Here is a 56,695-nt window from a genome sequence, read left to right on the forward strand (position 1 = left end):
CGTGGCCGCCGCGCTGGTGATGCGCTACTGGTTCCCGGACGTTCCCGCGTGGATCTGGTCCGCCGTCTTCCTGGTCATCCTGTTCGCACTCAACGCCCTGAGCGCACGCGCGTACGGCGAGGGCGAGTTCTGGTTCTCCCTGGTGAAGGTGATCACCGTGGTGATCTTCCTGATCCTGGGCGTCCTCATGATCCTGGGGATCCTGGGCGGCCCCTCCCCCGGGTTCCACAACTGGACCGCGGGCGAGGCGCCCTTCGTGAACGGGTTCACGGGCATCATGTCCATCTTCATGGTGGCCGGCTTCTCCTTCCAGGGCACCGAGCTCGTGGGCGTGGCCGCCGGCGAGGCGGAGAACCCCGGCGAGACGGTCCCCAAGGCCATCCGCACGGTGTTCCTGCGCATCCTGCTCTTCTACATCGGCGCGATCACCGTGATCGGCTTCCTGATCCCCTACACCGATCCCAGCCTGCTGGCGAGCGACGTGGAGGACGTCTCCATCTCCCCGTTCACGCTGGTGTTCGAGCACGCGGGTGTTCTGGCCGCGGCCTCCGTGATGAACGCGGTCATCCTCACCGCGATCCTCTCGGCCGGCAACTCCGGCCTCTATGCGTCCACGCGCATGCTCTACGCCCTGGCGAAGAGCGGCAAGGCCCCGCGCTTCCTCGCCACGGTCAACCGCCGCGGCGTGCCCATGTACGCGCTGCTGGCCACCACGCTCATCGGCATGTTCTGCTTCCTCACCACTCTGATCGGCGAGGGAGAGGCGTACGTGTGGCTGATCAACGCCTCCGGTCTGGCCGGGTTCATCGTGTGGATGGGCATCGCGTGGAGCCACTACCGGTTCCGCAAGGCCTACGTCCTGCAGGGCGGAGATCCCAAGGACCTCACGTACCGGGCGCGCTTCTTCCCGATCGGGCCCATCGTGGCACTGGTCATGTGCGCCATCGTGATCGTGGGACAGGGGTACAGCATCTTCACCTCCGGGGACGTCAACCCCCTGAGCCTGCTGTCCTCCTACCTGGGCCTGCCGGTGTTCCTGGCCCTGTGGCTCGGCCACAAGCTGGTCACCAAGGACAAGCCGGTGGACCTGCGCACTGCGGACGTGACCCCCGGGCACTGACCTCGGCACCCAGCGCTCCGTGGCGCGGCTCGGTGCGCGGGCGTCGTCGTACGACGCCGCCCGCGCGCTCGCCCAGGCCGGCCACCCGCCCCGCGGGAACCGTCCCGCAACGGGAAAACCGCCCCGTTCTCTGGAGAGAGCGGGGCGGTTCCGTGTCTGCGGGCGGACGGGTCAGTCCGCGATCAGGTCCCGCACCACGATGGTGTCGTCGCGGTCCGGCCCCACGCCGATGGCCGAGATCCGGCAGCCGGACATGGCCTCGAGCGCGTGGACGTAGTCCTGCGCGTTCTTCGGCAGGTCCTCGAGCGACCGTGCTCCCGTGATGTCCTCGGTCCACCCGGGGAACGTCTCGTAGACCGGCTTGGCGTGGTGGAAGTCGGACTGCGTCATGGGCATCTCGTCGAAGCGCTGACCGTCCACCTCGTAGGCGACGCACACGGGGATCTCCGTGATCCCGGTGAGCACGTCCAGCTTGGTGATGAACAGGTCCGTGAAGCCGTTGATCCGCGCGGCCTGGCGGGCCATGACGGCGTCGTACCACCCGGTGCGGCGGGGACGGCCGGTGTTCACGCCGAACTCCCCGCCCGTGGTGCGCAGCCGCTCTCCCATCTCGTCGAAAAGCTCGGTGGGGAACGGGCCTGCCCCCACCCGGGTGGTGTAGGCCTTCTGGATTCCGATCACGCGGGCGATGCGCGTGGGGCCCACACCTGAACCCACGGAGGCGCCGCCGGCCGTGGGGTTGGAGGAGGTGACGAACGGGTAGGTTCCGTGGTCGACGTCCAGGTAGGTGGCCTGCCCACCCTCCATCAGGACCACCTCGTCGCGGTCCAGGGCCTCGTTGAGCAGCCGGGTGGAGTCCACGATCATGGGGGACAGTCGCTCCGCGAAACCCATGAAGTACTCCGCGATCTCGTCCACCTCGAACGCCCGCCGGTTGTAGAGCTTGACCAGCAGCTCGTTCTTCTGACGCAGCGCACCCTCGATCTTCTGCCGCAGGATGGATTCGTCCAGCACGTCCTGCACCCGGATGCCCAGGCGCCCGACCTTGTCCATGTAGGTGGGGCCGATGCCGCGCCCGGTGGTGCCGATCGCGCGCTTGCCCAGGAACCGCTCGCTGACCTGGTCCAGCGTCTGGTGGTACGGCGCCACGAGGTGCGCGTTCGCGGAGATCCGCAGGTGCGAGGTGTCCGCGCCGCGCGCCTCGAGACCGTCGATCTCCTCGAAGAGCGCCTGGGGGTTGATCACCACGCCGTTGCCGATCACGGACGTGGCATTGGGGCTCAGGATGCCTGCGGGGAGGAGCTTGAGCTCGAACTTCTCGCCGCCCACCACCACGGTGTGCCCGGCGTTGTTGCCGCCGTTCGGCTTGACCACGTAGTCCACGCGACCACCGAGCAGATCCGTGGCCTTACCCTTGCCCTCATCGCCCCACTGGGCGCCGACGATCACGATTGCTGGCATGGAATCACTCTCTGTGCGGGTGCGGCCCCGGGGGCCGGAGGAACCAACGGCCCAGTCTACCCGGAGCGCCCGGGAGGCCCGTGTGGGCGGGGCGCCGCGACCCGATCGGCGCCGGGGATGCTACTACCGCGCAGTACCCAGCTCATTTTCAGGTGTAACACAGGTGATTTTTACGAAATCGTTGCTTTTCACTGCAGAACAGCGCACCCTGGGGGCACTGTGATGCATCTCACGGCATCGCCCCCAATGTCAAAGGACGAGACATGAATCACGAAACACGAGCAGGTCGCGGCAGAGCCGCCAAGACCTGCCTGGCTACAGCCCTGGGCCTGTCGCTGGCCCTGGGAACGGTGCTGCCCGCCAGCGCCGTGGACATGACCCCGGCACCCAAATCGGATGACCTCAACACCCAGAACCCCGACAACCTCATCAGCTCCGAGCTGAAGAAGGCCGAGGGTCAGGTAGCCGTCTTCGTCCAGCTCAAGGGCCAGAGCGCCTTCGAGGCCACGCAGCCAGCAGGCGTGCGCACCGGGGGGCAGAACCCGGTCCAGGCCGCCGCCCAGGTCCAGGCCATCCGCCAGTCCGTGGACAAGGCCAGCACCACCCTGGCCTCCGAGTCCGGCTCCGAGGTGCTCTACACCACGGCCAACGCCATGCGGGGCGTGGCCCTCCAGGGCGATGCCGCCAAGCTGCGCGAGCTCGCCAAGCGCTCCGACGTCGTGAAGGTCTCCAAAATCGTCCCCAAGTTCCGCAACAACGCGGGCTCGGTCGTGGACACCGCCACCCTGGACTCCTGGACCCAGACGGGGCAGACCGGCAAGGGCGTCAAGGTCGCGATCATCGACTCGGGCATCGACTACACCCACGCAGACTTCGGCGGACCGGGCACCGCCGAGGCCTATGCGAAGGCCAAGGCGTCGAACGACCTGCCGTCCAAGGACTCGGGGCTCTACGACCCCAAGAAGTTCGTGGGGGGCTACGACCTCGCCGGTGACGACTACGACGCCCGGATCCCCACCAGCGTGGCAAAGCCGGACAACAACCCGCTGGACTGCGAAGCAGGCGGTCACGGTACGCACGTCTCCGGCACCACCGCCGGCTACGGTGTGGGCGAGGACGGCAAGACCTTCCGGGGCGACCACACCAAGCTCACCAAGGACCAGGTGGGCAAGATGAGGATCGGTCCGGGCACCGCCCCCGGGGCCGAGCTGATCGGTCTGCGGGTCTTCGGCTGCGAGGGCTCCACCAACCTGGTCATCGACGCCATGGACCGTGCTCTCGATCCCAACATGGACGGGGACTTCTCGGACAAGGCGGACATCATCAACATGTCCCTGGGCTCCGACTTCGGCCCGGCCGACGATCCCCAGAACGACCTGATCGACGCCCTGTCCCGACAGGGCATCCTCTCCGTCATCGCGGCGGGCAACGCCGGCGACTCCCACGAGATCTCCGGTTCACCGGGCAGCGCGCGTTCCGCCCTGACCGTGGCCAACTCACAGGGCAGCACCGCCGTGCAGGACAAGGCCGAGGGCCTGTCCCCGGACAGCGCCAAGGGTGAGCTGATCGGCTCGTACAGCGGCAGCTTCAACTACGCGGGTGCCAAGCCCGAGCAGCTCGAGGGCAACGTGGTCGTGGCGCCTCAGGACAACAAGTTCGGCTGCAGCCCCTTCTCGCAGGACTTCGCGGGCAAGTGGGTCATGCTCGACTGGGAGGACAACGGCCCGTTCCCGTGCGGCTCGAAGGTCCGCTTCGACAACGTGGCCGCTGCCGGCGGCAAGGGCGTGGTCCTGGAGTCCGACTACTCGGTGGACCCCTCCGCCATTGCGGGCAACGCCAAGATCCCCGGTCTGCTCATGAGCAAGGAGTCCGTGGCCAAGATCAAGCCCGCGGCCCAGGCCGGCGGCGCCAAGATCAAGATGTCCCCGGAGTGGATCGGTGCCGCCAAGGCGCAGACCGGCCACAAGGACCAGGTCAACGACTCCACGTCCCGCGGCCAGCACGGTAGCAACGGCGTCATCAAGCCCGACGTCGCCGCGCCCGGCACCGCGATCGGCTCGGCCGGTGTGGCCCAGGGCAACGGCGTGGCGGTCATGACCGGCACCTCGATGGCCACCCCGCACGTGGCGGGCATCGCCGCTCTGGTGCAGCAGAAGCACCAGAACTACAGCCCGCAGCTGCTCAAGTCCGCCATCATGAACACCGCCGTCCACGACGTGCACGCCGCGAACGGTGCGACCTCCGCGGTGGACCGCGTGGGTTCGGGCCGTGTGGATGCACTGCGCGCCGTGAACCAGGACGTGATGGTCTACGACAAGGCTGATCCCGCACTGGTCTCCTCGACCTTCGGCGTCACCGAGATCAAGGACGGCAAGCAGAGCTTCTCCCGTGAGCTGGTCCTGGACAACGCCGGCGGCGCCGCGCACACCTACAAGGTGCGCTTCGACGCCTCCACCGACGTTCCGGGTGTGACCATCTCCGCTCCGAGCTCCGTGACCGTCCCCAAGGGCGGCAAGGCCACCATCAAGGTGACCGCCACCGTGGACCGGGCCCAGATGAAGAAGACCCACGACCCCTCGGAGGCCGTGACCCAGCTGGGAGAGGCGCGTCAGTTCCTGGCCACCGAGTCGGGCCGCCTGGTGCTGAGCGAGAACGGCAAGGACATGCGCCTGCCCATGTCGATCGCGCCGAAGCCGTCCGCGGACATGCGCGTGGACAACGCCAAGCTGGACCAGTGGGACAAGAACAACACGAGCAGCGTCTCCCTGGCCGGCACCGGCCTGGACCAGGGCGGCTGGAAGTCGGCCGTGGGTGCCTTCGAGCTGGGTGCGAAGTCCGCTCGGATGGACGCCACCGACCTTGCCGGCGGCAACTCCCAGTTCGCGGACCTGCAGTACGTGGGAACGTCCTCCAACATCCCGCAGCTGAAGGCCGAGAAGGGTGATGTGGCCAAGGACGGCCTCATCAACTTCGGCATCTCCAGCTGGGGCAACGCCTCCACCATCAAGCCCGACGTGGAGGTGGAGATCCCCATCGACACCTCCGGTGACGGCCGCCCCGACTACTACGCGGCGCTGAGCCGCGTGGACGGTCTGGACTACCCCGTGGTGAATCTGTACGGCTACGTCAACGGTGAGCTCACGGTGATCGACAGCCAGCCGCTGAACGGTTCCTGGGGTGACGTGGACACCAACACGTTCGACACGAACGCCATGGTGATGCCTGTCAGCGCCGCCAAGATGGGCATTGATCCCGCCAAGGCCGACACCAAGCTGACCTACCAGGTGAACACCTACTCTGCGAACGTCAACGGCGCGGTGGACCGCTCAGGTGCCATCACGTACAACCCGGTCAACCCGAAGGTCTCCTTCCGCGGTGAGAAGTTCAATGCGTCGCTGTTCAACGACCAGCCCGGCAAGAAGCTGACCGCGCACCGAGCGTCCAGCTCGACCAAGGGTGAGGCCCTGTTCCTGCACCTGCACAACGCCACCGGGGACCTCTCCGGCATCAAGGCGGGCCAGGACGGCGCCAAGGCCGAGGTGAAGACCGTGCAGTCCCCGGCGGCACCGCCGGAGACCCAGAACCCGATGTTCAAGGACGTCCCGAAGAGCCACGTGTTCTACTCCGAGATCTCCTGGCTGGCCAACAAGGGCATCACCAAGGGCTGGCCGGACGGCACGTTCCGCCCGGGCCAGTCCGTGCAGCGTGATCAGATGGCCGCGTTCCTCTACCGGATGGCCGGCTCGCCTCAGTACACCCCTCCCACGAAGTCTCCCTTCAAGGACGTGCCCACCAGCCACGTCTTCTACAAGGAGATCTCCTGGATGAGTGAGCAGGGCATCACCAAGGGTTGGCCGGACGGCACGTTCCGCCCCGGTCAGCAGATCAGCCGCGAGCAGATGGCCGCGTTCTTCTACCGCATGGCAGGTTCGCCGGCCTACACCGCCCCCGCGAAGTCCCCCTTCAAGGACGTTCGCACCAACCAGGAGTTCTACAAGGAGATCTCCTGGATGAACAGCGTGGGCATCGCCAAGGGCTGGCCGGACGGGACCTTCCGTGCCTACGAGCCGGTCAAGCGCGATCAGATGGCTGCCTTCCTCTACCGGTTCGACCAGATGAAGTAGCCCACAGGGACGGGTTGCGGCACCCCCGCTGATCCGCCCCGTCAACCGCAAGGGCCCCGTGACCTCCACTCCAGGAGGTCACGGGGCCCTTGGCGTGGCAGTGGCACCAGGTGCGCGGCGAGCGTACGACGCCCGAAGGTCAGGGCCCCAGGCCCCGTGACCCCCGCCTACCGCCCGTAGAGCTGGGCGGCCTCGTCCCGCTTGGCCCGGACCGCCTCGGCAAACCCGGAGGGCGCGGCAAGCGCCTCGAGTCCCACGGGGTCCAGCTGCTCCCCGGCATGCCTCACGGTCCACTGGGAGCCGGCCTCCACCACGGACTGGTGCTTGACGTCGTAGTACCCGGGCTTGCCGCTGAGAGCAACCCCCCGGGCGCCGTGCAGGGCGGCGATCAGGTGGTGGTGGAACCGGGTGGTGAGCCACACCTGGTGCGGGCCGAAGGTGAAGTCCCCGTCCCACGCGGCTTGGAAGGGGATGAACCCGTCCGGTGCCACCACGTCCCGCAGCCGGTCGAAACCCACGTAGTCGTCCCCGGGAATGGCCTCCAGGTAGCGCACGGATTCGCGGGGCAGATCCCACCGCTGCAGCTGGGCGCGGGCGAATTCCAGCATCCTCTCGAGTGCTCCCTCGGCCAAGGTGTCGGATTGGATGCACAGCACCACTTCCGTGGGCGTCCACGGTCCGTCCGCCCCGGCGCTGACCCTGCCCCCGCCCTGGTCGCCCAGCAGGCCCAGGGTTCGCGCGTGGCGGGGATCCTCTGCGAGGAGGAAGGCGTCGTCGAACCCCAGGGGAATCCCGGCGGCGTCGGCGCTGGGACGGTCCCGCACGCTGAGGTGGTCCAGGTCGGAGAGGGGATCGCCGGCGAAGGGTATCAGGCCCTGGCCCGTGGCGAACAGCCGTGCTCCGGAGAGTTCGCGGACCGTGCGCATGGCGTCGACCACCTGGAAGTTCTCCGGCCAGTTCGCGTGCAGCACCCCGCCACCCAGCAGGTGCACCGTGCCCGCTTCCCGCAGCGCGAGCAGACCGGCGTCGTACTTCGGGGAGCCGAGGTCCTCGATCAGGCTGCGCATGGAGCGGTCCAGACCGTGGAACCTCTCGTGCATGGCTCGGAACACCGTGTTGACCACGTGCAGGCGCGGGTGCAGTCCTCGCAGCAGGGCGGTGACGGTCCCCGGTTCGCGCACGTCCAGCCACACGTCCGTGGTGGGCGCCACCCTGGCGAGGTGGTTGACCCAGGCCGCGGCGATCAGCTCGTCCCCGAAGTTCGGGTAGCCGGCCCAGGAGATCAGGTAGATGGGCTGCCTGCGGGTGCGAGGGACGCGGCGGTGGTCCTGCAGAAGATTGCGCATGACCGCAGACTACCGACGGCCCGGAACCTCCGCTCGACGTCAGGGCGGTGTGACCGGCGGCAGTGATGGCGTGGCGGACGGCTGCGCCGGGGGCTCCCCCGGGCGCCGCAGAACCGGGACACCGCCGCGGTCAACGGGCCACGGTTGCGCGCCGCCCGCCGTGCCGACGACGCTGTCCCCCGCCGGCGTCGACGGCTCCGCCCTGCCCCGGCCGGTGGCCGACAACGGCCCGCTGGGCGTCCGGGTAATCTTTTCTCCCATGACCTCCCCGCGCGCTCCCCACCATTCTCCCGCCGAGTCCCCGGGAACCGGCTCGGGCAGTGTGATCCACGGGGGCAACCGGGAGCACACCCCGCACGTGCCCTCGGGCCCTGAGCACGGCAGCTACCTCAAGCCCCGGCACCTGGTGATGATGGCGCTCGGCTCGGCCATCGGCACGGGGCTGTTCGTGGGCACGGGTGCCGCGATCCAGACGGCCGGTCCCGCCGTGCTGATCTCCTACCTGGTGGCGTGCACACTGCTGGTGCTGGTGATGCGGGCCCTCGGTGAGATGGCCGCGGCGGACCCCTCCTCCGGGGCGTTCTCCACGTACGCCGGCAAGGCACTCGGGCCCACGATGGGCCGCGCGCTCGGCTGGCTGTGGTGGGCGCAGATCGTGGTGGTCGTGGCCGCGGAGGCCACCGCCGCCGCGCAGCTGGTCACCGAGATGTGGCCCTCCCTGCCGCAGTGGGCGTGGGCGCTGATCTTCATGGCGGTGTTCACCGTGATCAACCTGGTGCGGGTCGGAACACTGGGCGAGGCCGAGTTCTGGTTCGCACTGCTCAAGGTGGCGGCCGTGGTCGGGTTCCTGGTGGTGGGCGTGCTGCTGCTGATCGGCGCGCTGGACGTGCCGAGCCCGGGACTGTCCAACCTCACCGAGCACGGCGGCTTCATGCCCAACGGCCTCACGGGTGTGGCCTCCGCCCTGCTGGTGGTGGTCTTCGCCTTCGGTGGCACCGAGCTGGTCACCATTGCCGCAGCGGAGACCGAGAACCCCCAGAAGAACGTGGCCGATGCCATCCGCACCATCCTGGTGCGCATCCTCATCTTCTACGTGGGTTCCGTGTCCGTCATGGTGCTGGTCCTGCCGTGGGACAACGAGGGCCTGTCCTCCAGCCCGTTCGTGGCCGTGCTCACCGAGGCCGGGATCCCCGGCGCGGACGTGCTCATGAACATCGTGATCGTGCTGGCCCTGCTGTCCGCACTGAACGCCAACATCTACGGCAGCTCCCGCATGCTGTTCTCCCTGGCCCGCCGCGGCTCGGCCCCGCGCGCGCTGGCGAACACGACGCCGCGCGGTGTGCCGCGTGCGGCGGTAGTCGCCTCGGTGGTCTTCGGCTTCATCGCCGTGGTGCTGAACTACCTGTGGCCGGAGACCGTGCTGAACGTGATGCTCAACCTGCTGGGCTCCACGTGCCTGGTGGTGTGGGGCATCGCCCTGGTCTCGCAGATCATCCTGCGCCGGCGCATGGACCGCGCTGGTGAGTCCTCGCCGCTGCGGATGTGGGCCTTCCCGTGGCTCTCCTACTTCGCGCTGGCCCTGCTCGCGGCCATCGTGGTCATCGGGCTGCTGGACCCGGCCGTGCGCATCCAGTTCATCGCCACGTTCGTGCTGGTCTGTCTGATCGCCCTGGCGTGCAAACTCTTCATCCGCAACGACGACGCCGCCCGGCCCGCTCCCGCACCCACCTCCTGACCGCGGCGCGGGACCCGGTCCAGGGCGCGAGCCCTCCGGCCACGGCACCGGCTTGCGCCGGCGAGGGGGGCGGTGGACGCGGTGGGCGCCCCTCCATGACACCGGCACCGGCCGCCGCAGGGAACGTTCCCCGCGGCGGCCGGTGCCGGCGCGTCGTCGTGCGCGGTGCCGCACCGCGCGCGTGGTGCAGCCCGAGCCGCGGCGCTCAGACCGCCGAGGGCAGGTCCGGGAAGGTCTCCGCCACGCCCGGCGTGTGGAGCTTGCCGCCACGCGTGGAGAGCCCGGTGGCCAGAGCGGCGTCGGACTCCAGGGCGGCGTCGATGCCGCCGGCGAGGCGCATGACGTACGGCGTGGTGGCGTGCGTGAGGCCCTGGGTGGCGGTGACGGGCACCGCACCCGGGAGGTTGGCCACGCAGTAGTGGCGGATGCCGTCCACCTCGTACACGGGGTCGTGGTAGGAGGTGGGGTGGGTGGTCTCGAAGCAGCCGCCCTGGTCCACGGCCACGTCCACCATGAGGGCGTGCGGCTTGAGCAGGGACAGGTGCTCGCGGCGCACGAGCTTGGGGGCGGCGGCACCCGGGATCAGCACGGAGCCGACCACCACGTCCGCGCGGGGCAGCTCCTCCTCGATCCGGTGGGCGTCGCTCATCAGGACACGGGCGTGGGGGAACAGGGCGTCCAGCTGGCGGATGCGGTCCCCGTTGGCCTCCAGGATGGTCACGTCCGCACCGGCGCCCACGGCGGCGCGTGCGGCGTGCTCGCCCACGGTGCCGCCGCCGATCACCAGCACGGTGGAGGGGACCACACCGGGCACGCGGCCCAGCAGGATGCCTGAGCCGCCGGCGTGGAACTGCAGGTGGTGCGCGGCGTTGGCGATCGCCAGGCGCCCCGCGATCTCGGACATCGGGCGCAGCAGCGGGAGGGTCCGGCCCACGCGCACGGTCTCGTAGGCGATGCCGGTGACGCCGCTGTCCAGCATGGCCTCGGTCAGCTCACGGCTGGCCGCGAGGTGCAGGTACGTGAACACGGTAAGGTCGGAGCGCAGGAACCCGTACTCCGCGGGGATCGGCTCCTTGACCTTCACGAGCAGCTCGGCCTGGGCCCACGCCTCCTCCTGGGAGGTGAGCTGCGCGCCCGCCTCGCGGTAGTCGTCGTCGGAGAACCCGGCCCCCAGACCGGCGCCCTTCTCCACGAAGACCTCGTGGCCCTGGGCGGTCAGCGAGGTGACCATGGTTGGGGTGAGGCCCACACGGGCTTCTTCGGGCTTGATCTCGCGGGGGACGGAGATTCTCATGACGGCACGCTCCTCGTGGGAAGTCCATGGGCGGCGCGCAGCACGAGGGGATGTACTCGGACTCCGCGCTGAGCCCCTGATGTGTCCCCATTGTGTCCCACGGGACTGACAGGGAGCAGGGGCCCTCCCGAATGTGACCGAGCGCCCGCCCCCACACGGGAACGGGCGCTCGGGAGCCGCACGGCGCGGCGGAGACAGAGGTCAGCGGGCCTGGATCTGCGTCGCCGCCTCCGGGTCCGAGTCGTTCAGGAACTTCTCGATCCGGGCAGCCTCGTCCGACTCACCGATCTCCGCGGCGGCCTGGCCGAGCGCGGCGAGCGCCCGCAGGAACCCGCGGTTGGGCTCGTGCGCGTACGGCACGGCGCCGTGGCCCTTCCAGCCGTGGGCGCGCAGCGAGTCCAGGCCGCGGTGGTAGCCCACGCGCGCGTACGCGTAGCCCTCCAGGGTGCGCCCGTCCGCGAGCGCCTCCTCCGCGAGGATCGCCCACGGCAGCTGCTCCTTGGGGAAAGCGGCGGCGAGGTCCTCGGCCTCGTCACCGGCCTCGAAGCGCTCGATCATCGCCTCGTTCTCTTCCAGGTGCGTGGGCTCCGGTTCGTCCAGCAGGTTCTTGCCGAGCAGTGCCACGGTGGTTCCTTTCCACGGTCGTGCGGGGGTTCGCTGCCACTGTACGCACGGTTCACGACGCCGCTCCACGCCGTTCGCTGCAGGGGTGGCCTCAGTCGCCGATCATGATCCCCACGCCTGGTCCGAGGGGCAGGCCGAAGACGTAGAACACCACCAGAATGATCACCCAGACCACCCAGAAGGGGACGACGAACGGGATCATCCGGGCCATCACCGTGCCGAGACCCGCGGAGGGCTCGTACTTCCGGAGCATCGTGAGCAGCACGACCATGTAGGGGTTCAGCGGTGTCATCACCTGGGTGGCGGAATCCCCCACCCGGAACGCGGCCTGGATGAACGCTGGCTCGAAACCGAGGATGCCGAACATGGGCACGAACACGGCCGCCATGAGCGTCCACATGGAGGACCCGGAGATGATGAACAGATTCAGCAACGAGCACAGCAGGATGAAACCGATGATCACCGGGAAGCCTGTCACCCCAGCGTTCTCGAGGGCCGTGGCCCCGCTGACCGCGATCCAGGAGCCGATTCCGGACCAGTTGAACAGGGCGATGAACTGCCCCAGCACGAACGCGAGCACCAGGAACGAGGTCATGTCCTTCAGCGCGGCGCCCATCATCACGGGCACGTCCTTATACCCACGGACAGTGCCGGCCACCCGCCCGTAGACGTAGCCGCTCACGGAGAAGAACGCGAAGATGATGAACACGATCGAGGACAGCAGCGGCGACTTGGGGAGGAACCCACCGTCCTCGTTGCGCCACGGAGAGTTGGGCACCAGGGCAAAGACCGCGAGAACCACGCCGATCAGCACGAAGGTGACTCCGCCCCACAGCAGGGCCTTCTTCTCACGGGGTGACAGGGCCGCTTCCACGTCGGGTTCCTGCGACTCGGCGACCGTCTGCTCGTCCCCCACGATGCGGATGGCCCGCGTGTCCGTCATGAGCTGCTGGGTCTCGGGACTGACCTCGTCCCGGGAGACTCCGGCGCGCTCCACCCTGGGCTCCACGATCTTGTCGATGACCCACCCGGCCACCAGTGACAGTACGAGAGCGGAGACGATGTTGAAGTAGTAGTTGGACAGGGGGTTGACCTCTGTGGCGGTCTCCGCGAGCGCCGGCACGGTGGGAATCACTGCGTTGGTGATTCCCGCGAACAGCGCGTCCAACGATGTGGGAAAGATGTTGGTGGAGTACCCGGCGCCCGCTGCGGCGAAGCCACCCAGCAGACCAGCGACCGGATGGCGACCCGCGGCCTTGAAGGCGAGCGCCGCCAACGGCGGGATCACCACGAATGCAGAGTCCGCCATGATGGAACCCACCACACCCACAAATCCCACGGTGTAGGGCAGCATCCACCGCGGTGCGCTGCCGATCGTGAAGCGGATGGCCGCGGCCAGGAACCCGGACTTCTCCGCAATGCCGATGGCCAGCAGGATGGTCGCCACCGTCACGAGCGGCGGGAAGCCGATGTAGTTCTCCCCCAGGGTGGTGGTGAACCACGCGACCCCATCCCCCGTAAAGAGGCCCTGGATGGCCACGGGCTCTTCCTTGCCCGGAACCTGCACCACCACGCCGGCCCAGGCCATGGCCGTGGAGACAACGGCGGTGATCAGGAAGAGGACGGTGAACAGCGCAAAGGGCTCGGGCAGTTTGTTGCCCACCCGCTCGATCCCGGTGAGGAAACGGTCTCCCAGGCTGTGCTTGGTGGCGGTGGCGTTCATGCGTGCTCCAACGTGGTCGGGGTGGAAGGGTTTCGCCGGGTGGTTCAGCCGAAGTAGTCGGGCACCGAGATCCCGCCACCATTGGCGCGGAAGTCCTCCGCGACGTCGGCGGCCAGCTCGTCGTCCGTCAGGTAGTCGAGGGCCACGGCGGCCAGTCCGTACGCGCCGTCGAGACCAGCCTGCTCCGCGCGCGGGGAGCCCGCCGCCTCCGCGAACTCGCGGGAGTGCAACCCCGTGTCCTCCGTGGCAATGCCGATGAGCGGGTGGATTCCGGGGACTCGGTAGCTGACGTTGCCGAAGTCCGTGGAGGCGGCCAGCACCTCGGACAGTGTGCCGGCGGGGTAGGGGTCCCGCCCACGCCGCTGCTGCGCGAGGACCCAGCGGTCGGACAGCGGGCCGTTGCTGAGCACGGGCAGCGTGGCCGGGGAGGTGTCCCACGCGATGCTCACGCCCACGCCGGCCATCAGCGCGGCCCCTTCCATCACCTCGTTCACCCGTTGCGACAGTGCACTGAGTGTCTCGGGGCGTTGCGAGCGCACGTAGAGCCGCAGGGTGGCGGACTCGGTGATGATGTTGGGCCGCTCCCCACCGTCCGGCAGCACGGCGTGTATCCGGTCCGTGGGCGGGGTCTGCTGACGCAGCAGACCGAGCCCCTGGTAGGCGAGCACAGCACCGTCGAGCGCATTGCGCCCCATGAAGGGGTGCGACGACGCGTGGGAGGCCCGGCCGTGGAAGGTCACCTCGCACTGGCGCCGTCCGAGCCACACCTGGTCCACCAGATCGGTCATGTAGGGGTGGACCATGGCGGCGGCGTCGATGCCCTCAAGCGCACCGTTGCGGGCCATGATCTCCTTGCCACCCTCCCCCTCCTCTGCGGGGGTGCCCAGGTAGACCACGCGCCCGGAGAACGCGCCGGGGTCCTCCCGCAGCAGCTCGGCGAGCGCGACGAACGCCCCGAGGCCCGTCACCGCGATCACGTTGTGCCCGCAGCCGTGGCCGATCCCCGGCAGTGCGTCGTACTCGGACATCACCGCGATGGTGCGGTGGGAGCGAGTGTCGAAGTCCTCGGAGGAAACCTCCGCGTGGACGGCGGTGTCCAGCCCGAATGCGGGGCTCTGCGCCTCGATCCCGTGCCGGGTGAGGTGCTCCGTGATGCGCCGCGCGGCACGGTGCTCCTGGAACGCCGTCTCCGGGTCCTGGTGCAGCTCGTGCAGGGTGCGCACGAGGTCCTCGGACTGCTCGTCCACCAGGGCCTGCAGGCGCTCCTGCGCCGCGGACGCCGCACCGTGGTGATCCCGCAGGTGGTGGGTGAGCTCCTGCTTACGGCGCTCCGTGTCCCGCTGCAGCTGATGCAGGTACGCGTGTGATGGCTCACGCAGTTCGTGGTTCGGGGCGGGCTGTGGTGCGGAGGGCGCGGGTTGCTCGTGCGGGGATGCCATGCCCAGGACAGTACCAAGTGAGCTGACTCACAGCACAGCGGCGCCCCGCACGCGGACGTGCGGGGCGCCGGAGAGAAACGTGCGGGCTACTTGATGGACGTGCCCGCGGATCCGAGGTTCTGGCAGGCCTCCACCACGCGGGCGGCCATGCCGGTCTCGGCCTCGGCGCCCCACACGCGGGGGTCGTACTTCTTCTTGTTGCCGACCTCGCCGTCGATCTTCAGGACACCGTCGTAGTTGCTCAGCATGAAGCCGGCCACGGGGCGGGTGAACGCGTACTGGGTGTCGGTGTCCACGTTCATCTTGATCACGCCGTAGGAGACGGCATCCGCGATCTCCTGGGCGGTGGAGCCGGAGCCGCCGTGGAACACGAGGTCGAACGGGCGGTCCTTGCCGATCTTCTTCCCGACCTCGTCCTGGATCTCCTTGAGCAGCTCGGGGCGCAGGCGCACGTTGCCGGGCTTGTAGACGCCGTGGACGTTGCCGAAGGTCAGGGCGGTGATGTAGCGGCCCTTCTCGCCGGCGCCGAGCGCCTCGATGGTCTTCATGCCGTCCGCCACGGTGGTGTAGAGGGAGTCGTTGATCTCGCCGACCACGCCGTCCTCCTCGCCGCCCACGGCGCCGATCTCGACCTCCAGGATGATGTGCGCCTTGTTGGTGCGCTCCAGCAGCTCCTGGGCGATCTTCAGGTTCTCGTCCAGGGCGATCGCGGAGCCGTCCCACATGTGCGACTGGAAGATGGGGTCCTCGCCGCGGGCCACGGCCTTCTCGGACTCGGCGAGCAGCGGAAGCACGAAGCCCTCGAGCTTGTCCTGCGGGCAGTGGTCGGTGTGCAGGGCGATGTTGACGTCGTACTTCTTGGCCACCTCCCGGGCGAACGCGGCCATGGCCAGCGAACCCGTGACCATGTCCTTCACGGAGGAGCCGGACCAGTACGCCGCACCGCCGGTGGAGGCCTGGATGATGCCGTCCGAACCGGCCTCGGCGAAACCGCGGATCGCGGCGTTGAGCGTCTGCGAGGAGGTCACGTTGATGGCCGGGTACGCGAAGCCCTTCTCCTTGGCCCGGTCGATCATCTCGGAGTAAACGTCAGGGGTTGCGATGGGCATGGAGTGCTCCTTCTTCTGGGTTCCCGATGCACGGTTGGACCGTGGCCTGAGGCCTGTTCCCAGTCTAGGCGACCAGGGGCCTGGCTCCTGTGGCGCGGATCATGATTCGACCGCCGTCACATGCTTTTTTGCAGGTCCGCGGCGGGCACGACGCCGCCGCACCAGCACCGCGCCCCGGTCCCGCGTGTTTGCGGTACCGGGGCGCGGCAGCTCAGCTCACGGCCTCACAGCCGCCAGCACGAGCTGGTTTGCGGGATGCCGTTGAAGCGGGCGTCCAGGTAGGCGAGCATCGAGGGGATGCCCTCCACGTAGCCGCCCAGGTGGGTGGGGGTCACCAGTGTCTGCAGGGACACGTTCGTCCCGGCGGTGCACCAGCTCTTGGCGAGGTTGCGCCCCGCCTGGTAGGGCACGACGTCGTCCGCGAGCCCGTGCGCGACCCGCACCGGCACGGCGGGGTGGCGGCCCGTGGCACCGTTGTCCTGAGCCTTGAGGTACGCCTTCAGCTCGGGGTCCTCGAGCAGCTGGGAGAACGAGCGGCCGTCCGCCGTGAGGGTCGTGGAGGGCACCAGGGCTTCACCCAGGACACCCCCGATGACGCAGCTCTCCTGGGCCTTGTCGTAGCGCTTCTGCCCCTCCGCGTTGAGCTTGCTCCGCACGTCCACCCCGGAGTCCTGGGCGGCGCCCATCACGTAGAAGGACAGGCCCGTGAACAGGCTGGAGTCGATCTTCTTGCCCGTGGCCACGAGGTCCGCGGGCGGGGCACCCACCCACGCGCTCTTGATCTTCAGCTCGGGGGCGTACTGGGGTGCCATCTCCACGGCGGAGGCGGTGGCTCCGCCACCCTGCGAGTAGCCCACGGCGGCCACGGGCGTGGTGGCGTCCATGCCCTTCACGCCGAGGCGCTGCGCGGCACGCACCGCGTCCAGCACGGCGTGGCCCTGGTCCACGCGGTTCATGTAGGTGTGGGTGCCCTCGGTGCCCAGGCCGATGTAGTCCGGAACCACCACGTTGTAGCCGGCGTTGACCAGACCGGCCAGGCTGATGCCCTCGTAGTTCATGCCCATGGCCAGCTGGCGGGAGGGGGCGCACGGGTCGCCCATGCCCTGCGTGCCCGGGGACAGCACCACCAGCGGGCGCGGGCCGGCCTTCTTCCACGCCGCCTTGGACTCCAGCACGGTGCCCGTGGTGGGCACGGCCTGGTTCTTGCTGTTGGTGGTCTTGTACATGATGCGCGTGGAGGACGCGTTGGGCTTGATCAGCTTGACGGGGTCCAGGTAGAACGTGGAGGCCTCCGAGCGCACCATGTCCCCGTCCGTGGCCGGCAGCTGGGCCGGGGTGTCGTAGAACGCGCCGCCCGTGGTGGCGGAGAGCTTCTGCAGCGCCTGCCCCCGAGCCACGTCCTCCCGCGTGAGCCCCTCCTCCTGCAGTGCCTGGTCCTGGGCGGAGCGTGGCAGCTCCGAGAAGCCCCCGTCCGGCGGCGGACTTGCCGGGGTCTCCGCATGTGCGGGCTGCAGACCCGCCAGCAGCAGCCCGACCCCCAGGGCGAGAGCACCCACTGAGCGTCGGAGGGGCATGGGCCGTGCAGTCGTTGAAGTTGGAGCCATGTGAACCTCCGGTGATGTGACGTGACTCACGTGACGGTACTGTGACTTGGCGGCCCCGGCCAGAGTTCGGGAGACCACGTGTTGCCCCTCATTTGCATGCAATGACATGGGCTTGTACGGGCCACCCACTCCCGCCCCCGACGGCAGCACACCCGTTCAGCCACCACGGCGCCAACCACCCGAGGGGATCGCACCCTCCGGTCAATTTGAAGCAACGCAGGACAATTACGTGTAGAAACTACTGCTTTTCTTATTCTTCAGACGCCGGGAGCATGGAGGCATGACCACCCCACACACCGCCTCCCCGTACCTCAACATCCACGCCGCCCAGTGGCGCACCACTCCCGGGCGGGCCTCCGCCCACGAGCTGCACCGCAGCATGACCGGCTACGCCCCCACCGCCCTGCGGGAGCTGCCCGCCCTGGCCGCGGAGCTCGGCGTCGGCCGGGTGTTCGTCAAGGACGAGTCCGACCGCCTGGGCCTGCCGGCCTTCAAGATCCTCGGTGCCTCGTGGGCCGTGTGCCGCGCCGTGGCCCAGCGGATCGGGCTGCCCGCCGAGAACATCACGGTCGAGAGCCTGCGGGACGGTCTGCGCGCCGCGGGCTCCCCCCAGCTCACGATCGTCACCGCCACGGACGGCAACCACGGCCGCGCCGTCGCCCGCATGGCCGCCCTGCTGAGCCTGCGCGCCCGCGTCTACATCCCGGGCGGCGTGGGTGACACCGCCGTGCGGGCCATCGAGGCGGAGGGCGCCCCGGTCGTCTTCGGCGGGCCCTCCTACGACGACGCCGTGGCCACCGCCGCGCGCTCGGCCGCCGGTCCCGACGAGCTCCTGGTCCAGGACACCTCCTGGCCGGGCTATGAAGAGGTGCCGCGCTGGATCGTGGAGGGCTACATGACCCTGTTCGCCGAGGCCGACGAGCAGCTCGCGGCAGCAGGCACCCGCGGCCCGGACCTCGTGGCCTGCCCCGTGGGGGTCGGCGCCCTGGCCCACGCCATGGTGGACCACTACCGGGGCGTGGCCCGCAGCACGGCGGCCCTGCTCACGGTGGAACCGCGCACCGCGGACTGCGTCGCCCGGTCCTTGCGGGCCGGTGAGCCCGTCACGGTGGACACCTCCACCCCCACCATGATGGCCGGACTCAACTGCGGGACCCCCTCCGGGATCGGGTGGCCCACCATCCGGGACGGGGTGAGCGCGGCGGTGTCCGTGACCGAGGACGAGTGCCGCCGCGCCGTGGGTGATCTGCAGGGACTGGGGCAGGACTCGGGACCGTGCGGAGCGGCGTCGTTGGCCGGGGTGCGCGAGCTGCTGGGCGCGCCGGGCGCACGCGAGGAGCTGGGGCTGGGCGAGGACTCCGTGGCGCTGCTCATCAGCACCGAGGGGCTCGGCGCCAACCCGTTGCCCGCCGCGTGACACACTGAGCCACGAGACAGGGGCCCGTGGCCCCGCGGCGCCTCTGACGGGGGCGTAGCGCGCACGGCGACGCCCCGACGACGACGCCCCGCGCCCTGCCGCCGCACCGCAGCGCCGTGCCGACCGCCCCCCCGAGAGGAGACCCCGTGCTGAACGTGGACCGGCTGAGGATCCTGGCCGAGCTGAGCCGCCTGGGCACCCTCACGGCGGTGGCCGAGACCCTCTCCTACAGCACGTCCGCGGTGTCCCAGCAGCTGCACCAGCTGGAGAAGGACGTGGGGGCGCCGCTCGTGGAGCGGGTGGGCAGGCGGCTCGCGCTGACCGACCAGGGCACCATCCTGGCCGGGCACGCCCGCACGATCCTCGCGGACCTGGAGCGTGCGGAGGCGGACGTGCTCGCCGCCGCGAGCGAGCCGCGCGGCACGGTCACAGTGGCGGCGTTCCAGTCGGTCGCGACCACCCTGGTGCCGGCCGCGGTGGGCATCCTGCGTCGCGAGCACCCCGGGATCGAGGTGGTCTTCCGGCTGGGTGAGACCGACGAGGCCCTGGCCGCACTGCCCGGCGCGGGTGTGGACGTGGTGATCGCCGAGAGCTACCCCGGCGCGGTCACACCGCCCACGCCCGGGGTGGTGCTGGTGCCGCTGCTCGAGGATCCGCTGCGGCTGGTCGTGAGCGCGGAGCGCGCGGCGCTGCTGGACCCGGGCCAGGACGTCCTGGGCCAGCTGGCCGACGCCGCCTGGGCCGGCGAACCGCAGCACACCCCGCCGCGCGAGTGGCTGGGTGAGCGGTGCCGACGCCGCGGCTTCGAACCGCGCGTCACGTGCGTCTCCGAGGACCTCTTGGTGCAGGCGGCATTCGTGGCGGGCGGGCACGCGGTGGCCGTGCTGCCGGAGCTGGCACTGGGCTCCGCCCCGGAGGGGATCGTGACCCTGCCCCTGGATGATCCCGCCCCGTGCCGCACTATCACCGCCGCGTGGCGGGAGAGCGCGCGGAACCACCGGGCGGCGCAGGCGGTGCTGGAGGCGCTGCGGTGGGCCGTTCAGCCGACCCGCTGACCGAACACGTGCCGGCGGATCCAGGCGTGCATCGTTACCGCTGCTGCGGCCCCCGCGTTGATCGAGCGGGTGGAGCCGAACTGCTCGATGGCCAGCACCGCGTCCGCCTGGTCCACAAGCTCCTCCGAGACCCCCGGGCCCTCCTGGCCGAAGACCAGGACGCAGCGCTCGGGCAGGTCGAACGTTTCGATCAGCTGCGAACCGGGGACGTTGTCGATGGCCAGCACCGCGAGCCCCTCACCGCGCGCCCACTCCACGAACTCCGCGACGCTCGCGTGGTGGCGCACGTGCTGGTAGCGGTCGGTGACCATGGCCCCGCGGCGGTTCCAGCGGCGCCGCCCGATGATGTGGACCTCGCGCGCCAGGAAGGCGTTGGCAGTGCGCACCACGGAGCCGATGTTGAAGTCGTGCTCCCAGTTCTCCACCGCCACGTGGAAGGCGTGGCGCCGCGTGTCCAGGTCCGCGATGATCGCGTCCATGCGCCAGTAGCGGTACGGGTCCGCCACGTTGCGACGGTCGCCGTTACGCAGCAGCTCGGGGTCCCAGTGCTCCCCGGTGGGCCACTCGCCGGGCCAGGGGCCTACGCCGACCACGCGGTCAGCGGGAAGCTCCGGCTCAGTCAAGCCCCAGCTCGTCCTTGGAGTAGGCGTACAGGCACGGGACGCCCGCGGTCTCCTCGATGCGCTCCTTGGCGCCGGTGCGGCGGTCCACGATCACGGCCACGGCCACCACGTTCGCGCCCGCCTTCTGCAGGGCCTCCACCGCGGTGAGCGCGGAGCCGCCCGTGGTCGAGGTGTCCTCCACGACCACCACATTGCGGCCCACCACGCTGGGGCCCTCCACCTGGCGGCCCATGCCGTAGGACTTCTGGGCCTTGCGCACCACGAACGTGTCGATCGCGCGGTCCTGGTCCCCGGCGGTGCGCATGATTGCGTGGCCCACCGGGTCAGCGCCCATGGTGAGGCCGCCGGCGGCGTCGAACGCGATGCCCGCCTCGTCCAGCAGACCCAGCATCACCTGACCCACGTAGCGCGAGGCCTCGTGGTGCAGCGTCACCCGCCGCAGGTCCACGTAGTAGTCCGCCTCGATGCCGCTGGCCAGCGTGACCCTGCCCCGCACCACGGCGAGGTCCTTGATGAGGTCGCGCAGGCGCTCGCGGGCGGTGTCCAGGTCCACGGGAGAGAAGTCGGTGTTCATGCGCCCAGCTTACGGGCCCGGGCGGCGCGGCAGCGGGGACGACGGCGCTCGGTCACCCCACTCGGGTGACCTCACGGCCGTGGGCAGACCAGACCCGGGCCGCCGAGGTGCCTTGGCAGGGAAGCCGGGGCTGCGGCGTCGTCATCGCGCGGGCCTCACCCCAGCCGACCGCCGGACTCGCGCAGGTAGCACGCCGCGCACAGGGACTCGTAGGTCACGGCCACACCGTCGATGGCCACCTGGTCCCCCTCGAACACGAAGTCCTCCCCCGCCCTGCGGGTGTTGAACACCGCCTTGCGACCGCAGCGGCAGATGGTCTTGAGCTCCTCGAGCGAGTGGGCGAGTTCCATGAGTCGCTCGGAGCCGGGGAAGGAGCGGGTGCGGAAGTCCGTGCGGATGCCGTAGGCCATCACGGGAACCTCGGAGAGCACCGCGATGCGCAGCAGGTCGTCCACCTGCTCGGCCTCGAGGAACTGGGCCTCGTCCACCAGCAGGCACGCCACGGGCTGGGCCTCCACGTGCTCGAGCAGTGCGTCCGGGTCGTCGCCCAGGGCGTGGCGCTTGAACAGCCCCATGACGCTCTCACCCGGCGGGATGAGGAAGTCCACTGACCGGGTGACACCCAGGCGGGAGAGGATCTGGTCCTCGCCCTTGGTGTCCACGCGGGGCTTGGCGAGCAGCACACGCTGCCCGCGCTCCTCGTAGTTGTAGGCGGCCTGGAGCAGCGCCGTGGATTTCCCGGAGTTCATCGCGCCGTAGCGGAAGTAGAGCTTGGCCACGGTCGGTCAGTCTATCGACGCGCGCAGCCACGCCTTCGAAGGGCGCGGCCAGCGCTGCACCCGGCCGTCCTCGGAGGTGGCCTCCACCGCGTACTCGATCTCCCCGCAGTCCGGGCCCTGTGGCAGGTGGGCCGTGTACTCGCCGTTCAGCGCGGTCTCCCGCATGGGCGTGCGGGTGGTCTCCGCGTCGTCCGCCTGGCGGCTCAGCAGGGCCACCGCCTTCACCCGGGTGCCGCCGCAGCCCTCAGCGCGCACGCGCATCAGCGAGGGGTTCTCGGGCCCGGGGCGGCGCACGGACACGTGCATCATCCTCGGGTCGAACACCCCGCGCACGCGGCAGTGCAGCACGTCCCCGTCCCGCCAGCCGGTGGGGCCCGTGTTGCGGGGGTTGCGCACCGCGTGGGGCTCCTTGTCGAAGGAGAACGTGTACCCGCGGACCTCGTAGCCCGGCATGGCCTCGCGCCACTGCTCCAGGGCCGTCTCGTCCTCGGGGATGCCGTAGCGCGGCACGTAGACCACCTTGTTGAGCACCACCGAGTTCACGTACGGCGCCAGCCCACCGTGGGGACTGATGCCGGTGTCCATGCGCAGGATCTCGAAGGGCCGCCCCCAGCGGGTGAGCAGCGGTTCCAGGTGCTCGGTCACGATCGCGTCGTAGCGCTCCCGCAGCGGGTGGTCGGCGGGCGGGCGCAGTACCAGCAGCCGCTCCTCGTCCAGGACCTTGAGCAGGCAGTCCGCGTGCTGGATGCCCCAGTTCTCGTAGTCGGGCAGCACCACGTGCTCACTCATGCCCGTGGCCGCGGAGGCGTCCTGGCGCACCTCGTCCCACGTGGCGCCGTCGAACGCGTTCTCCGCCACGAGCACCTGGGTGCTGATGAGCAGGTCGTGGCCGTCCGAGAGCACGTTGCCCCCGGTGAAGGCGTGCGGGAGCCTCTCGAACGGCAGCCCCAGCGCCCGGGCGAGCGTGGGCTGGGCACGCTGGTCCACGGGCTCGTACTCGAGTGCGGCGAGGGGCTCCCGGTCCGCGGTCTCGAGGGGCGCGCCCGGTTCGTGGGCCGTGAACGGGGTGGCGTAGACGTACCGCGGGCCCACGCACCACAGCTGACCGTGCTCGTCCATCACGGGGTGCGGACCCCAGTCGCGCACCCACACGGCGTCGTCACCCTGCGGCGCACGGACGAACGTGACCCGGTCCGGGGAGACGCCCTGGGACGCGAACCACGAGGCGGCGTCGTTCTCCGAGGCGGCGTCCGTGACGAGGACCCAGAGGTGCTCGTCCAGCGCGAGGTCCCGCAGCAGGGCTCCCGGCAGGGCCGCGGGCCACGTGACGAAAGCCCCGAGCGCGGGCTCCCATTCGGCGACAAGTCGTTTCTTCACGGGAGAGCGCCTTTCCATGCCGGCAGAAGTTGGGAGGTCACGGCCCCTGCCCCGGCCGCGTGCTGCGCAGTGTTCACACTAGCCCCCGGAGCGGGGACGCCGGGCGGTGGGCACACGGCCGAGCCCCACCACTGCGCGGCGGACGCGGCCCGTGGGGCGCGTGTGGCGCGGGTTCACACCGGCCGACGACGCCGCCCGGCCGACTCCCGCGCGGCCGGAACCTCAGACCCGCTGCACCGCAGCGGTCCAGCGCAGTGCCACCAGGGCGAACCCCAGGGACACCACCGCGACACCGAGCATCGTGGCGGCCCACGCCCACGGGGCGAAGGACGCGGGGAAGGCGATGAGCGCCGTCGTGAGCGCACCGGAGAGGAACTGGGTGGCGCCGAGCAGCGCGGAGGCCGCCCCCACGTTCGTGGTGGCCGAGGACATGCACAGGGACATGAAGGCGGGCTCGCACGCACCCAGGCCCAGGAGCCCGAAGCCCACGCTCAGGGCCAGCAGGAACAGGGAGTCCGTGAAGACGGCCGAGCACGTGGCCAGGACTCCGCCAGCGACCATGATGGCCATGCCGAAGACCCCCAGCTGGCCGGTGGTCATGCGGGGCGCGAGTCGGTGGCCCATGACCGCGCCGCCCACCGAGGCCAGGCCGGTCACACCGAAGATCATGCCGAAGTCCGCCTGCCCCACGCCGTAGTGGTCCTGGTACACGTAGGACGCGCCACCCAGGTAGCAGAAGAGGTACACGAAGGTGCCCGCGAGCGCCCCCAGGGGCACCAGCATCCGGCGGGAGCGCAGGTGCCCGGCGTAGGCGCGCAGCACGGGTGCGAAGGCCAGCGGGACCCGCCGCTCCGCGGGCAGGGACTCGGGCAGCCAGCGGAACACGATGCCCAGGGACACCGCCCCGATCAGCGCGAGCACCAGGAACACCGGGCGCCACCCGAAGAGCTCGCCCACCCAGCCGCCCACGGCCGGGGAGATCATGGGGATCACCGAGGTCACGGTGACGAGCACGGCGAAGGCGCGGGTGGCGGCGTCGCCGGAGACACGGTCCCGCACGGCGCTGTTGATCACCACGAACGCCATGGCCGCCCCCGCCCCCTGGAGCATGCGGGCCACCACGAGCACGGCCATGGAGGGCGCCGCGGCGGCGAGCAGGCAGGCCGCGATGAAGATGGTGAGTCCCAGCAGCAGCGGGCGGCGCCGCCCGAACGCGTCCGTGACGGGTCCCGCAACCAGCTGCCCCGCACCGAGCATGATGAGGTAGCCGGTGAGGGTGAGCTGCACCATCCAGGACGGCGCGGCGAACTCGGCGCCGATCTCGGGCAGGGACGCGAGGTACATGTCGATCGCGAAGGGCCCCACACCCAGCACGGCGGCCAGGGAGAGGAGGAAGGAACGGGGCGGGCCCGCGGGGGCCGGCGTCACCTCGGAGGTGTTGAGGGTTGCTGTCATGGCTGAGCTTGCCTTCTTGCTGTCTCTGCCCGCACGGCGGGTGGCACTGGACGAGGATATAGCATAGTTGTACGCGTGTACTAGTTTTGAGGAGTGATGGTCATCGCAGGCACACAGGCCCGCGCCGTGGAGCGCCGAGCCGACATCCTCGCAGCAGCGTGCGAGCTGCTGGCGCGCGGGGGGACGGCCGCCGTGACCCACCGCCAGGTGGCCGAGAAGGCGGGGGTCCCCAACGGCTCCATCCGCTACTACTTCGCCACGCGGGACGCCCTGCTCACGGCGTGCGTGGAGGACATCGAGTCCCGCCGGGACGCCGAGGCCCGGCGAGTGCTGGCGGAGGCGGCCGAGGACTCCGCCCGCCCGGGCCCGGAGGTCACCGCGCAGCGCATGCTCCGGGTCATCACTGGCCGGGGGCTGGAGGACGCGGAGCTGCGCGGCACCCTGTGCTGGCTCGTGGACACCACCCGGGAGAACGCGGAGCTGGCCACCGTGCTGGCCGAGGAGCGCATACGGCTCGAGGGTCAGGCACGCGAGCTGCTGCGGCTCAGCGGGTACACGAGGGTCCCCGCCGAACTGGTGATCTCCCTGGGCGAGGGCGTCATGTTCAAGCTGCACGTGGAGAACCGCACGGGCATCGCCCGGGAGACCGTGGCGGCCATGGCGGAGCTGCTCGCGTACCGGAGGGGTTGAGCCGCCCCGGATGCTCCGCGCCGGGCGGTGGGCGTGCTGCGGCGACACAGTGCGCCCTCCGATTCGCCCGCGCGTCCCCGCGTGCGCTCCAATGGACGGTGATGGCCCCTCTCAGCGTGTCCCTGATCCTGCTGGCCGCCGTGGTGCACGCGGTCTGGAACATCCTGGCCAAGGGCATCCGCGGCAACGGGACCCTGTTCGTGTGGTGGTACGGGCTGGTCTCCTCCGTGGTGCTGATCCCCGTGAGCCTCCTGGAACCCGGCGCGTGGCAGTCCTGGGGGTGGCCGCTGGTGGGCGCCGCCGTGGTCTCCGGGCTGCTGCACACCGTCTACGGCACCGCCCTGCAGACCGGCTACGACCGCGCACCCCTGGGCGTGGTCTACGCCGTGGCGCGCGGCACCGGGCCCATGATCACCATGCTGGTGGCGGTCCTGTTCCTGGGCGAGCAGCTCTCTCTCACGGCCGCGGCGGGGGCCGTCGCGGTCCTGGTGGGCGTGGCCGTGGTCGCCACGTTCGGCACGCCCACCTCCACCCGGGACGACGACGCCGGGCTCACCCGAGGTTCCGCGCTGACTGGCGTGCTGTGGGGTGCCGCGGTGGGCGCGTGCATCGCCGGGTACACCCTGTGGGACGACCACTCCATGGCCACCCTGGACCTGCCGCCCGTGCTGTACTTCGCGCTGACCTCGGTGGTCCTGGTGCTCACCCTGACCCCCAACGCGTGGCGGCAGCGGCAGGAGATGGCGCACTCGTGGGCCGTGGACCGCAACCGGATCGTCGCGGTGGGCCTGCTGTCCCCGCTCGCGTACATCCTGGTGCTGTTCGCCATGCAGTCCACCCCGGTGGCTCTGGTGGCTCCCCTGCGGGAGTCGAGCATCGTGGTGGGCTCGCTGCTCGCGTGGTGGATCTACAAGGAGAACCGCCTGGTGCCACGGCTCATCGGCTGCGCCGCGGTGCTCACGGGCATTGCGCTGATCAGCGCGTGAGCCGGGCAGGGCCGGGTCTTCGCGCCCTGACGGAACCGGCGCGGGCCGGGCGGCGGCGGGACGGGCCGTGAGGACCGGGGCCAGGACGAGCGTGCGGCGTCGTCAGGCAGACCACGTCCCGTGCACGAAAGAACTTGCCGCGGCATGGAATAAGACCCCCGCCCGGTCCTGTTGAGACGGACATGACCACGATGAAGGCGCAGACATATCAGCAGTACGGCGACACCTCCGTGCTGGAGCTCACCGACCAGCCCATGCCCAAGGTGGGTCCCGGCGAGGTCCTGGTGCAGGTCAAGGCGGCGGGCATCAACCCGGTGGACTGGAAGGTCATGTCCGGTGGGCTCGATCCCATGATGAACGCCCAGTTCCCGGCGACCCCTGGCTGGGACGTCGCGGGAGTCGTCGTGGGCAAGGGCTTAGACACCCCCGGCGTCTCCGAGGGCGACGAGGTGATCGCCTACGCCCGCAAGGACTGGATCCACGGCGGCACGTTCGCCCAGTACGTCTCCGTGCCGGTGCGCACGCTGGCCCCCAAGCCCGCGGCACTGAGCTGGGAGCAGGCCGGTGGGTTGCCGCTCGCGGGACTCACCGCGTACCAGGTGCTCACCCGACTGGGCCTCGCGGGGGGCAAGACCGTGCTGATCCACGCGGCCTCCGGTGGCGTGGGGAGCATGGGCGTGCAGATCGCCAAGGCCTTCGGCGCGCGGGTGATCGGCACCGCGTCGGCCAAGAACCACGACTACGTGCGTGAGCTCGGCGCGGAGCCCGTGGAGTACGGGGACGGCCTCGTGGAGCGCGTCAAGGAGCTCGCCCCGAACGGGGTGGACATCGTCGCGGACTTCGTGGGCGGCGTGGTGGAGGACACCGTGGCCGTGCTCGCGGACGGCGGCCAGCACGGCTCCATCGCGGACCCCGAGGTGGAGAAGCACGGCGGGCACTACATGTGGGTCTCCCCGGACGCGGAGCAGCTCACGGAACTCGCCCGCCTGGCCGACGACGGCAAGCTCACCGTCCGCGTGGACCGCACCTTCCCGCTCGCGCAGCTGCCGGACGCGTTCACGGCCAGCCAGGAGGGTCACGCCGTGGGCAAGATCGTACTCACGGTCGACTGATCCGCGCCATGCTCCCCGGGGGCCGCGCCGACCTCAGCGGCACGACCCCCGGGGCTTTCCGCGCAGGCCGGAGCCACGCAGCTCCGACCGCATGACGACGATGCCTCGTCACGGGTGGACCGTGACGAGGCATCGTCATGTGCGGGGCCGTGCGGCATCGTCGCCCGGAGCTGCGTGGCCGGGGCGGGACAGGCGCACGGCAGCGAGGATCAGCGCGGCGCCATGCGCAGGGCGCCGTCCATGCGGATGGTCTCGCCGTTGAGGTAGTCGTGCTCCACGATCATCCCGGCGAGCTGCGCGAACTCCGCGGGCTGGGCCAGGCGGTGCGGGAACGGGACGGACTCCGCGAGGGCGGAGCGGTAGTCCTCGCCCACGCTGCCGAGCATGGGGGTGTCCACGATGCCGGGGGCGATCGTCATGACGCGCACACCGCGGGAGGAGAGGTCGCGCGCGGCCGCGATGGTCAGGGAGTGCACCCCGCCCTTGGACGCCGCGTACGCCGCCTGCCCGATCTGCCCCTCGAACGCCGCCACGGACGCGGTGTTGATCACGAGGCCGCGCTGGCCAGCCTCGTCCACCGGCTCCTGCGCGGTCATCACCTCGGCCGCGAGCGCGAGCACGGTGAACGTTCCCACCAGGTTGATGCGCACCACGCGGTCGAACAGGGCGAGGTCGTGCACGCCGTTGCGGCCCACCACGCGCGCGGACGGGCCGATGCCGGCGCAGTTCACCACGGTGCGCAGCGGGGCGATCTCCGCGGCACGGGCGACGGCGGCGCGCACCTGCTCCTCGTGGGTCACGTCCGCGGCCACGTAGGTGAGCCCCTCGACCTGGGGCGCCTTCTCGATGCCGCCCGGCAGGTCGATGCCCACGACCTTCGCCCCGCGCTCGATGAGCTGCGCGGCGGTGGCCGCCCCCAGCCCCGAGGCCGCCCCCGTGACGATCGCCGAAGTACCCGTGATGTCCATGTCCGCTCCTGCCGTTGTGGTGCGCGGCGCACGACGCCGCCCGGTTGCTGTCCCGGCCGATCGTACGGGTCCGGACGGGGTAGTTCACGTCACACCCGCTCCGGGGCTCGTGGGGTCGGGACGTGTCACACTCCCGGCCGCGGTGGAACCACCCGGACCGAGCCGCCCGTGGCGGGCGGACCTGCCCTCCACCCACCCCATACGTGATCCACCCGGCGCCGAGACCAGCGGCGCTCACAGTCCCTACCTCCTCATGGTGTGATGGTTCCCGATATTCAGGTACCGGGAACCATCGAAGCCTGGCCGTTTGGCCATTGCGGGAAACCAACTGTGACGCATTGCTGTTCGGGCGACTGGTTGTTACCTGCAACCGCGCCTACCCCAACGAGGCCATTCGCAGAACCGCGTGCGGTAGGATTGCCAAACAATATTACGGCGTAGTTCGTGCGGTCGGCTGGAAGTTCTACATGGGCTCAGGAAAGAACAACTAAAATGCACACTCAGACACCCAAGTCCTTGATAATGTTCCGAATTATCTTCGGGTATCTGCTCATTAGTGCCACCGGGATTTCCCTGTGGTTGAGCTGGGTCGCCAGCCGCACCACGAGCACAGCTATAGGGTTAGGATTGCTCCTGATGATGGTGTCGGTGAGCGCGCTGGGCATCGGGGCGGCTTTACTCGTCCTTGAGTCATCGCACCTAAAAGATTCACACCACCATACCCCCGTCCAGGGAATATCCCTCACTAGCGCAGCCTTCATCGCCGCAGTATCCGTCGTCGCCTCGGTTGCCGTGACATACCTGCATTTCATTACCGATGCCTCACAAGGTTTCGCCACTGCGGCAGTCAGCTACCCACCGGCCACAGCCCTGTGGTGCGGGACGCTGCTGTCTTTGACCGTATGGGTCTCTCTCATGGCCGTCATCGCCCAAGGCTCAGCAGCCCCAAGCGACGACCGCCACCCCGAGCACACGCGCACCTGAGGCCCGCACTCGCCCATCCCCCTCGAAGCGCCCCCTCCCAGCGTCCCACCGTGCGGAACGCACTCCCCAGGGCGGCTGTGTCGGCGACTTCCCTCGACCCCTCGATATTTCCCGTGACACGGACCACATCGGGGCAGGTTCCTGCAGTACGTTGGGGGAAAGTTCTCACCCGGACCCCTGGCGGCCGCACGGCCCCGGTGAACACCGTGGTTCACGGGCGCGGCACGGGGTCCCCGCACTGGAACGAGGATCCCCATGAGCGAGACCACCGCACCCCAGACCGCCGCGTCCGGGCAGTCCGTCACCGAGCGTTTCCGCGCCGCACGGGACCAGCTGCTGCGCCTGCGCACGGACCTGGACGCCGCCCACGCCGAGTTCGAGTGGCCGCGCTTCGACACCTTCAACTTCGCCCTCGACTGGTTCGACGCCCTCGGCTCCGGCGAGGAGGCCGACCGCGAAGCCCTGGTGATCGTCGAGGAGGACGGCGCCCAGACCCGCCGCACCTACGCGGAGCTCTCCCGGCGCTCGTCCCAGCTCGCCACGTGGCTGCGCGGCCAGGGGGTGCAGCGCGGGGACCGGGTGATCCTCATGCTCGGCAACCAGGTGGAGCTGTGGGAGACCATGCTCGCGTGCACCAAGCTGGGCGCGCCCATGATCCCCACCACCGTGATGCTCGGGGAGAACGACCTCCGGGACCGCGTGGAGCGCGGCAACGCCTCGTGGGTGGTCACCTCCCACAGCAACGCGCTGAAGTTCGCGGACGTCCCCGGGGACTTCACGATCATCCAGGTCCCGGATCAGCCGGACCACCGCGTGCGTCCCACCTCCGGGGCCTTCGCCTCCCCCTCCGCGGACGACGACGCCGCCCCGGCCGGTTCCTCGGGCCCCGGCACCTCCGGGGGCACCGCCTCGTCCACCTCCGGCGCGGACACCTCCTCGGGCACGACGTCGGGGAATGCCGCGAGCACCGTGGACGGTGCGGGTGGTGCGGAAGGCGGCGCAGCGGCGTCGTCGTCCGGGAGTGCGGAACTGGCGCCGATCGGGGAGCACCGCGTGCTGGACTATGCACGGTCCTTCAACGGACCGAAGACGTTCGAGGTGCTCGAGCCCTCCCCCGCGGATGCCACGCTGCTGCTGTACTTCACGTCCGGGACCACCTCGCTGCCCAAGCTCGTGGAGCACACGAACACCTCCTACCCGGTGGGGCACCTGTCCACGATGTACTGGATCGGGCTGGAGCCGGGGGACGTGCACCTGAACGTGGCGTCGCCGGGGTGGGCCAAGCACGCGTGGTCGAACTTCTTCGCGCCGTTCATCGCCGGTGCCACCGTGTTCCTCTACAACTACACGCGCTTCAACGCCGTGGCGCTGATGGACCAGATGGAGCGCGAGCACGTGACCTCGTTCTGCGCGCCGCCCACCGTGTGGCGCATGCTGATCCAGTCGGACCTGTCCCACCTGAAGAACCCGCCGCGCAAGACCGTGGCCGCGGGCGAGCCGCTGAACCCGGAGATCATCTCGCGTGTGAAGGCCGCCTGGGGCACGGACATCCGGGACGGGTTCGGGCAGACGGAGTCCTCCCTGCAGATCGCCAACACCCCGGGCATGCCCGTGAAGCCCGGGTCCATGGGCCGGGCGCTGCCGGGCTACGACGTGGTGCTGATCGACCCGAACACTGACCAGGAGAGCGAGACCGAGGGTGAGCTGTGCCTGCGGCTGGACCCCCGGCCGATCGGGCTGACCCCCGGCTACCACGGGGACCCGCAGAAGACCGCGGACGCGTTCCGGGACGGGGTCTACCACACGGGCGACGTGGTCTCGCGGGACGCCACCGGGGTGTTCACGTACGTGGGCCGCGCGGACGACGTGTTCAAGGCCTCCGACTACCGGCTCTCCCCGTTCGAGCTGGAGTCCGTGGTGATCGAGCACCCCGCCGTGGTGGAGGTGGCCGTGGTTCCCTCGCCGGACTCGATCCGTCTGGCGGTGCCCAAGGCGTACGTGGTGCTCGCGGACGGTCACGAACCCACCGCGGAGACCGCCGAGAGCATCCTGCACCACTGCCGCGTGAACCTCGCCCCGTACAAGCGCATCCGGCGGCTGGAGTTCGCGGAGCTGCCCAAGACCATCTCCGGGAAGATCCGCCGGGTGGAGCTGCGCCGCCGGGAGGCGCTGCTGCACCCGGACACGCTGGGGGACGCCGGGGCGGCGGCGGGTGGGGCTCCGCAGAGCTCCGGGTCTGACGGGTCCGTGGAGTACGCGGACACGGACTTCCCGTCTCTGCGGGGTGAGTGAGCCTGGTGGCTGACATCTGCCTGGTGTGGCACCGGGAGCTGACACCCGAGCAGACCGACCAGCTGGGACAGCTCTTCGATGCGGAGTACGGAACCGACGAGGGGCCGTGGAATCCTGACGCACCCTACGGCTACGCTCCCGCCGAGCTGCACGTGGTGGCAGTCGAGGGCGGGAGGGTCGTGGGTCACGTGGGCACCCAGCGACGGATGATTTCCGTGGGTGACCACGACGTGCTGGTTGCGGGCACCGGCGGAGTGCTGGTCTCCCCCTCGCATCGGGGCCAAGGCTTTGGTGCGCGGCTGCTCGCTGCAGCACAGGACGCCGCCCGATCCATTGCACCAGCCGATTACGGATACCTCGGTTGTCGAGAGGGGGTAGTCCCGTTCTACGAGTCGTGCGGGTACAAGCGCATTGAGGTCACCGAGCGATTCCGTTCCCGCGATGATTACAGCCGAACGGTCGAAGAAACAGGCGCCCCGGTGATGGTGTGCTCTGGAACGCGCGATGTGGGCACCTGGCCCAAGGGCCGTATCGATCTCCGAGGTCGCTGCTGGTGACTCCCTGCAGTGCTCCCGTGGAGCGAGCGGTCCGTGTCACCCCGCCGTCCACACCATGACCCCGTCACACTCTCGCCCGGGGACCGCCAGGAACCCTTCGGACTCATAAAGGTCTCTCGCACGGTTGCCGTCCTCCACGGAGAGGCTGACGCGGTTGTGCCCGCGGGCGGCACTCTCCGCGAGAAGCCGTCGGAGCAGCCGACGCCCGTGCCCGGCACCCCGGCGCTCGGGGGCCACCCACAGACTGGCTTCTGGAACGTCAGCGGAAACGAACCCGTACCCGGGATTTTCCGTGCCCAGGAACTGCGCCCAAGCCACGCCGACGACGCTCGAAGGGTCCACCATGATGAAGCCGAAGTCTCCGCGCTCGGGTTCGAACTCCGTGTAGTGGACGATTGCGGGATCGGCAAGAACGTCCTCGCTGAAGAAGCGCTCTCCGCACCAGTTCATGTTGCCCAAGGTGGCCTCACGCAGAGCGTCGCCGTCCCGACTCGACAGAGGTCGGACCGGCGAGAGGTCTTGGTGGTTCATGGGACACTCCTTCAGGGATCGTGAGGCCCCATCGGTGAGGCACTTCTCGACGAGCCCAAGACCCGACCGTACCGCCCGGCCTCTCACTCGTAGCACGGAGAATCATCCATGGGAAAGACGCACAACTTCTACCACCGGGCATGCGACGTTGCCGCCGGGGAGGACATCGTGGGTATCACCGTGGCGGAGGACGGACGGGTGGCACTGGAGTACGGCGAGTTCCCGGAGAACCTGCGGTGCAACTGGGCGGGGTTCCTCTACGACCTGTCGCTGACCCCCGCGATGCTCGATGACCTGTATCCGGGCCTGCGGGTCGTCTCGGCCCGTCTGCAGGAGGGATACGGGCACCTGGTCGTCTCGGACGGCACGTCGCAGCGTGAGTACCGGCGCGAGATCACCCCCGTGGAGCGCAGACATGTGGCTCTGGAGGTCATTCCCTTCGACCCGACTGTCGAGCCGCAGAGTGGCAGCCCCTACTGGGACGGCCTGACCCCCACGGGCTTCATGGAGGAGCTGCGAGGAAACTTCCCCCACGGAGAGCCCGATGGGAGGGGCCTCATGGCCGTGTGAAGGTGCGGTCCGCTGTCTTTGACTCTCACGCTGCGTGAGGCAGCACAGTTTTTTTCATGAGCACTCACAGCACCGCTTTCCACATCAGCCCCGTTCCCGCTCCGGCATGGGATGCCGTAGCCCCCGAGAACTTCCACGGGATCTACGGCATGCCGTCCTTCGTCACCGTCCCCACCTCGGACATGGCCGCATCCGTGGCGTTCTGGACCGGGGCGCTGGGGTTCTTCACCCTCTTCGAGATCCCAGGGCAGCTGGTACACCTCCGTCGTTGGGCTTTCCAGGACGTGCTCCTGGTTCCCGGCGCACCACCGCAGACGGGCACATCCTCCCCGGTGGTGAACTTCGCGTGCGTTCTGACCCAGATCAAACAGATCACCGCCGCGTGCAAGGGTGCCGACGGCGTCGTCGTGTCCGGCCCGCGGGACACCCCCTGGAACAGCCGCGAGGTGGAGGTGGTGACCCCTGAACGAATCCGGGTGGTCCTCACGGCGGCGAAACCGTACGACCCCACCACCCAGGAGGCCGCGAATCTGAGGGCGGCGGGCATCACTCCCCCGGCACACGACGTCGACCACAATGAGCCACATGACCGATGACCGGATGCTGTTGACCGTGGGGCAGGTCGCAGAGCGCCTCGGTGTCACCGTGCGGACGCTGCACCACTGGGACGCCGAGGGCTTGGCGTCCCCCTCCGAACGCTCCGGCACCGGGTACCGCCTCTACACCCAGGCAGACCTGGACCGCTTGGAACGCGTGGTGGTCTACCGGGAGCTGGGCTTTGGGCTCGACGCCGTCCGGGATCTTCTCGACGACCCGGCCGTGGACGTCGTGGCAGCCCTGCGCGAGCAGAGCATGCAACTGGAGGCGCGAGTTCACCGGCTGCAGCAGCTCCACAAAAGCGTACAGACCATGATCGAGGCGCAGGAACGGGGAACCGTCCTGAAACCCGGGCTTCAAGCCAAGGTCATGAGCGGGGATTGGAACCCCGAGTGGCCCGCCCAGGCTCGGGCCCGGTGGGGAGACACAGCCCAGTGGCGTCAGTACGCCGAACGGGCAGCTTCCCGAGATCCGGTCGAGTGGGCTGAGCTGACGCGCGCCACCGAGGATCTCGACCGCGATCTCGCCTGCGCGTTCCGCAAAGGCACCCTCCCGGGCGACCCCGATGCGAACGACCTCGTGGAGCGGCACCGCACGCTGTTCAGCCGGTACTTCCCCCTCACCCGGCAGATGCAGGTCTGTCTGGGGCGGCTCTACGAGTCAGACCCCGGATTCGCTGCACACTACGAGGCATCGCACCCTGGGCTTTCGTCGTGGCTGCGGCGAGCCATCGACGCCGCTGCTCGCGCCCACGGGATTGACCCCGCCTCCGCCGCGTGGGAGTGAGAGCACACCTGCCTCCGCACGATCGGAGCGCCCGGTGGGGTGGGTCCGGCGGCGTGTTGTTTCAGGACAAGTTGCCTGCCCAGCGCACTTCCCCGTCCACCACAGTGTCGGTGGGTTCCATCCCCAGATGGCGTGCAATCCGCTGAGACGCCTCGTGCTCATGATGGATGTGCGCCATGACCCGGGGCACTCCCCTCTGCCGGAGTTCTTCGATCAGGCGGGAGCCCGCCCGCGCAGCGTATCCACGGCCCTGCCACGAGGCCCCGATGACCCAGGCGAGTTCCGCGGGTGAGCCGTCCAGCGGAACGGTGGCCTGCACGTAGCCCACCGCCTCCTGCTCCGGCCCCACCACCACAATGCGGTTGAGCCACAGTTCGCTTCCATCCGAAGAGTGGCCGCGGGTCTGCACGGCGTACTGCCTCTCCAGGCCGGCAACGCTCGGGGGCTCGCCGCCCGTGTAGCGGTACAGCTCGGGATCAGCCAGGACTGCCGCCATCTCAGGGGCGTCGGTCACGCTCAGAGGCCGGAGGGCAATTGAGGTCGTCATGGGTGGAATTTATCGTCCCGGCAATCTCCAGGTTGCCCCTGGAGGGTTCATGTCGTCGGCATCCCCAGTCGTGGGTGACCGCCACCAGTTCCCTCGGATATCTTCATTCGCATGGATGAATCCAGCGTGGGCGCTCTCATCGGCATCTTGATGTCCGCCGCGGTGCTGGGCTTCGTCTACGCGGTCATTCGAGCGGCGGCATCGGGCCCTGCAGACCGCAACGGGTTCATCGGCATCCACATCAAAGCCACCCATCGCAGCGATGAGGCGTGGCATGCCGCGGCCCTGCCCGTGTCCCGCATCATTCTCCTAGTGGCGGTTGCCGTGGACCTGCTGTGCCTGGCCCTGCTATTCCTCGGGCCCATATGGCTCGTCCCCTGGCTGGGAATAATCCCCTCGATCGTGCTGGTCCTGGGTTTGGTTCCCATAGCCCTCGCCGCCAAGAGAGGCGCCGACGCCGCACCTCCAGCGCCCGGCCTCTGATCACCCTCGCTTCCGGGCCACCGCGACACCGCCGACTGCCACTGGGCTGAGCCACGGCACGCAGCTCAGGATCGCGGGAAGGCAGCCGGGTGCGGGGGCGGCGTCGTCACCCCGGGAGATGCACGAGTGCGTCAGATCAGACCGCGATCAGCCAGTAGATCCCGCCCAGGAACACCACCCCATAGGCGGAGCCCGCCACCAGCTGCGCCCACGTGTGTGCGCCCAGCACGCGGCGGCTCACGCACACCGCGAGCGCCACCGGCACGAACAGCAGACCCCACGGACCCCACGCGACGGGCAGGATCACGGCGGTGCCGCCCATCATCATCCCGTGCACCGAGATTTTCCACCACGGGCTCACCAGGGCCACCACCGCAGAAGCGGCGAGAGTGGCGGTGAGCAGGCCCGCGATCTCCGCGGGCCCGTGGAACGCGAGAGTCACAGCGAGGAACGCCGCCACCAGCAGGAACGTCCCGATCATCACCGGACGCCGGTGCTCCTTGACGCTCACGTGGTGGTCGGTGAGCACACCCCGGCGCGAGAGAACGGTGACGGTGGCCAGCGAGACCCCGCACACCGCCAGCGCCGCGGCCACGCCCCACGCGAGGGAGGCGAGGGTGCCGTGGGCGCTCCACGGGATGACGACCAGCAACACCGCCAGCACGAGCGGGGCCTGGAATACCTCAGAGAGGACGACCGCCCAGGTGGGGTTCGCAGCCGGTGAGCTGGAACCGCGAGCTTGCCCGGCGGCGTCGGCAGGGTCCGGGCGCGGCGGCGTCGTCGGCCCGTCGTGGCTGCTCACGGGCGCAGATCAGAAATCGAGCGTCTCGTACGTCTCGTGCTCGTTGTTCGCCAGCGCGGGGATCGCCTGCCCCACGCCGAACTGCGCGAAGTGCTCGGAGCCCACGTGGGCCTTGAACGCGGCCTTGTCCTGGTAGACCTCGAAGATGCGGAACACCGCGGGCTCCTCCGGGCTCTGGTACGCCTGGTAGTAGAGATTGCCGGGCTCCTCGCGGGAGGCGGGCGAGAGCTCGGCAAGCGAGGCGCGCACGGTCGCCTCCTCGCCGGGCTTGGCGGTCCAGGTGGCGCTGCAGACGAAAGCCATGGGGTGTCCCTTCTCGACGACGACGCCGGACGGTCACCGGCCCGCTCATGCTATCGGCCCGCGGGTGGGCGCCGGTCAACCCCACCGTACGGCCCGGGGGACGCGCCCAAGTTCACCATCTTTTCAGGATCCTCCTCCCCTGCCCTCAGGATGGAGGGCATGATTCGCATCGAGCACCTCACCAAGCGCTACGGCGGATTCACCGCGGTGGACGACATCTCCTTCACGGCACAGCCCGGCCGGGTCACCGGTTTCCTGGGGCCCAACGGCGCCGGGAAGTCCACGGCGCTGCGGATGCTCACCGGTCTCACCCCGGCCAGCTCGGGTGAGGCGCTCGTGCTGGGCCACCGCTACGCCGAGCTGCCCAACCCCAGCCGGCATGTGGGCGTGATGCTCGACGCCGCCGCACAGCATCCCGGTCGCACCGGCCGCGAGGTGCTGCAGCTCGCCGCCACCATCACGGGTGCGGGCAGGGCACGGGTGGACGAGATGCTGGAACTCGTGGGGCTGGAGCCCTCCGAGGCGTGCCGCCGTGTGAAGAACTACTCCCTGGGCATGCGTCAGCGCCTCGGTCTCGCGGGCGCGCTATTGGGCTCACCCCAGGTGCTTGTACTGGACGAACCCGCCAACGGCCTGGACCCCGCGGGCATCCGCTGGATGCGCGGTCTGCTCCGGGACTTCGCGGACCGGGGCGGCACCGTGCTGCTGAGTTCGCACCTGCTGCACGAGGTGGAGCAGGTCGCGGACGACCTCGTGATGATCGGCCACGGCCGGATCGTCGCCCAGGGCCGCATGACGGACCTGCTCGCCACCCGCCCCGGCTGCGTGGCCGACGCCGAGGACCAGGCGGCCTTCGCCACCGCGCTGAGCACCGCGGGCATCACCTTCTCCGGGCGCGCGGACGGTGCCGCCGAGATCGAGGCCGACGCCGCCCGCGTGGGTCGCGTAGCGCTCGACGCCGGTGTGCCCCTGACCCTGCTGCGCCCCGCGGACGGCACCCGGCTGGAGGACATGTTCCTGCAGCTCACCGCGGACACCGCCCGCGACGAGCAGGGGCGGGGCGGCACCCCACCCGGCGCGGCGGCGTCGTCCGGCGCCACACCGCCCGCGCAGCCGTCACCCGCCCAGGGAATGCCCGCCCGAGAGGAGCCCACCGCATGAGCACCGCAACCACCACCACGGCCCCCTGGGGCCATGCAGAACCGACGGGCCGCGGGCTGTCGTTCCTCACCCTGCTGCGCGTGGAGCTGCGCAAGCAGGTGGACACGCGCGCCGGGCGCGGTCTGCTGATCGCGATCGGCGTGCTCACCGCCCTCGCGCTGGGGCTCACCGTGTGGCTGACCCGTGAGGAGGGTGCGGACCTCGCCGGTCTGTTCGTCGTAACAATGACGCCGCAGGGGTTGCTGCTGCCCGTGCTGGGGATCATCACGGCGTGCAACGAGTGGAGCCAGCGCACCGCCCTGATCACGTTCACGCAGGAACCCCGCAGGATCCGGGTGGTGCTCGCCAAGCTGCTCGCAGCACTCGTCCTGGGGACGATCGCCTTCGCGGCGGCGTGGGTCCTGGCACTGCTCGCACACCTGATCTCTGCCGGGCTCTCCGGCAGCCCCGTGAGCATCGACCTCGATCCCGGGCAGCTGGCGGGCCAGTGGCTCACCCAGATGCTCGCCCTCCTGCAGGGTGTGGCATTCGGGCTGGCGCTGCTGTCCGTGCCGCTGGCCATCGTGGCCTACTTCGTCCTGCCCACCCTGTACTCGGCAGCCGCTCTGATGGTCCCTTCTCTGCAAGATCTCGGGGCGTGGGTGAACATGACCGCGGCCTCCACCCCGCTCATGGAGGGAGTGGACCTCACTGCCACAGAGTGGGGTCAGCTGGGAACGTCCTCGCTGCTGTGGATCGGGGTGCCGCTGCTGATCGGCATCTGGCGGGTGCTCACGCGCGAGGTGAAGTAGGCGCGCCGCTCGGCGTTCCTCTTCCGGACACGAGGGCCGGTCCCCACCCTGCCCTGGGTGAGGACCGGTCCTCTGTGCTGGGGCTGCCCGTTTCTCGAGGTCTCCCTGGACAGTCAGCGGCGCCTGGCGGGTTCCGCCCGTTCCAGGCGCACGACGGTGTCCGCGAGCTCGGCGACGTCCGCGTCGTCGTGCGTGATGACCACCGCGGTGCGCCCGGCCAGCACGCGTTTCAGCACCTGTCTCATGCGGGGCCGGGCCGCCACGTCCAGTGCGCTCATGGGCTCGTCCAGCAAGATCACGCGCGGATCCGCGGCCAGCACGCGCGCGATCGCGACCCGCTGCGCCTGCCCTCCCGAGAGCTCATCCGGGCGCCGCTGCACGAACTCCTCCGCGCCCACCTCCCGCAGCCATGCCCGGGCACGACGCCGCCCTTCCGCCCTCCCTGCCCCGCTCGCCCGCGGCCCGAACGCCACGTTGTCCAGCACGCTCAGGTGGGGGAACAGCAGGGGTTCCTGGGCCATGAGGGCCACTCCCCTACGGTGCGCGGGGACCCACACGGGCCGGTCTCCGGTGTCCGCCCGGACCACGCACCGCTCCCCCACGTGAACCGCGCCACGATCCGGTGCCACCAGGCCGGCGACCACGCCGAACACCGTGGACTTCCCCACCCCGTTGGGCCCGAGCAGCGCCACGGTGGTGCCCGGCTCCACGGTGAACTCGGCGGCCACACCTCGTGGTTCGTGAGTGACGTCCACCCGCAGCCCGATGGGGTGGTGGGACCCCTGCGCCGGACTGCCAGCTGAGACCGTGGGCGTGGCCGACGGCGCATCTTGGGTTTCCTGTTTCTGCGGCAGCGACGCGAACGGGGTACGCCCGCCCATGGACCGGGACTCCTCTGACGCGGTCGGATCGGCAGGCCCTTCCCCGCCCCCACCCGGGGCGGCGGCATCCGCACGCGACTCCGGATCGGCCTGACCACCCGGCCCGCGAGCGCCGTCCCGCCCCACCCACCGGGTGAGGTTGGCGCGGAAGCCGGCCCCGCGGCGTCGTCGTGCGGGGGTGGTGAGACTGACGACCAGCAGCGCGACCAGGACGAGGAGCAGGGAGAGGGCCACGGCGGCGTCGGGGTCGGTTTCGCGCTGCAGGTAGATCTCCAGCGGGAGCGTGCGGGTGACACCCTCCAGGCTGCCCGCGAACGTGAGGGTGGCGCCGAACTCGCCCAGGCAGCGCGCGAAGGACAGCGCGGCGCCGGAGAGCACCGCGGGCAGGGCGACCGGCAGCGTCACGCGGAAGAGCGTGCGCGTGGGGGAGGCGCCCAGGCTCGCAGCAATCTGCTCGTAGCGGGTGCCCGTGGTGCGCAGCGCACCCTCCAGCGAGACCACCAGGAACGGCAGGGCCACGAACGTCTGCGCGAGCACGACGGCCGCGGTGGAGAACGCGATGTCCACGCCCAGTGCCGCGAGCGGCGCGCCCAGGAAGCCCGTGCGCCCGAACGTGTACAGCAGCGCGATGCCCCCCACCACCGGAGGCAGCACGAGCGGCAGCAGCACCAGCGAGCGGAACACGGTGAGGCCCCGGGCCGTGGACCGCGCCAGCACCAGGGCCAGCGGGCAGCCCAGGACCACGCACAGCGCGGTGGAGGCCACCGCCGTGCGGAGGCTCAGCCACAGCGCGGCGAGCGAGGACTCACTCGTGAGCAGCTCCCCCAGGTGCGCCCAGTCGATGCGCAGCAGCATCCCCACCAGGGGCAGCAGAATCAGCAGGGCACCCGCGGCCGCCGGGAGCACCACCCACCGCGGGGTCGCGGAGAACCGGCGCGTCACGGGGCGCCGAAGCCCGCGTCCCGCAGCACTTTCTGCCCTTGCTCACCCGTGACGAGGTCCACGAACTGCGCGGCAAGCTCCGGCTGCTCGGAGTCCTTCAGGGCCACGATCGGGTAGTTGTTGATCGCCTCATCCGCCATGGGAATGTCGATGGTCGTGACCTTGTTCCCGGCGGCCTTGGCATCCGTGACGTACACGATGCCGGCGTCCGCCTGACCGCTGGTGACCTTGCCGAGCACGTCCGTCACGGCGTTCTCCTGGCTCACGGGCGCCAGCTCCACACCGTTGGCCTGCTCCACCTTCTGGGTGGCGGCACCGCACGGCACCTCGGGGGCGCACGTGACGAGCTTGACGTTCTTGCCCAGCACGTCCTGGATGCTCCTGATTCCCGCCGGGTTGTCCTTGGGCACCACGAGTGTCAGCACGTTGGTGGCGAAGATCTTCGGCTCCCCCTGGGCGAGGTCCGCGTCCGTCAGCTTGGTCATGTTCTTCTGGTCCGCGGAGGCGAACACGTCCGCGGGTGCGCCCTCGGTGAGCTGCTGCACCAGCCCCGAGGACCCGCCGTAGTTCACGTCCACGCTCACGCCGGGGTGGTCCTTCTCGAACTCGTTGGAGAGCTGGTCGAAGGACTGGGTGAGGGACGCCGCCGCGGACACCCGCAGGGTCTTGTCCCCGCCCCCGGCCCCGGCCTCCGGGGACGACGCCGCTGCATTGCTTCCCCCGCTCTGCCCACCGCAGCCGGTGAGCACCAGGGTGCCCAGACCCGCAGCGGCCACGAGGGCGGTGAGGCGGCGTCTACCCGCGGTGCCCGGTGTCTTCTGCTCTGCGCACGCCATCATTTGCGCCCCTCCGTCTCCACGATGACCGCCGTGGACTTCACCACGGCCGTGGCCACGGAACCGGGCGCGAGCCCGAGGTCCTCCACCGCCTCCGTGCTCATCAGGGACACGATCCGGTGCGGACCGCACTGCAGCTCCACCTGGGACATCACGGGGTCGGACTTCACCGCGGTCACCAACCCCACCAGCCGGTTTCGGGCGGAACTGCTCACGCGCGCGGGATCCTCGGGGCTCACCGCGGTGCGGCGCGCCAGCTCGGCGAGGTCCGCACCGTCCACCACCAGGTGCCCCGTGCCGTCCTTCTGCCCGGGAAGGGCACCCTGGTCGATCCACCGCCGGACGGTGTCGTCGCTGACACCCATGAACGAGGCGGCCTGAGCCACACGGAGAAAGGTCATGAGCGCATGTTATCCGCAGGTGCGGGCCCCGGGGTCAGAAAGACCCGCAGATGCGGACCCAGATGGTGCCGCGCCGGTGGACAGCTGGCCGCTGGTGCTGCCTAGTGGAGTAAAAGCAGATCCGCAGCCGCATTTCTGCGTTTGCTCCGCTAATGCAGACCACCCCGGGGCGCGCAGGTCACCCCAGGAGCACCCCCCCGGGCAGAACGACGACGTCGCTCCCCACCTTCCGGGGAGCGGCGTCGTCTGCGCGTGCCCTGTCAGCACATCATCTGCGCCACAGGACGGAGCCCGGGCTCACTCGTGGGAGAAGTTCGGCTTCCGCTTCTCCGTGAAGGCCGCCATGCCCTCCTTCTGGTCCGCAGTGGAGAACAGCCCGTGGAACACGCGGCGCTCGTACTGCAGTCCCGCGGCCAGGGTGGTCTCGTACGCGGTGTTGACGGTCTCCACGGCGTGCTGGGCCACCGGCTTGGACATGCCGGAGATCTTCGTGGCGACCTCCAGCGCGGTGTCCATGAGGGAGTCGGCGGGGACCACACGGGAAACGAGTCCGGAGCGCTCGGCCTCCTCGGCGTCCATCTGGCGGCCGGTGAGGATGAGGTCCATCGCCTTGGCCTTGCCCACTGCGCGGGTCAGCCGCTGGGTGCCGCCCATGCCCGGGATGACGCCCAGGGTGATCTCCGGCTGCCCGAACTTGGCGGTGTCCGCGGCGATGATCATGTCGCACATCATGGCCGCCTCGCAGCCACCGCCCAGGGCGTAGCCCGCGACCGCCGCGATCTTCGGCGTGCGCAGCCGGGCGAAGGTGTCCCACGCGGAGAAGAAGTCCTCGCGGTACATGTCCGAACCGGTCTTGGAACCCATCTCCTTGATGTCGGCGCCCGCGGCGAACGCCTTCTCGGAGCCGGTCAGGACGATCGCACCGATCTCCGAATTGCGGTCCAGGTCGGTGGCGGCCGCCACGAGCTCGGTCATGGTCTGCACGTTCAGCGCATTCAGCGCCACGGGACGGTTCAGCGTGATCACGCCCACGCGTCCCTCGCGGCGGACCAGGATGGTGTCGTAGGTGTTCTCAGTCATGTGGCCAGCATCTCACGACGCCGCTGTTCCCCGCCTCACACGCACGGGTGACGGTCCACCACCGCATTCGGCCCGGAACGCTGACCCTCTGTTGACACGACAGATGCCGCACATGATGCGCCCCTGCCATCCTGGCCAGGTGCGGGGTGACGGTGAGGGACTCGCCGAGGCGACCCAGCGGCGTCGTGGGCCGGGGTCCGTCACACCCCTGAAACACGCGGTCGCTAGCATGGCGGCATGCGTGAATTGCAGGCACAGATCATCGCCGAGCTCGGGGTGGCCCCGCGGATCGACCCGGAGACGGAGGCGGCGCGGCGCGTCGACTTCCTGTGCGACTACCTCCGGGCGACGCACACCAGGGGCTTCGTGCTGGGCATCAGCGGCGGCGTGGACTCCACGCTCGCGGGACGGCTCGCCCAGCTGGCCGTGGAGAAGCTGCGCGAGGACGAGATCCCCGCGGAGTTCGTGGCCATGCGCCTGCCCTACCGCACCCAGCAGGACGAGGACGACGCGCAGGCCGCGCTCGCCTTCATCGAGCCGGACTGGGTGCTCACGTACGACGTCGCTCCGGCCGTCGACGGGTTCGAGGCCGCCTACGCCGCGGCCACCGGCGAGCAGCTCACCGACTTCACGCGCGGCAACACCAAGGCCCGCGTGCGCATGACCGCGCAGTACGCGGTGGGCGGGGACCACAACCTGCTGGTGATCGGCACGGACCACGCGGCGGAGTCCATCACCGGGTTCTTCACCAAGTTCGGGGACGGCGGCGCGGACCTCCTGCCGCTGGCCGGGCTGGACAAGCGGCAGAACCGGCAGCTGCTGGAGTACCTGGGGGCCTCGGAGCGGCTGGTCGGGAAGGTCCCCACCGCGGACCTGCTCAACGACAACCCCGGGCGCACGGACGAGGACGAGCTGGGCCTCACGTACGAGGACATCGACGACTACCTCGAGGGCAAGGATGTCCCCGTGGAGGTCGCGGAGAAGCTGGAGCAGATCTTCCTGCGCTCCCGCCACAAGCGCACCGTGCCGGTGACCCCGGCGGACGCGTGGTGGCGGGAGGGCTGAGCCCTCCTCAAGCGGAGAGGGATGCGCTGCGGTACCTGCGGTTGCGGACCGCCAGCAGCCCACCGGCCAGCACCGCCGCCAGCACCGAGGCGGTCAGCACGGCCACCTTGGCCTGGTCCCCTGCGGCCGCGGACGGGTCGAAGCTCAGCTCCGCGATCAGCAGGGACACCGTGAACCCGATCCCGGCCAGCAGCGCGATCCCCACCAGGTCGATCCACTTGTAGGACGGGTCCAGCTTCCGCCCGGTGAGCACGGTGGTGAGCCATGTGGCCGCAATGATGCCCAGCGGCTTGCCCAGGACGAGGCCCGCGATGATGCCGAGCGTGACGGGGGCGGCGAGCGCCGTCGTCAATCCGTCCCAGCCGCCCACCGCGACGCCCGCGGAGAAGAACGCGAAGACCGGCACCGCGAACCCGGCGGACAGGGGCCGCACGCGGTGCTCCAGGTGCTCGGCGAGCTCCACGGGCTCCCCGGAGGCCCTGGCCCCCATGACGGGAACGGCGAAGCCGAGCAGCACGCCGGCGACCGTGGCGTGGATCCCGGCCTCGTGGACCAGGGCCCACGTGATCACGGCCAGCGGCACCAGGATCACCCACGCGGCCCACGTGCGGTGGGCGAAGAAGCGGGGGAAGCGGTGCGCCAGCAGCCCGAACACGGCCAGCGGGACGAGCGCGAGGAGCAGCGGGAGCACGTGCACCTCGTCCGTGTAGAAGACCGCGATGATGGTGATGGCCAGCAGGTCGTCCACCACCGCGAGCGTGAGCAGGAAGAGGCGGAGCGCGCTGGGCAGGTGCGATCCCACGATCGCGAGCACCGCCACGGCGAACGCAATGTCGGTGGCGGTGGGGATCGCCCAGCCGCCCAGGGTCTCGGGGTTCGTCGCGTTCACCGCGGCGTAGATCAGCGCGGGGACGACGACGCCGCCCACGGCCGCCGCGATCGGCACCGCCGCCTTGCGGAGGTCCCGCAGATCACCCGAGACGAACTCGCGCTTGAGCTCGAGGCCCACGAGGAAGAAGAAGATGGCGAGCAGTCCGTCCGCGGCCCAGGTGCCGAGGCTGAGCTTCAGGTGCCACGGCTCGTAGCCGACCTCGAGGTCACGGAGGGCGAAGTAGCTCTCCACAAAGGGCGAGTTGGCCCAGACGAGGGCGATGACAGCGGCAACCACGAGGAGGATGCCAGCCACGGTCTCGCGGCGCAGGACGTCCTGGAGCCGGGAGAGGACGCCACCCGAGGGGTGGTCGGGCTCGCACGGCGGCTCAGGATGGTTGAAGAAACCGGGCTCCGAGACGAAGCCGGAGGACTCTTCCTGCGCCACGGGCTCCGGGGATCCGGGCTCACGGTGGGCAGGGGTGGACGTGTGGTGCAGGGGCATGGATCACTCCAGTGTCGACGGGCATCACGCTCATTACCGCCGACCAGACTTCCCGGCACACCAGCCAGTAAGGGTAGCAGGGCGCCTTTATGCGGCGCACCCGTGCTTTCCATCATGACCTTGGGTCCCAGCTGCAGAGGCGGGCGCACCCGACTGATACCCCTAGAACCTGCGCCGTTGTCCGGCACCCGATCAGAGGTCGCGAGGCGGAGCATCCATCGAATCGCGGCTGACTCTCTTCTTGTCCTCGGCGGACCCTATGAGGTCCTTTCGGGCGAAGAACCAGACCAGACCGCCCGCCCGAAAAACCCCCACAATGATGGCCACCCACATAGTTGTATTCATGGCCCCAAGCTATCAACCAGATTTCCGACTACCGCGCACTACCCGCGTTCCAGATGTGAGGTGAATCGTTGGCAAAACTGCGCGCCTGACATGAGAGGCCACCCTGCCTACGGTGGGGGCATGCTGAAACGGAAATCGGTGGGCTTGCTGATCCAGGGGTCCGCGATGGTGGCCCTCTTCGTGATCACCGTCATTGGAGCGCGGGAATCGTGGCTGCTCATGACCCTAGAACTGCTTTTTGCCGTCATCTTCTTCACCAAGGCGGTGCAAGCACGGCGTGCAGAAGTCGAGGCGGAGCGCCGTCGAGCGGCGCGCCGCCCCGCGAGCAACGGCCTGACCTGACCGAGCCGCCACCGGCAGGACCGGCTATTAAGGATTGCGGCGCGGCTGTGGCTTGGAAACACGAGCCAACATCAGGCTGATTCCCCACAGGAACAGGACCAGCAGCGGTACGAGAGTCATCATGGACGGCTCGTCCACGACTATCACGCCGCCCACGTTCTCCCAGGTGCACGTGTGGCCCAGTGGCACCCAGCTCCACCCCGGCTCACCGTAGATCGAGCTTCCGTCGCCCAGTTCGCAGGACAGAGATCCGGAGTGCACGAGTCGCTCCGCCACGAGCCCTCCGATCCAGGCGAGCATCGCTGCGAGCCACAGCACCCATCCGACGTTGCTTGCCCGTGAAGCGGCTGTTCGGTGTGACATTCACCCGTCTCCGTTCTGGCTGCTGTGCCCCACCGCCGAGCGCCGAGCGCACTGTCGGTAATTTGGTCCCGCCACTTTCTTACCAGGGTTCCCTGCGACTTCGTCCTTCCCGGTCAATCCACCCACTTGATCCTCGTCAGACTTCCCTGGCTACACTGACCACCAGTGACACGGGGTGCCGCCACCCTCCCTCCCAGCCCCACCGGGCGGACGGACGGGGCACCGCAGCGGCTGAGATGACACCCGTCGAACCTGTCCAGTTAGTACTGGCGAAGGGATGTCACGGTCGCACCGCGCAGGTGGCGCACCGCTTTCTTCGCCGTGAGCCACAGGAGTGAGCATGTGGATCGAGAACACCATCGTCCTGGTCACCGGCGGAGCCCGCGGGCTCGGGGAGCACCTCAGCCGGGCGTTCGCGCGCGAGGGTGCGCGCGTCGTCGTGAACTACCACTCCAGCGAGGAGCGGGCCCGTGCGCTGGTCAGCGAACTCGGGGAGGACAGGGCACTCGCGATTCAGGCGGACGTGACCGACGCCCAGCAGGTGCAGGACATGGTCACCCAGGCCAGGGAGCACTTCGGCGCGCCGGTCACGGTGGCGGTGAACAACGCCCTGGTGGACTTCAGCTTCAACGGGGACGCCCGCCCCACCCTGGAGAATCTGACCGCCGAGAACCTCACCCAGCAGTTCCAGGGCGCCGTGGTGGGCGCCCTCAACGTGATGCAGGCGGTCACCCCGGGCATGGCGGAGGCGGGCGAGGGGCGCATCATCAACATCGGCACCAACCTCTTCCAGAACCCCGTGGTCCCCTACCACGACTACACCGCCGCGAAGGCCGCCCTGCTCTCCCTCACCCGCACCGCCGCCAAGGACCTCGGCCCGCAGGGCATCACCGTGAACATGATCTCCGGCGGCCTGCTGCGCACCACGGACGCGAGCGCCGCCACCCCGGACGAGGTCTTCGACTTCATTGCCGCCGGCACTCCCCTGGGCCGTGTGACCACCCCGGAGGAGTTCGCGGACACCGCCCTGTTCTTCGCCTCGGACTGGTCCCGCGGGGTCACCGGCCAGAACCTGGTGGTCGACGGCGGGCTGGTGATGGACTGACATGGCCCGCCGCCTCCACCTCAACGCGTTCCTCTACGGCGCCGGCCACCACCAGGCCGCGTGGCGCGCGCCCAACTCCTCGGTGCACCGCCTCACGAACATCAGCTACTACGAGGAGCTCGCGCAGACCGCCGAGCGCGGCCTGTTCGACGCCGTGTTCTTCGCGGACGGCCACAGCGTGGGCGACGTGTCCGGCGGACCCCACTGGTCCCTGGAACCGCTGACCGCCCTGTCCGCGATGGCGCGCGCCACCGAGCGCATCGGCCTGGTGTGCATAGTGTCCTCCACGTTCTTCACGCCGTTCCACGCGGCCCGGATGCTCGCGTCCCTGGACCACATCTCGGGCGGCCGGGCGGGCTGGAACGTGGTGACCTCCATGTGGGACGACGAGGCCCGCAACCACGGCTATCGGGCCATGCCACCCAAGGACGAGCGCTACGAGCGCGCCCGCGAGTTCGTGGAGGTGGCCCGCGCCCTGTGGGCCAGCTGGGACGAGGACGCCGTCACCGCGGACCCCGAGGGCCAGTGGGCGGACCCCTCCAAGCTGCACCGCCTGGACCACGAGGGCCGCCACTTCCTGGTGGACGGGCCCCTCACGGTCCCGCGCTCCCCGCAGGGCGAGCCGGTGCTGTTCCAGGCCGGTGCGTCCGGTCCCGGCAAGGCCCTGGCCGGGGACTTCGCGGAGGGGATCTACGCCGTGGCCTACGACCTCCCCGCCGCCCAGGAGTACTACTCCTCGGTCAAGGCGGAGGTGGCGCGGGCCGGGCGCGACCCGGAGGCCGTGGTCGTGATGCCCGGGCTGGTCACCTACGTGGGCCGCACCCACGAGGAGGCCCTCGCCAAGCAGGAGCGCGTGGACCGGCTGCTGCCCGTGGAGCAGTCCCTCGCGCAGCTCTCCACGTTCGTGGAGCAGGACTGCTCCGACTGGGACCTGGACGCACCCGTTCCCCCGCTGCCGCCCCTGGAGGAGTTCACCGGACCGCAGGGCCGCTACGGGACCATCCTGCGGATCATCGAGGCGGAGCACCCCACGGTCCGCCAGCTGCTCGGACGTCTGGCCGCCGGCGGTGGCCACTGCACCATGGTGGGCACCCCGGAGTCCATCGCGGGCCGGATGCAGGAGTGGCTGGAGAACGGCGGCGCGGACGGCTTCAACCTCATGCCGCCCGTGCAGCCGGACTCGCTCACGGACTTCGTGGACCTCGTGGTCCCCGAGCTGCAGCGCCGCGGCCTGTTCCGCACCGAGTACTCCGCCACCACGCTGCGCGGTCATCTCACCCGGGGCTGACCACCCACCGCACGACGCCGCCGCGCCCCTTCCCGGTCGCGGCGGCGTCGTCACGTGGAGACGCGGTGGCGTGGCCGCCCATCCGGGGGACCGCAACCTCGCCAGGCACCACGGCCCACATTCTTAAGTGCAGCCTTTGCCACTTTTCCGCCTCTGAGAGGCAAAACCTGCACTTAATCCTGGGGCGGGGGGCTTATTGCTGGGGTGGGGAGCTCGATCTGGGGGGGGAGGGTTCCGCGAGGGCGGCGGCGATCCGGTGACGGGCGTGCGGGGGCCGGCCGTGCGGCGTCGTCGTGCGCCGGGGATGTCAGAGCAGGGGGCGCAGCGGGACCAGCAGGACCTCCGCGACCCGCGCCATGGGGTGGCGCTCCCGCCACTGGGGGGAGGTGAGCTCCTCGCAGTGCTCGCTGTCCGCGAGGAAGACCTTCTCCATCTGGGCGGCGAAGTCCGGGTCCACGATCTCCACGTTGGTCTCGTAGTTGAAGGACAGGGAGAGGCGGTCCAGGTTGGCGGTGCCCACGGTGGACCACTGACCGTCGATCGTGGCGGTCTTGGCATGGATCATGCACGCGCCGTAGAGCAGGATGGTCACGCCCCCCTCCAACAGCTGGCCGTAGAACCCCCGGGACACCCAGTCCGAGAGGATGTGGTTGGAGTCCTTGGGGACCATGACGCGGACGTCCACCCCGCGGCGCGCGGCGTCCAGGAGCGTGTCCAGCACCTGCTGGTCCGGGATGAAGTACGGGGTGTTGATCCAGATGTGGTCCTGGGCCCGGTCGATCGCGTTCATGTACATCTCACGGATGGGGTACACGATCTGGATGGGCAGGTTCGCGTTCACCCGCACCTCGGGATCCCAGCTCTGCGGCGGAACCCACTCGATCTCCTTGTCCGGCTCGCGGTCCTCGTTCCACACCGTGGCGATCGCGTTGCGCAGACCCCACACGGCCGGGCCCACCTCACGGATGTGCGTGTCCCGCCACTGCCGGGAGTACAGGGAGCCGATGTTGAACCCGCCCACGAACCCGATCTCGTCATCCACCACCAGGATCTTGGAGTGGTTCAGGCCCGAGAACCGCAGGGGGCCCTTCCAGAACGGGCGGCGCAGGAACGGCACGCGGAACACGTGGATGTCGCTGTCGAAGGAGTAGAAGGTCTGCGGGATGACCAGGTTGGCGAAGCCGTCGTAGATCACGAACACGTCCACGCCGCGCTCCACCGCACGGTTCATGCCGTCCAGGAAGCGCTGCCCGATCTCGTCGTTCTTCCAGATGAACGTCTCCATGTGGATGGAGTGCTCGGCGTTGTCGATGGCCTCGAGCATGTCCTCGTAGACGTCCTCCCCGGACGTGTAGATGGTCAGCTCCGAGTCCTGCACCTGGGCCGTGAACGTTCCCGGACGCGGTGCGTCACGCTGCTTGCGCCCGCGCTGCTTCCACCAGTCGATGCCCGCCAGAGATGCCACGACCACGGCCTGCGCACCGAGCAGGGACCCTGCGCCCACACCGGCCGCCTTCAGCAGGATCCGGCGTTCTCTGATCTGTGACAGCACGTTCGTGGGGGTCATCCCGCCACACTACTGCCCCGTGTTCCCGGGCGTCCCGCCTCTTGCCTGGGATCCCGGTGGAAGTCCCCGGGGAATCCGCTCCGCGCCAGAGGCGGCCCCCACGCGTGAGGCACGGGAGCACGACGCCACCCACGGCCCGGGCGCACCCCGGGCTCCTCCGGTGACGGCGCCCAGCCCCTGGCGCAGTGGGGCGTGACGCCCGACCGCCTCAGGCCCCACGCGCCGCACCGGCCCCGTGCGGGGAACGCGGCCGAGCGGCGTCGTGCCCCGTGCCTGCGCCAGCCCCGGCCCGCGCGGGCCGCCCTGCACCGGTTTCTCCGGTGCCGCGCGGGTGGCTACGGTGGAGCCCATGAGAATTGCCACGTGGAACGTGAACTCCATCCGCGCCCGGGCCGACCGCATCGAGGCGTGGCTCGACCGCTCGGACGTGGACGTGCTGGCCATCCAGGAGACCAAGGCCAAGGACGAGAACTTCCCGTGGGAGCTGTTCGAGTTCGCGGGCTACGAGGTGGCGCACTTCGGCGTGAGCCAGTGGAACGGCGTGGCGATCGCGTCCCGCGTGGGGCTCACGGACGTGGAGCGCACCTTCCCGGACCAGCCCACGTTCGGCAAGCCCGGCCAGGAGCCCGCGCAGGAGGCCCGCGCGATCGGTGCCACCTGCAACGGCGTGCGCGTGTGGTCCCTCTACGTGCCCAACGGCCGCGGCCTGGAGGACCCCCACATGCCGTACAAGCTCGAGTGGCTGCGCGTGCTGGAGGGCCACGCCAAGCAGTGGCTGCAGGACGATCCGGACGCGCAGATCGCCCTGGTGGGCGACTGGAACGTGGCCCCGCAGGACGACGACGTGTGGGACATCCAGCTCTTCAAGGAGGGCGGCTACACCCACGTCAGCGAGCCGGAGCGCGCGGCGTTCCACGCGTTCATCGAGGACGCCGGCTACCAGGACGTGGTGCGCCCGCGCCACCCCGGCCCCGGCGTCTACACCTACTGGGACTACAAGCAGCTGCGCTTCCCCAAGAAGGAGGGCATGCGCATCGACTTCCAGCTGTGCTCCCCCGCACTGGCCGCCCGCGTGCAGGACGCCTGGATCGACCGGGACGAGCGCAAGGGCAAGGGCGCCTCGGACCACGCGCCCGTCGTGATCGAGATCGACTGACCCCGTGCCCCTGATCAACGCGGGCAGCGCCTACCGCAGCATCACGGGCTCGCCCGTGCGGTTCGCGCTGCGCGTCTACGTCCCCCAGCAGGACCTGGACGCCCACTACTCCCCCGGCATCCCCCGCGCCCTGGACCCTTTCACCGGCGGGGTGCACGAGTTCTCGGAGCAGCTGGCCCGCATCGCGGACACCTCCCAGTCCCTGCTGCCTCCGGCCCGCGAACCGCTGTGGACCATGCCGTTCTCCACGGCACCGGCCGGGGCGCGGCGGCTGCCCGGCACCTCCCCGGGCCGTGCCGGGCAGGTACCCGGTGCGTCCCCGAACCGCCCAGGGGACTTTCCCGTGTTCCACCCCACCCAGCGCCTGCGCCGCTCCCTGCGCCTGTTCACCGCCGCCGAGAACGAGGACAGCGCCCAGCTCCTGCCCCTGCTGGTCCCCGAGCAGGAGGTGGCGGAGGCCGCCAAGGCCACCTCCAGCGAGGCTTTCCAGCCCGTCTACACCCGAGAGGCCGCCTACGCGATCCCCCTGGCCTGGTTCGCGGCCTTCACCCCAGCGGACCATGTGGCGTCCCAGCACTCCGGGCAGGAGATCCACCGGTTCATCGCCCCAGCGGACGCCGCCGCGCAGCGCACCCTCCAGGCCGCACAGATCGTCGACGACGCCGGACGGGCCGTTTCCGGCGACACCCCCGAGGACGACCTCCCGGATGAAGCCCGACAGGCCGCCGCCTTCGCCCAGGACCTCACCCGGCTGAGCCGCTGGCTGGGATCCTTCAGCGCCGCTTCCCTGGTGAGCCTGGACTACGGCTCCCTGGCGGACCGGATCCAGCCGGACGAGTCCCCGCAGGACATGGCCGACGCCCTGGACCTGCTCCATGAGGGGGACCTCGGATCCGCGACGGCGGCGCTGCGGCGCATCTTCAGGCGCTGGGCCCCGCTGGCGCAGCTGCAGCAGGCGAACTGACCCTCGGAAGCAGAACCGAGCGCCGTCGCCCTCCGCTCTCCGCGCCTGGGAACCGGCGCACCCGGGGAGAGGCGCCCCCGCCGGTGCGCGAACCTGCGCGGCATGTGCTGCAGCTGCTGCATTTGCTCCGCTAATGCAGGTTCCAGGCCGTACGGCTGCATTTACTCCACTAGAGAGCACGGTGCGGGCGACCCAGGCCCCGTTGAACGCGCGAAAGCCACGTCATCCTGCGGGTTGGAGAGCGGAGGTCGTCCCATGTGAGGACCGAGACGTCCCACCCTGCGTCTCGCAGGAGGGACAGGCGGTACATCTCATCCCGGTACTGGGACACCTCACGAGCATGGACACCGCCGTTGTACTCCACGGCCGTTCGCGCACCAGGCCATGCCAGGTCCAGGAAGAACGTGCGCCCCGCGATCGTCACCTGGTGGTTCAGGGACGGCCCAGGCAGGTCGTGGCGGGCAATGATCAGGCGGGTCAGAGTCTCCGCCGCCGACCAGCACGGTGACCGAGCATCACGCCACGCGCGGCGCAGCCGGATGACGCCTCGAGCGGTCGGAGGGAGCTGGTCCAGACTCTCCTCCAACTGCTCTCGCGTGAACTGCACCGGGCGGGACGCGCCGGGGATGATGAATCGGGTGGACAGCAGCGCGTCCAGGCACGCAGTGATCCGCCACGGAGACAGCACGGTGCTCATCCGGGACAGCATCTCCAGTGGGTGGGCAACCCTGCTGCCCCATGGGCCCACGAGGCTGGGCAGACCGTGCGACATGGCAATGCGCACTCCCTCCTGCTTGGACTGGGCGCGGTGACCAGTCCAGAGCAGCTCGACGCAGTGGTTCGCGGCGTTCAGTGAGGAAGCACTGAACGCCCCCTGGCGTGGACCGCGCGACTGGTGGGGCCGGGCAAGCACCTCCTGCACCCACGCCTCACTTCCGCCCACGGGGAGCCGCAGCAGCTCCAGCCCGTGCAAGCCGCTCACCAGAAGCCCAGACTCGGGCCGGCACAAATGCCGCTGCAGGAGAACAGCTCTTTCCACCGCTGTGAGCGGTTCGTCCCGGATCACCCACAGTCCCCGCGCGAGTCGTTGCACGCCCGGGCTGCCGAGCAACTGTGAGGCGCGTCGGCCGGTCTCCGCCGTGGGAACCACCAGTGGCTCAGGGAGAAACGGGGCTGGACGCTGCTGGTACAACACCATGCCGGAACTGTAGGTAGGTGATCCGTTGACCGGGGCGGGTTGTCCACAGCCCTGCCCCACACACCCTCTGGCCGGGAGATCCACCGCCCCTCTGCATGCTCACCCCCGAGCTGTGGACGCTGCCTAGTGGAGCAAATGCAGCTGGGGCTCCTGATTTCTGCACTAACGGAGTAAATGCAGCGGGCGGGGGTGGACCTGGGGTGGGAGCGACTGCGGGGCGGGATCAGGGCTGCGCGGGGCGGCAATCGGGCTCGGGTGCGCGGTCCGGTGACCAGGCACGCGGGGAGACCCCCGCCCCTCGAAGAACGGGGTGCCCTTTGGCCCGTGACGCCCGGCCGTGGGTAGCCTGGAGTGCGTGACTTTCTCCCAGACCTCCTTCCCCGCCCCCTCCGGCTCCGAGTGGTGGCGCGACGCCGTGATCTACCAGGTGTACCCCCGCTCCTTCAAGGACTCCAACGGAGACGGCATGGGTGATCTGGGCGGCGTCACCGAGGAGCTTCCCTACCTCAAGCGGCTGGGGGTGGACGCCGTGTGGCTCTCCCCCTTCTATCTCTCGCCGCAGCACGACGCCGGCTACGACGTCGCGGACTACCGCACCGTGGATCCCCGCTTCGGTTCGTTGGAGGACTACGACCGGATGCGCGAGGAGGCCCACCGGCTGGGGTTGAAGATCATCGTGGACCTGGTGCCCAACCACACGTCCGAGGACCACGAGTGGTTCCGGGCCGCCCTGGCCTCAGCACCCGGTTCACCGGAACGCGCCCGCTACATCTTCCGGGAGGGCAGGGGCGAGAACGGTGAGCTGCCGCCCAACAACTGGAAGTCCCTGTTCGGCGGCTCCGCGTGGACCCGCGTGGCGGACGGCCAGTGGTACCTGCACCTGTTCGACTCCTCCCAGCCGGATCTGGACTGGAAGAACCCGGAGGTGTGGGAGGAGTTCCGCGCCATCCTGCGGTTCTGGCTGGACCGCGGGGCGGACGGCTTCCGGGTGGACGTGGCCCACGGGATGATCAAGGCAGAGGGCCTCCCGGACTGGGACGAGCAGGTCCACATGGTGGAGGGCACCGCCGAGGAGGATGGCACCGAGGACGCCCACGAGCCCACCAAGACCATGGACACCGGCCCGTACTTCGACCAGGACGGCGTGCACGAGATCTACCGTGACTGGCACCGCGTGCTCCAGGAGTACCCCGGGGACCGGATACTGGTGGTCGAGGCGTGGGTGGGCCCGGCTCCCCGGCTGGCCCGCTACGTGCGCCCGGACGAGGCGCAGCAGGCGTTCAACTTCGACTTCCTGATCTCCGGGTGGCACCGCGACCGGATGCGGGACACCGTGGACGCCTCGCTGCGCGCCTACTACGAGGTGGGCGCGCCCTGCACGTGGGTGCTCTCCAACCACGACACCGTGCGCCACGCCTCCCGCTACGGCCTGGGCTCGCGCACCGCCTACCCCAACGGCATCGGCGCGCAGGACGAGCAGCCGCACCACGGCCAGGGCCTGCGCCGGGCCCGCGCCGCCGCGCTGGTGGAGCTGTCCCTGCCGGGTTCGGCGTACGTCTACCAGGGCGACGAGCTGGGCCTCCCCGAGCACACGTCCCTTCCCGACGCCGCCCGCGAGGATCCCACGTTCCACCGCACTGCGGGCGCGGAGCTGGGGCGCGACGGCGCTCGGGTGCCTCTGCCCTGGTCCCCCGTGGGCGAGGGGCTGGGCTTCGGCCCGAACCCGTGGCTGCCGCAGCCGGAGTCCTTCCGCGAGATCACGGTGGACCACCAGGAGGGCGATCCGCAGTCCACGCTCAACCTCTACCGGCGTGCCCTGGGGGTGCGCGGTGAACTGGGTCTGGGCACTGCGGACTTCACCTGGCACGAGCTGAGCGACGGTCCGGAGGGTGTGCTGGCGTACGTGCTCAGCACGAGCGAGGGCCGCACGGTGCTGGTGGCGGCGAACCTCGGGGAGGGTGACGCTGAGATCGCGGAGCTCTCGCGCGGCACACTGCTGCTCACGAGCGGCCAGGACGCGGTGATCGACAACCGCCTGACCGTGGACAGCGCGGTGTGGCTGGAACTCTGAGGTCCTGATCCCAGCCCCCGGTGTGGGGGGCGGCGCCGGATGCGGCGTGCACCCGGGGGCGGGGTCAACCGGTGCACCCGGGGCGGGGTCAGCCCGTGGGCGCTGCCGATCCGGATGCGGTGGAGCCCGGGCTCGCCGAGCAGTGGGACTGCAACCAGGCGTCGGCGGGGGCGAGGGCCTGCTGGATCTTGGCGGCCTCGGAGGGCTCCAGGGCCTCACCGGCGCCGTCGAGGATCCGTTCCACCTGGTCGAAAGCCGGCTGCACGGCGGAGGGCAGCTGGGCGAACATCTTGTCTGCGGAGGCGCGGGCCTCGTCCAGGGCACCGGCGTCCTGACTCTCGTGCTCGCTGTCGTGGCTCAGGGGCAGCAGCTCGACGCCGCTCACGGCCTCGGCGACGTCGAAGCACTCCTGCGTGCTCGCGGGGGACGCGGAGCGTGAGGTCGTGGGCCGGGTACTCGTGACCGTGGGGCTGGGGGCTGGGGCGGAGGTCTCAAGGGCCGCGCCGGAGGGGCTCTGGGCACTGCACCCGGTCAGACCGGCGGAGAGCGCCGCCAGCACCGTGGTGGCACACAGCACGCGCATCCGTTGTCGCATGGCCGGCTCCCTCTTCCGCGCGGAGCCCACTGCCCTGGGCCCCGTCCATCAGCGTCCACCGTAGGCCCGCAACCTCGGTGCGGGCTGGGGGTCAGGTGCGCG

50 protein-coding genes and 1 riboswitch (1 of these 51 cut by a window edge) are annotated in these 56,695 nt (G+C 70.0%); of the genes, 24 read left to right on the forward strand and 26 right to left on the reverse strand.

Annotation, left to right across the window (positions count from 1 at the left end; genetic code table 11):
- On the forward strand, positions 1 to 1,120 hold the 3' portion of the coding sequence (locus P8S73_RS06325) for an amino acid permease (protein ID WP_259906366.1). It extends 272 nt beyond the left edge of the window; the window shows 1,120 of its 1,392 coding nt (coding positions 273-1,392); the start codon falls outside the window, past its left edge; it ends in the stop codon at positions 1,118 to 1,120.
- Positions 1,121 to 1,291: 171 nt separating this feature from the next.
- Here the strand turns inward: P8S73_RS06325 and P8S73_RS06330 are convergent, their stop codons facing one another.
- Positions 1,292 to 2,581 (reverse strand): adenylosuccinate synthase, encoded by a 1,290-nt coding sequence (locus P8S73_RS06330; RefSeq protein WP_070637049.1) that lies wholly within the window; start codon positions 2,579 to 2,581, stop codon positions 1,292 to 1,294.
- A 263-nt stretch (positions 2,582 to 2,844) separates the two neighbouring features.
- Here P8S73_RS06330 and P8S73_RS06335 point away from each other — a divergent pair, with 263 nt between their 5' ends.
- Entirely contained in the window at positions 2,845 to 6,705 is a 3,861-nt protein-coding gene (locus P8S73_RS06335) for a S8 family serine peptidase (protein ID WP_249494119.1), read from the forward strand.
- A 167-nt stretch (positions 6,706 to 6,872) separates the two neighbouring features.
- Here P8S73_RS06335 and P8S73_RS06340 read toward each other — a convergent pair whose 3' ends face one another.
- Entirely contained in the window at positions 6,873 to 8,051 is a 1,179-nt protein-coding gene (locus P8S73_RS06340) for a polysaccharide pyruvyl transferase family protein (protein ID WP_249494120.1), read from the reverse strand.
- A gap of 259 nt (positions 8,052 to 8,310) precedes the next feature.
- Between P8S73_RS06340 and P8S73_RS06345 the strand changes: the two genes are divergently transcribed.
- On the forward strand, positions 8,311 to 9,786 hold the full coding sequence (locus tag P8S73_RS06345; RefSeq protein WP_249494121.1) for an amino acid permease: 1,476 nt from the start codon (positions 8,311 to 8,313) through the stop codon (positions 9,784 to 9,786).
- Positions 9,787 to 9,991: 205 nt separating this feature from the next.
- Here P8S73_RS06345 and ald read toward each other — a convergent pair whose 3' ends face one another.
- The 6 genes from ald to P8S73_RS06375 all read right to left on the reverse strand — a co-directional run bounded on the left by ald (position 9,992) and on the right by P8S73_RS06375 (position 17,549).
- The gene (gene ald, locus P8S73_RS06350) at positions 9,992 to 11,080 is read right to left on the reverse strand and encodes an alanine dehydrogenase (RefSeq protein WP_101888237.1); all 1,089 of its coding nucleotides are present in this window, start codon (positions 11,078 to 11,080) and stop codon (positions 9,992 to 9,994) included.
- Positions 11,081 to 11,281: 201 nt separating this feature from the next.
- Positions 11,282 to 11,704 carry a DUF3151 domain-containing protein gene (locus tag P8S73_RS06355; RefSeq protein WP_249494122.1) on the reverse strand — a complete coding sequence of 141 codons (423 nt, stop codon included), beginning with the start codon at positions 11,702 to 11,704 and terminating at the stop codon, positions 11,282 to 11,284.
- Between the two features lie 91 nt (positions 11,705 to 11,795).
- Entirely contained in the window at positions 11,796 to 13,427 is a 1,632-nt protein-coding gene (locus P8S73_RS06360; protein WP_144802062.1) for an AbgT family transporter, read from the reverse strand.
- Positions 13,428 to 13,471: 44 nt separating this feature from the next.
- Positions 13,472 to 14,866, reverse strand: coding sequence for a M20 family metallopeptidase (locus tag P8S73_RS06365; protein ID WP_259920689.1), 1,395 nt, complete (start codon positions 14,864 to 14,866; stop codon positions 13,472 to 13,474).
- An 86-nt stretch (positions 14,867 to 14,952) separates the two neighbouring features.
- Complete coding sequence (gene fbaA / locus P8S73_RS06370; protein WP_047978389.1) at positions 14,953 to 15,975, reverse strand: class II fructose-bisphosphate aldolase; 1,023 nt, start codon at positions 15,973 to 15,975, stop codon at positions 14,953 to 14,955.
- Between the two features lie 224 nt (positions 15,976 to 16,199).
- Entirely contained in the window at positions 16,200 to 17,549 is a 1,350-nt protein-coding gene (locus tag P8S73_RS06375) for a lipase family protein (protein WP_249494124.1), read from the reverse strand.
- 310 nt (positions 17,550 to 17,859) lie between these two features.
- On the opposite strand from P8S73_RS06375, the gene P8S73_RS06380 reads away from it, so the two are divergent.
- On the forward strand, positions 17,860 to 18,996 hold the full coding sequence (locus P8S73_RS06380; protein ID WP_145000150.1) for a diaminopropionate ammonia-lyase: 1,137 nt from the start codon (positions 17,860 to 17,862) through the stop codon (positions 18,994 to 18,996).
- A 146-nt stretch (positions 18,997 to 19,142) separates the two neighbouring features.
- Positions 19,143 to 20,051 (forward strand): LysR family transcriptional regulator, encoded by a 909-nt coding sequence (locus P8S73_RS06385; RefSeq protein WP_070637063.1) that lies wholly within the window; start codon positions 19,143 to 19,145, stop codon positions 20,049 to 20,051.
- Here the strand turns inward: P8S73_RS06385 and P8S73_RS06390 are convergent.
- The 5 genes from P8S73_RS06390 to P8S73_RS06410 form a co-directional block, all read right to left on the reverse strand.
- Positions 20,036 to 20,674 (reverse strand): RNA methyltransferase, encoded by a 639-nt coding sequence (locus P8S73_RS06390; RefSeq protein ID WP_047978388.1) that lies wholly within the window; start codon positions 20,672 to 20,674, stop codon positions 20,036 to 20,038. The genes P8S73_RS06385 and P8S73_RS06390 overlap by 16 nt on opposite strands.
- A complete protein-coding gene (gene pyrE / locus P8S73_RS06395) occupies positions 20,667 to 21,248 on the reverse strand; it encodes an orotate phosphoribosyltransferase (protein ID WP_047978387.1) in 582 nt (193 codons plus the stop codon). Before pyrE ends, P8S73_RS06390 begins: the two co-directional genes overlap by 8 nt.
- Positions 21,249 to 21,403: 155 nt before the next feature.
- On the reverse strand, positions 21,404 to 22,027 hold the full coding sequence (locus tag P8S73_RS06400; protein ID WP_047978386.1) for a thymidine kinase: 624 nt from the start codon (positions 22,025 to 22,027) through the stop codon (positions 21,404 to 21,406).
- A gap of 6 nt (positions 22,028 to 22,033) precedes the next feature.
- Positions 22,034 to 23,404, reverse strand: a complete 1,371-nt coding sequence (locus tag P8S73_RS06405) for an agmatine deiminase family protein (RefSeq protein WP_396350256.1) — start codon at positions 23,402 to 23,404, stop codon at positions 22,034 to 22,036.
- 222 nt (positions 23,405 to 23,626) lie between these two features.
- Positions 23,627 to 24,859 (reverse strand): multidrug effflux MFS transporter, encoded by a 1,233-nt coding sequence (locus P8S73_RS06410; RefSeq protein WP_059280725.1) that lies wholly within the window; start codon positions 24,857 to 24,859, stop codon positions 23,627 to 23,629.
- 96 nt (positions 24,860 to 24,955) lie between these two features.
- Between P8S73_RS06410 and P8S73_RS06415 the strand changes: the two genes are divergently transcribed.
- From P8S73_RS06415 to P8S73_RS06425, 3 genes are all read left to right on the forward strand, one after another.
- Entirely contained in the window at positions 24,956 to 25,549 is a 594-nt protein-coding gene (locus P8S73_RS06415; protein WP_039102154.1) for a TetR/AcrR family transcriptional regulator, read from the forward strand.
- Positions 25,550 to 25,650: 101 nt separating this feature from the next.
- Positions 25,651 to 26,535, forward strand: a complete 885-nt coding sequence (locus P8S73_RS06420) for a DMT family transporter (RefSeq protein ID WP_121566400.1) — start codon at positions 25,651 to 25,653, stop codon at positions 26,533 to 26,535.
- 191 nt (positions 26,536 to 26,726) lie between these two features.
- Positions 26,727 to 27,647, forward strand: coding sequence for an NADP-dependent oxidoreductase (locus P8S73_RS06425; protein ID WP_186321572.1), 921 nt, complete (start codon positions 26,727 to 26,729; stop codon positions 27,645 to 27,647).
- 209 nt (positions 27,648 to 27,856) lie between these two features.
- Here P8S73_RS06425 and P8S73_RS06430 read toward each other — a convergent pair whose 3' ends face one another.
- Positions 27,857 to 28,615 (reverse strand): SDR family NAD(P)-dependent oxidoreductase, encoded by a 759-nt coding sequence (locus P8S73_RS06430; RefSeq protein ID WP_070637076.1) that lies wholly within the window; start codon positions 28,613 to 28,615, stop codon positions 27,857 to 27,859.
- A gap of 492 nt (positions 28,616 to 29,107) precedes the next feature.
- Here P8S73_RS06430 and P8S73_RS06435 point away from each other — a divergent pair, with 492 nt between their 5' ends.
- From P8S73_RS06435 to P8S73_RS06445, 3 genes are all read left to right on the forward strand, one after another.
- Positions 29,108 to 29,599, forward strand: coding sequence for a hypothetical protein (locus tag P8S73_RS06435; RefSeq protein WP_145000155.1), 492 nt, complete (start codon positions 29,108 to 29,110; stop codon positions 29,597 to 29,599).
- 255 nt (positions 29,600 to 29,854) lie between these two features.
- On the forward strand, positions 29,855 to 31,891 hold the full coding sequence (locus tag P8S73_RS06440) for an AMP-binding protein (protein WP_145000157.1): 2,037 nt from the start codon (positions 29,855 to 29,857) through the stop codon (positions 31,889 to 31,891).
- Between the two features lie 5 nt (positions 31,892 to 31,896).
- Complete coding sequence (locus P8S73_RS06445; RefSeq protein ID WP_260857910.1) at positions 31,897 to 32,448, forward strand: GNAT family N-acetyltransferase; 552 nt, start codon at positions 31,897 to 31,899, stop codon at positions 32,446 to 32,448.
- Positions 32,449 to 32,484: 36 nt separating this feature from the next.
- Here the strand turns inward: P8S73_RS06445 and P8S73_RS06450 are convergent, their stop codons facing one another.
- Positions 32,485 to 32,979 (reverse strand): GNAT family N-acetyltransferase, encoded by a 495-nt coding sequence (locus P8S73_RS06450; RefSeq protein ID WP_145000162.1) that lies wholly within the window; start codon positions 32,977 to 32,979, stop codon positions 32,485 to 32,487.
- A gap of 108 nt (positions 32,980 to 33,087) precedes the next feature.
- Here P8S73_RS06450 and P8S73_RS06455 point away from each other — a divergent pair, with 108 nt between their 5' ends.
- From P8S73_RS06455 to P8S73_RS06465, 3 genes are read left to right on the forward strand one after another with little or no spacing between them, the layout of a single operon-like run.
- Complete coding sequence (locus P8S73_RS06455) at positions 33,088 to 33,549, forward strand: hypothetical protein (RefSeq protein ID WP_047978378.1); 462 nt, start codon at positions 33,088 to 33,090, stop codon at positions 33,547 to 33,549.
- 56 nt (positions 33,550 to 33,605) lie between these two features.
- Positions 33,606 to 34,145, forward strand: a complete 540-nt coding sequence (locus P8S73_RS06460) for a VOC family protein (RefSeq protein WP_047978377.1) — start codon at positions 33,606 to 33,608, stop codon at positions 34,143 to 34,145.
- Complete coding sequence (locus P8S73_RS06465; protein WP_222122807.1) at positions 34,135 to 34,932, forward strand: MerR family transcriptional regulator; 798 nt, start codon at positions 34,135 to 34,137, stop codon at positions 34,930 to 34,932. Before P8S73_RS06460 ends, P8S73_RS06465 begins: the two co-directional genes overlap by 11 nt.
- A 61-nt stretch (positions 34,933 to 34,993) precedes the next feature.
- Here the strand turns inward: P8S73_RS06465 and P8S73_RS06470 are convergent, their stop codons facing one another.
- Positions 34,994 to 35,479 carry a GNAT family N-acetyltransferase gene (locus P8S73_RS06470; protein WP_145000167.1) on the reverse strand — a complete coding sequence of 162 codons (486 nt, stop codon included), beginning with the start codon at positions 35,477 to 35,479 and terminating at the stop codon, positions 34,994 to 34,996.
- Between the two features lie 111 nt (positions 35,480 to 35,590).
- On the opposite strand from P8S73_RS06470, the gene P8S73_RS06475 reads away from it, so the two are divergent.
- On the forward strand, positions 35,591 to 35,962 hold the full coding sequence (locus P8S73_RS06475; RefSeq protein WP_145000169.1) for a hypothetical protein: 372 nt from the start codon (positions 35,591 to 35,593) through the stop codon (positions 35,960 to 35,962).
- Between the two features lie 136 nt (positions 35,963 to 36,098).
- Here P8S73_RS06475 and P8S73_RS06480 read toward each other — a convergent pair whose 3' ends face one another.
- Both P8S73_RS06480 and P8S73_RS06485 read right to left on the reverse strand, forming a co-directional pair.
- The gene (locus P8S73_RS06480; RefSeq protein ID WP_145000171.1) at positions 36,099 to 36,626 is read right to left on the reverse strand and encodes a hypothetical protein; all 528 of its coding nucleotides are present in this window, start codon (positions 36,624 to 36,626) and stop codon (positions 36,099 to 36,101) included.
- Positions 36,627 to 36,773: 147 nt separating this feature from the next.
- Positions 36,774 to 37,067 carry a putative quinol monooxygenase gene (locus tag P8S73_RS06485; RefSeq protein ID WP_145000173.1) on the reverse strand — a complete coding sequence of 98 codons (294 nt, stop codon included), beginning with the start codon at positions 37,065 to 37,067 and terminating at the stop codon, positions 36,774 to 36,776.
- 159 nt (positions 37,068 to 37,226) lie between these two features.
- On the opposite strand from P8S73_RS06485, the gene P8S73_RS06490 reads away from it, so the two are divergent.
- Both P8S73_RS06490 and P8S73_RS06495 read left to right on the forward strand, forming a co-directional pair.
- The gene (locus tag P8S73_RS06490) at positions 37,227 to 38,228 is read left to right on the forward strand and encodes an ABC transporter ATP-binding protein (RefSeq protein WP_145000175.1); all 1,002 of its coding nucleotides are present in this window, start codon (positions 37,227 to 37,229) and stop codon (positions 38,226 to 38,228) included.
- The gene (locus P8S73_RS06495) at positions 38,225 to 39,019 is read left to right on the forward strand and encodes a hypothetical protein (protein WP_121241477.1); all 795 of its coding nucleotides are present in this window, start codon (positions 38,225 to 38,227) and stop codon (positions 39,017 to 39,019) included. The genes P8S73_RS06490 and P8S73_RS06495 overlap by 4 nt, the downstream gene beginning before the upstream one ends.
- A 113-nt stretch (positions 39,020 to 39,132) precedes the next feature.
- On the opposite strand, the gene P8S73_RS06500 is transcribed toward P8S73_RS06495, so the two are convergent.
- The 4 genes from P8S73_RS06500 to P8S73_RS06515 all read right to left on the reverse strand — a co-directional run bounded on the left by P8S73_RS06500 (position 39,133) and on the right by P8S73_RS06515 (position 43,159).
- Entirely contained in the window at positions 39,133 to 40,842 is a 1,710-nt protein-coding gene (locus P8S73_RS06500; protein ID WP_396350257.1) for an ABC transporter permease, read from the reverse strand.
- Positions 40,839 to 41,681 carry a molybdate ABC transporter substrate-binding protein gene (gene modA / locus P8S73_RS06505; RefSeq protein WP_396350258.1) on the reverse strand — a complete coding sequence of 281 codons (843 nt, stop codon included), beginning with the start codon at positions 41,679 to 41,681 and terminating at the stop codon, positions 40,839 to 40,841. Before modA ends, P8S73_RS06500 begins: the two co-directional genes overlap by 4 nt.
- On the reverse strand, positions 41,678 to 42,079 hold the full coding sequence (locus tag P8S73_RS06510; protein ID WP_208547234.1) for a molybdopterin-binding protein: 402 nt from the start codon (positions 42,077 to 42,079) through the stop codon (positions 41,678 to 41,680). Before P8S73_RS06510 ends, modA begins: the two co-directional genes overlap by 4 nt.
- Positions 42,080 to 42,376: 297 nt before the next feature.
- The gene (locus P8S73_RS06515) at positions 42,377 to 43,159 is read right to left on the reverse strand and encodes an enoyl-CoA hydratase (protein WP_396350259.1); all 783 of its coding nucleotides are present in this window, start codon (positions 43,157 to 43,159) and stop codon (positions 42,377 to 42,379) included.
- Between the two features lie 237 nt (positions 43,160 to 43,396).
- Between P8S73_RS06515 and nadE the strand changes: the two genes are divergently transcribed.
- On the forward strand, positions 43,397 to 44,224 hold the full coding sequence (gene nadE / locus P8S73_RS06520) for an ammonia-dependent NAD(+) synthetase (RefSeq protein WP_019309795.1): 828 nt from the start codon (positions 43,397 to 43,399) through the stop codon (positions 44,222 to 44,224).
- Positions 44,225 to 44,231: 7 nt separating this feature from the next.
- On the opposite strand, the gene nhaA is transcribed toward nadE, so the two are convergent.
- Positions 44,232 to 45,599: a Na+/H+ antiporter NhaA gene (nhaA, locus tag P8S73_RS06525; RefSeq protein ID WP_019309794.1), complete on the reverse strand. Its 1,368-nt coding sequence runs from the start codon at positions 45,597 to 45,599 to the stop codon at positions 44,232 to 44,234.
- 465 nt (positions 45,600 to 46,064) lie between these two features.
- Here nhaA and P8S73_RS06530 point away from each other — a divergent pair, with 465 nt between their 5' ends.
- The 3 genes from P8S73_RS06530 to P8S73_RS06540 all read left to right on the forward strand — a co-directional run bounded on the left by P8S73_RS06530 (position 46,065) and on the right by P8S73_RS06540 (position 49,042).
- Positions 46,065 to 46,286: a hypothetical protein gene (locus P8S73_RS06530; protein ID WP_141564911.1), complete on the forward strand. Its 222-nt coding sequence runs from the start codon at positions 46,065 to 46,067 to the stop codon at positions 46,284 to 46,286.
- 524 nt (positions 46,287 to 46,810) lie between these two features.
- A riboswitch (TPP riboswitch) is annotated at positions 46,811 to 46,944 on the forward strand.
- 45 nt (positions 46,945 to 46,989) lie between these two features.
- Positions 46,990 to 47,754, forward strand: a complete 765-nt coding sequence (locus P8S73_RS06535) for a 3-oxoacyl-ACP reductase (RefSeq protein WP_019309790.1) — start codon at positions 46,990 to 46,992, stop codon at positions 47,752 to 47,754.
- Position 47,755: 1 nt separating this feature from the next.
- Entirely contained in the window at positions 47,756 to 49,042 is a 1,287-nt protein-coding gene (locus P8S73_RS06540; protein WP_121241485.1) for an LLM class flavin-dependent oxidoreductase, read from the forward strand.
- A gap of 307 nt (positions 49,043 to 49,349) precedes the next feature.
- On the opposite strand, the gene P8S73_RS06545 is transcribed toward P8S73_RS06540, so the two are convergent.
- Positions 49,350 to 50,609: a phosphatidylserine/phosphatidylglycerophosphate/cardiolipin synthase family protein gene (locus P8S73_RS06545; RefSeq protein ID WP_191551079.1), complete on the reverse strand. Its 1,260-nt coding sequence runs from the start codon at positions 50,607 to 50,609 to the stop codon at positions 49,350 to 49,352.
- 349 nt (positions 50,610 to 50,958) lie between these two features.
- On the opposite strand from P8S73_RS06545, the gene P8S73_RS06550 reads away from it, so the two are divergent.
- Positions 50,959 to 51,765 (forward strand): exodeoxyribonuclease III, encoded by an 807-nt coding sequence (locus P8S73_RS06550; RefSeq protein ID WP_191871879.1) that lies wholly within the window; start codon positions 50,959 to 50,961, stop codon positions 51,763 to 51,765.
- A gap of 4 nt (positions 51,766 to 51,769) precedes the next feature.
- Positions 51,770 to 52,729, forward strand: a complete 960-nt coding sequence (locus tag P8S73_RS06555) for a hypothetical protein (RefSeq protein WP_396350260.1) — start codon at positions 51,770 to 51,772, stop codon at positions 52,727 to 52,729.
- Between the two features lie 169 nt (positions 52,730 to 52,898).
- Here the strand turns inward: P8S73_RS06555 and P8S73_RS06560 are convergent, their stop codons facing one another.
- Complete coding sequence (locus P8S73_RS06560) at positions 52,899 to 53,711, reverse strand: hypothetical protein (RefSeq protein ID WP_257744472.1); 813 nt, start codon at positions 53,709 to 53,711, stop codon at positions 52,899 to 52,901.
- 571 nt (positions 53,712 to 54,282) lie between these two features.
- On the opposite strand from P8S73_RS06560, the gene P8S73_RS06565 reads away from it, so the two are divergent.
- On the forward strand, positions 54,283 to 55,998 hold the full coding sequence (locus P8S73_RS06565; protein ID WP_396350261.1) for an alpha-amylase family glycosyl hydrolase: 1,716 nt from the start codon (positions 54,283 to 54,285) through the stop codon (positions 55,996 to 55,998).
- 88 nt (positions 55,999 to 56,086) lie between these two features.
- Here the strand turns inward: P8S73_RS06565 and P8S73_RS06570 are convergent, their stop codons facing one another.
- A complete protein-coding gene (locus P8S73_RS06570) occupies positions 56,087 to 56,593 on the reverse strand; it encodes a hypothetical protein (RefSeq protein ID WP_396350262.1) in 507 nt (168 codons plus the stop codon).
- Between the last annotated feature and the right edge of the window lie 102 nt (positions 56,594 to 56,695).

Origin of the sequence: Kocuria sp. ChxB (genome assembly GCF_044359605.1) — a bacterium.
Classification (GTDB): Bacteria; Actinomycetota; Actinomycetes; order Actinomycetales; family Micrococcaceae; genus Kocuria; species Kocuria rhizophila.

Excerpts from the sequence above, each read along its gene's own strand:
- P8S73_RS06440 (WP_145000157.1), top strand. The coding sequence starts at position 29,855 with ATGAGCGAGACCACCGCACCCCAGACCGCCGCGTCCGGGCAGTCCGTC.
- P8S73_RS06450 (WP_145000162.1), bottom strand. The coding sequence starts at position 32,979 with ATGAACCACCAAGACCTCTCGCCGGTCCGACCTCTGTCGAGTCGGGAC.
- fbaA (WP_047978389.1), bottom strand. The coding sequence starts at position 15,975 with ATGCCCATCGCAACCCCTGACGTTTACTCCGAGATGATCGACCGGGCC.
- P8S73_RS06470 (WP_145000167.1), bottom strand. The coding sequence starts at position 35,479 with ATGACGACCTCAATTGCCCTCCGGCCTCTGAGCGTGACCGACGCCCCT.
- P8S73_RS06360 (WP_144802062.1), bottom strand. The coding sequence starts at position 13,427 with ATGAACGCCACCGCCACCAAGCACAGCCTGGGAGACCGTTTCCTCACC.
- P8S73_RS06365 (WP_259920689.1), bottom strand. The coding sequence starts at position 14,866 with ATGGCATCCCCGCACGAGCAACCCGCGCCCTCCGCACCACAGCCCGCC.
- P8S73_RS06475 (WP_145000169.1), top strand. The coding sequence starts at position 35,591 with ATGGATGAATCCAGCGTGGGCGCTCTCATCGGCATCTTGATGTCCGCC.
- P8S73_RS06535 (WP_019309790.1), top strand. The coding sequence starts at position 46,990 with ATGTGGATCGAGAACACCATCGTCCTGGTCACCGGCGGAGCCCGCGGG.
- P8S73_RS06430 (WP_070637076.1), bottom strand. The coding sequence starts at position 28,615 with ATGGACATCACGGGTACTTCGGCGATCGTCACGGGGGCGGCCTCGGGG.
- P8S73_RS06330 (WP_070637049.1), bottom strand. The coding sequence starts at position 2,581 with ATGCCAGCAATCGTGATCGTCGGCGCCCAGTGGGGCGATGAGGGCAAG.
- P8S73_RS06380 (WP_145000150.1), top strand. The coding sequence starts at position 17,860 with ATGACCACCCCACACACCGCCTCCCCGTACCTCAACATCCACGCCGCC.
- P8S73_RS06490 (WP_145000175.1), top strand. The coding sequence starts at position 37,227 with ATGATTCGCATCGAGCACCTCACCAAGCGCTACGGCGGATTCACCGCG.
- P8S73_RS06455 (WP_047978378.1), top strand. The coding sequence starts at position 33,088 with ATGGGAAAGACGCACAACTTCTACCACCGGGCATGCGACGTTGCCGCC.
- P8S73_RS06540 (WP_121241485.1), top strand. The coding sequence starts at position 47,756 with ATGGCCCGCCGCCTCCACCTCAACGCGTTCCTCTACGGCGCCGGCCAC.
- P8S73_RS06465 (WP_222122807.1), top strand. The coding sequence starts at position 34,135 with ATGACCGATGACCGGATGCTGTTGACCGTGGGGCAGGTCGCAGAGCGC.
- P8S73_RS06460 (WP_047978377.1), top strand. The coding sequence starts at position 33,606 with ATGAGCACTCACAGCACCGCTTTCCACATCAGCCCCGTTCCCGCTCCG.
- nhaA (WP_019309794.1), bottom strand. The coding sequence starts at position 45,599 with ATGCCCCTGCACCACACGTCCACCCCTGCCCACCGTGAGCCCGGATCC.
- P8S73_RS06340 (WP_249494120.1), bottom strand. The coding sequence starts at position 8,051 with ATGCGCAATCTTCTGCAGGACCACCGCCGCGTCCCTCGCACCCGCAGG.
- P8S73_RS06570 (WP_396350262.1), bottom strand. The coding sequence starts at position 56,593 with ATGCGACAACGGATGCGCGTGCTGTGTGCCACCACGGTGCTGGCGGCG.
- P8S73_RS06425 (WP_186321572.1), top strand. The coding sequence starts at position 26,727 with ATGAAGGCGCAGACATATCAGCAGTACGGCGACACCTCCGTGCTGGAG.
- P8S73_RS06435 (WP_145000155.1), top strand. The coding sequence starts at position 29,108 with ATGCACACTCAGACACCCAAGTCCTTGATAATGTTCCGAATTATCTTC.
- P8S73_RS06415 (WP_039102154.1), top strand. The coding sequence starts at position 24,956 with ATGGTCATCGCAGGCACACAGGCCCGCGCCGTGGAGCGCCGAGCCGAC.
- pyrE (WP_047978387.1), bottom strand. The coding sequence starts at position 21,248 with ATGAACACCGACTTCTCTCCCGTGGACCTGGACACCGCCCGCGAGCGC.
- P8S73_RS06420 (WP_121566400.1), top strand. The coding sequence starts at position 25,651 with ATGGCCCCTCTCAGCGTGTCCCTGATCCTGCTGGCCGCCGTGGTGCAC.
- P8S73_RS06530 (WP_141564911.1), top strand. The coding sequence starts at position 46,065 with ATGCTGAAACGGAAATCGGTGGGCTTGCTGATCCAGGGGTCCGCGATG.
- P8S73_RS06335 (WP_249494119.1), top strand. The coding sequence starts at position 2,845 with ATGAATCACGAAACACGAGCAGGTCGCGGCAGAGCCGCCAAGACCTGC.
- ald (WP_101888237.1), bottom strand. The coding sequence starts at position 11,080 with ATGAGAATCTCCGTCCCCCGCGAGATCAAGCCCGAAGAAGCCCGTGTG.
- P8S73_RS06495 (WP_121241477.1), top strand. The coding sequence starts at position 38,225 with ATGAGCACCGCAACCACCACCACGGCCCCCTGGGGCCATGCAGAACCG.
- P8S73_RS06510 (WP_208547234.1), bottom strand. The coding sequence starts at position 42,079 with ATGACCTTTCTCCGTGTGGCTCAGGCCGCCTCGTTCATGGGTGTCAGC.
- nadE (WP_019309795.1), top strand. The coding sequence starts at position 43,397 with ATGCGTGAATTGCAGGCACAGATCATCGCCGAGCTCGGGGTGGCCCCG.
- P8S73_RS06515 (WP_396350259.1), bottom strand. The coding sequence starts at position 43,159 with ATGACTGAGAACACCTACGACACCATCCTGGTCCGCCGCGAGGGACGC.
- P8S73_RS06550 (WP_191871879.1), top strand. The coding sequence starts at position 50,959 with ATGAGAATTGCCACGTGGAACGTGAACTCCATCCGCGCCCGGGCCGAC.
- P8S73_RS06410 (WP_059280725.1), bottom strand. The coding sequence starts at position 24,859 with ATGACAGCAACCCTCAACACCTCCGAGGTGACGCCGGCCCCCGCGGGC.
- P8S73_RS06375 (WP_249494124.1), bottom strand. The coding sequence starts at position 17,549 with ATGCCCCTCCGACGCTCAGTGGGTGCTCTCGCCCTGGGGGTCGGGCTG.
- modA (WP_396350258.1), bottom strand. The coding sequence starts at position 41,681 with ATGATGGCGTGCGCAGAGCAGAAGACACCGGGCACCGCGGGTAGACGC.
- P8S73_RS06345 (WP_249494121.1), top strand. The coding sequence starts at position 8,311 with ATGACCTCCCCGCGCGCTCCCCACCATTCTCCCGCCGAGTCCCCGGGA.
- P8S73_RS06485 (WP_145000173.1), bottom strand. The coding sequence starts at position 37,067 with ATGGCTTTCGTCTGCAGCGCCACCTGGACCGCCAAGCCCGGCGAGGAG.
- P8S73_RS06545 (WP_191551079.1), bottom strand. The coding sequence starts at position 50,609 with ATGACCCCCACGAACGTGCTGTCACAGATCAGAGAACGCCGGATCCTG.